Source organism: Staphylococcus simiae, assembly GCF_002902085.1.
Classification (GTDB): Bacteria; Bacillota; Bacilli; order Staphylococcales; family Staphylococcaceae; genus Staphylococcus; species Staphylococcus simiae.
In genome coordinates this window covers 1-54,509 of record NZ_PPQR01000008.1, presented here as the reverse complement: position 1 = coordinate 54,509, position 54,509 = coordinate 1, and the positions used below count along the sequence as shown (strand labels likewise).

Annotated in this window: 43 protein-coding genes and 1 pseudogene; 19 read left to right on the top strand and 25 right to left on the bottom strand. The window is 30.7% G+C overall.

Translation table 11 applies throughout. From position 1 onward, the window contains the following. Positions 1 to 163: 163 nt before the first annotated feature. Together CD113_RS12820 and CD113_RS12620 are read left to right on the top strand one after the other, a co-directional pair. A pseudogene (locus CD113_RS12820) lies at positions 164 to 343 on the top strand (IS110 family transposase); the annotation flags it as partial. Between the two features lie 340 nt (positions 344 to 683). Further along, positions 684 to 779 (top strand): type I toxin-antitoxin system Fst family toxin, encoded by a 96-nt coding sequence (locus CD113_RS12620; protein ID WP_002465043.1) that lies wholly within the window; start codon positions 684 to 686, stop codon positions 777 to 779. Between the two features lie 140 nt (positions 780 to 919). Here the strand turns inward: CD113_RS12620 and CD113_RS01220 are convergent, their stop codons facing one another. Then, entirely contained in the window at positions 920 to 2,521 is a 1,602-nt protein-coding gene (locus CD113_RS01220; RefSeq protein WP_002465042.1) for an ABC-F family ATP-binding cassette domain-containing protein, read from the bottom strand. A 145-nt stretch (positions 2,522 to 2,666) separates the two neighbouring features. Between CD113_RS01220 and cvfB the strand changes: the two genes are divergently transcribed. From cvfB to phoU, 6 genes are all read left to right on the top strand, one after another. Beyond that, entirely contained in the window at positions 2,667 to 3,572 is a 906-nt protein-coding gene (gene cvfB / locus CD113_RS01215; protein WP_002465041.1) for an RNA-binding virulence regulatory protein CvfB, read from the top strand. A 263-nt stretch (positions 3,573 to 3,835) separates the two neighbouring features. Further along, complete coding sequence (locus tag CD113_RS01210) at positions 3,836 to 4,783, top strand: phosphate ABC transporter substrate-binding protein PstS family protein (protein WP_002465040.1); 948 nt, start codon at positions 3,836 to 3,838, stop codon at positions 4,781 to 4,783. 179 nt (positions 4,784 to 4,962) lie between these two features. Then, positions 4,963 to 5,889 carry a phosphate ABC transporter permease subunit PstC gene (pstC, locus tag CD113_RS01205; protein WP_002465039.1) on the top strand — a complete coding sequence of 309 codons (927 nt, stop codon included), beginning with the start codon at positions 4,963 to 4,965 and terminating at the stop codon, positions 5,887 to 5,889. Position 5,890: 1 nt separating this feature from the next. Continuing rightward, entirely contained in the window at positions 5,891 to 6,808 is a 918-nt protein-coding gene (gene pstA / locus CD113_RS01200) for a phosphate ABC transporter permease PstA (RefSeq protein WP_002465038.1), read from the top strand. Between the two features lie 49 nt (positions 6,809 to 6,857). After that, complete coding sequence (gene pstB, locus CD113_RS01195; protein WP_002465037.1) at positions 6,858 to 7,706, top strand: phosphate ABC transporter ATP-binding protein PstB; 849 nt, start codon at positions 6,858 to 6,860, stop codon at positions 7,704 to 7,706. 5 nt (positions 7,707 to 7,711) lie between these two features. Beyond that, positions 7,712 to 8,353 (top strand): phosphate signaling complex protein PhoU, encoded by a 642-nt coding sequence (phoU, locus tag CD113_RS01190; protein ID WP_002465036.1) that lies wholly within the window; start codon positions 7,712 to 7,714, stop codon positions 8,351 to 8,353. Between the two features lie 61 nt (positions 8,354 to 8,414). Here the strand turns inward: phoU and pepF are convergent, their stop codons facing one another. Further along, entirely contained in the window at positions 8,415 to 10,226 is a 1,812-nt protein-coding gene (gene pepF / locus CD113_RS01185; RefSeq protein WP_002465035.1) for an oligoendopeptidase F, read from the bottom strand. Positions 10,227 to 10,637: 411 nt separating this feature from the next. Here pepF and CD113_RS01180 point away from each other — a divergent pair, with 411 nt between their 5' ends. From CD113_RS01180 to CD113_RS01160, 5 genes are all read left to right on the top strand, one after another. Continuing rightward, positions 10,638 to 10,982: a 6TM ABC transporter family protein gene (locus tag CD113_RS01180; RefSeq protein WP_002465034.1), complete on the top strand. Its 345-nt coding sequence runs from the start codon at positions 10,638 to 10,640 to the stop codon at positions 10,980 to 10,982. Positions 10,983 to 11,504: 522 nt separating this feature from the next. Further along, entirely contained in the window at positions 11,505 to 12,488 is a 984-nt protein-coding gene (gene nikB, locus CD113_RS01175) for a nickel ABC transporter permease (RefSeq protein ID WP_002465033.1), read from the top strand. A gap of 1 nt (position 12,489) precedes the next feature. Next, positions 12,490 to 13,308, top strand: coding sequence for a nickel transporter permease (gene nikC / locus CD113_RS01170; RefSeq protein WP_407070847.1), 819 nt, complete (start codon positions 12,490 to 12,492; stop codon positions 13,306 to 13,308). Further along, the gene (locus CD113_RS01165; protein WP_002465031.1) at positions 13,295 to 14,068 is read left to right on the top strand and encodes an ATP-binding cassette domain-containing protein; all 774 of its coding nucleotides are present in this window, start codon (positions 13,295 to 13,297) and stop codon (positions 14,066 to 14,068) included. The genes nikC and CD113_RS01165 overlap by 14 nt, the downstream gene beginning before the upstream one ends. Then, positions 14,061 to 14,759 (top strand): ABC transporter ATP-binding protein, encoded by a 699-nt coding sequence (locus CD113_RS01160; RefSeq protein WP_002465030.1) that lies wholly within the window; start codon positions 14,061 to 14,063, stop codon positions 14,757 to 14,759. Before CD113_RS01165 ends, CD113_RS01160 begins: the two co-directional genes overlap by 8 nt. A gap of 399 nt (positions 14,760 to 15,158) precedes the next feature. Here the strand turns inward: CD113_RS01160 and CD113_RS01155 are convergent, their stop codons facing one another. The 11 genes from CD113_RS01155 to CD113_RS01105 form a co-directional block, all read right to left on the bottom strand. Then, positions 15,159 to 15,926 (bottom strand): Cof-type HAD-IIB family hydrolase, encoded by a 768-nt coding sequence (locus CD113_RS01155; RefSeq protein WP_095092698.1) that lies wholly within the window; start codon positions 15,924 to 15,926, stop codon positions 15,159 to 15,161. Between the two features lie 606 nt (positions 15,927 to 16,532). Further along, positions 16,533 to 17,792 carry an aminoacyltransferase gene (locus CD113_RS01150; RefSeq protein ID WP_002462462.1) on the bottom strand — a complete coding sequence of 420 codons (1,260 nt, stop codon included), beginning with the start codon at positions 17,790 to 17,792 and terminating at the stop codon, positions 16,533 to 16,535. 17 nt (positions 17,793 to 17,809) lie between these two features. Beyond that, positions 17,810 to 19,072, bottom strand: a complete 1,263-nt coding sequence (locus tag CD113_RS01145) for an aminoacyltransferase (RefSeq protein WP_002462461.1) — start codon at positions 19,070 to 19,072, stop codon at positions 17,810 to 17,812. 282 nt (positions 19,073 to 19,354) lie between these two features. Continuing rightward, entirely contained in the window at positions 19,355 to 20,089 is a 735-nt protein-coding gene (trpA, locus tag CD113_RS01140; protein ID WP_002462460.1) for a tryptophan synthase subunit alpha, read from the bottom strand. Beyond that, positions 20,082 to 21,296 (bottom strand): tryptophan synthase subunit beta, encoded by a 1,215-nt coding sequence (trpB, locus tag CD113_RS01135; protein WP_095092696.1) that lies wholly within the window; start codon positions 21,294 to 21,296, stop codon positions 20,082 to 20,084. The genes trpA and trpB overlap by 8 nt, the downstream gene beginning before the upstream one ends. Continuing rightward, positions 21,297 to 21,923 (bottom strand): phosphoribosylanthranilate isomerase, encoded by a 627-nt coding sequence (locus CD113_RS01130; protein ID WP_002462457.1) that lies wholly within the window; start codon positions 21,921 to 21,923, stop codon positions 21,297 to 21,299. Next, entirely contained in the window at positions 21,923 to 22,711 is a 789-nt protein-coding gene (trpC, locus tag CD113_RS01125; RefSeq protein ID WP_002462456.1) for an indole-3-glycerol phosphate synthase TrpC, read from the bottom strand. Before trpC ends, CD113_RS01130 begins: the two co-directional genes overlap by 1 nt. Then, entirely contained in the window at positions 22,708 to 23,712 is a 1,005-nt protein-coding gene (gene trpD, locus CD113_RS01120) for an anthranilate phosphoribosyltransferase (RefSeq protein WP_002462455.1), read from the bottom strand. The genes trpC and trpD overlap by 4 nt, the downstream gene beginning before the upstream one ends. Further along, positions 23,709 to 24,284, bottom strand: coding sequence for an anthranilate synthase component II (locus tag CD113_RS01115; RefSeq protein ID WP_002462454.1), 576 nt, complete (start codon positions 24,282 to 24,284; stop codon positions 23,709 to 23,711). Before CD113_RS01115 ends, trpD begins: the two co-directional genes overlap by 4 nt. Further along, positions 24,281 to 25,687 carry an anthranilate synthase component I gene (locus CD113_RS01110; RefSeq protein ID WP_002462453.1) on the bottom strand — a complete coding sequence of 469 codons (1,407 nt, stop codon included), beginning with the start codon at positions 25,685 to 25,687 and terminating at the stop codon, positions 24,281 to 24,283. The genes CD113_RS01115 and CD113_RS01110 overlap by 4 nt, the downstream gene beginning before the upstream one ends. Positions 25,688 to 26,185: 498 nt before the next feature. Continuing rightward, positions 26,186 to 27,217, bottom strand: a complete 1,032-nt coding sequence (locus tag CD113_RS01105) for a M42 family metallopeptidase (RefSeq protein WP_002462452.1) — start codon at positions 27,215 to 27,217, stop codon at positions 26,186 to 26,188. A gap of 153 nt (positions 27,218 to 27,370) precedes the next feature. Here CD113_RS01105 and CD113_RS01100 point away from each other — a divergent pair, with 153 nt between their 5' ends. Beyond that, entirely contained in the window at positions 27,371 to 28,462 is a 1,092-nt protein-coding gene (locus tag CD113_RS01100) for a prephenate dehydrogenase (RefSeq protein ID WP_095092694.1), read from the top strand. A 180-nt stretch (positions 28,463 to 28,642) separates the two neighbouring features. On the opposite strand, the gene CD113_RS01095 is transcribed toward CD113_RS01100, so the two are convergent. Then, positions 28,643 to 29,905, bottom strand: a complete 1,263-nt coding sequence (locus tag CD113_RS01095) for a Y-family DNA polymerase (RefSeq protein ID WP_095092692.1) — start codon at positions 29,903 to 29,905, stop codon at positions 28,643 to 28,645. A 148-nt stretch (positions 29,906 to 30,053) separates the two neighbouring features. Between CD113_RS01095 and CD113_RS01090 the strand changes: the two genes are divergently transcribed. Next, positions 30,054 to 30,239 carry a 2-hydroxymuconate tautomerase gene (locus CD113_RS01090; protein WP_002464985.1) on the top strand — a complete coding sequence of 62 codons (186 nt, stop codon included), beginning with the start codon at positions 30,054 to 30,056 and terminating at the stop codon, positions 30,237 to 30,239. Positions 30,240 to 30,541: 302 nt separating this feature from the next. On the opposite strand, the gene CD113_RS01085 is transcribed toward CD113_RS01090, so the two are convergent. Further along, positions 30,542 to 31,525: an LCP family protein gene (locus CD113_RS01085; RefSeq protein ID WP_002464984.1), complete on the bottom strand. Its 984-nt coding sequence runs from the start codon at positions 31,523 to 31,525 to the stop codon at positions 30,542 to 30,544. 136 nt (positions 31,526 to 31,661) lie between these two features. On the opposite strand from CD113_RS01085, the gene msrA reads away from it, so the two are divergent. Then, positions 31,662 to 32,171 carry a peptide-methionine (S)-S-oxide reductase MsrA gene (gene msrA, locus CD113_RS01080; RefSeq protein WP_002464983.1) on the top strand — a complete coding sequence of 170 codons (510 nt, stop codon included), beginning with the start codon at positions 31,662 to 31,664 and terminating at the stop codon, positions 32,169 to 32,171. A gap of 149 nt (positions 32,172 to 32,320) precedes the next feature. On the opposite strand, the gene mprF is transcribed toward msrA, so the two are convergent. From mprF to parE, 6 genes are all read right to left on the bottom strand, one after another. Then, positions 32,321 to 34,843: a bifunctional lysylphosphatidylglycerol flippase/synthetase MprF gene (mprF, locus tag CD113_RS01075; RefSeq protein ID WP_002464982.1), complete on the bottom strand. Its 2,523-nt coding sequence runs from the start codon at positions 34,841 to 34,843 to the stop codon at positions 32,321 to 32,323. A gap of 220 nt (positions 34,844 to 35,063) precedes the next feature. Beyond that, positions 35,064 to 36,272 carry an AI-2E family transporter gene (locus CD113_RS01070; RefSeq protein ID WP_002464981.1) on the bottom strand — a complete coding sequence of 403 codons (1,209 nt, stop codon included), beginning with the start codon at positions 36,270 to 36,272 and terminating at the stop codon, positions 35,064 to 35,066. A gap of 133 nt (positions 36,273 to 36,405) precedes the next feature. Continuing rightward, positions 36,406 to 37,257 carry a glucose PTS transporter transcription antiterminator GlcT gene (glcT, locus tag CD113_RS01065; protein ID WP_002464980.1) on the bottom strand — a complete coding sequence of 284 codons (852 nt, stop codon included), beginning with the start codon at positions 37,255 to 37,257 and terminating at the stop codon, positions 36,406 to 36,408. A gap of 957 nt (positions 37,258 to 38,214) precedes the next feature. Beyond that, positions 38,215 to 39,675 (bottom strand): alanine/glycine:cation symporter family protein, encoded by a 1,461-nt coding sequence (locus CD113_RS01060; RefSeq protein ID WP_002463147.1) that lies wholly within the window; start codon positions 39,673 to 39,675, stop codon positions 38,215 to 38,217. 273 nt (positions 39,676 to 39,948) lie between these two features. After that, positions 39,949 to 42,351: a DNA topoisomerase IV subunit A gene (gene parC, locus CD113_RS01055; RefSeq protein WP_002463148.1), complete on the bottom strand. Its 2,403-nt coding sequence runs from the start codon at positions 42,349 to 42,351 to the stop codon at positions 39,949 to 39,951. Continuing rightward, complete coding sequence (gene parE / locus CD113_RS01050) at positions 42,348 to 44,342, bottom strand: DNA topoisomerase IV subunit B (RefSeq protein ID WP_040801743.1); 1,995 nt, start codon at positions 44,340 to 44,342, stop codon at positions 42,348 to 42,350. The genes parC and parE overlap by 4 nt, the downstream gene beginning before the upstream one ends. A 206-nt stretch (positions 44,343 to 44,548) precedes the next feature. On the opposite strand from parE, the gene plsY reads away from it, so the two are divergent. Together plsY and CD113_RS01040 are read left to right on the top strand one after the other, a co-directional pair. Next, a complete protein-coding gene (plsY, locus tag CD113_RS01045; RefSeq protein WP_002463152.1) occupies positions 44,549 to 45,157 on the top strand; it encodes a glycerol-3-phosphate 1-O-acyltransferase PlsY in 609 nt (202 codons plus the stop codon). Between the two features lie 168 nt (positions 45,158 to 45,325). Then, positions 45,326 to 45,622, top strand: coding sequence for a HesB/YadR/YfhF family protein (locus CD113_RS01040; RefSeq protein WP_002463154.1), 297 nt, complete (start codon positions 45,326 to 45,328; stop codon positions 45,620 to 45,622). A 115-nt stretch (positions 45,623 to 45,737) separates the two neighbouring features. Here the strand turns inward: CD113_RS01040 and menI are convergent, their stop codons facing one another. From menI to CD113_RS01025, 3 genes are all read right to left on the bottom strand, one after another. After that, the gene (menI, locus tag CD113_RS01035; RefSeq protein WP_002463155.1) at positions 45,738 to 46,205 is read right to left on the bottom strand and encodes a 1,4-dihydroxy-2-naphthoyl-CoA hydrolase MenI; all 468 of its coding nucleotides are present in this window, start codon (positions 46,203 to 46,205) and stop codon (positions 45,738 to 45,740) included. Between the two features lie 96 nt (positions 46,206 to 46,301). Next, the gene (gene acnA, locus CD113_RS01030; RefSeq protein ID WP_002463157.1) at positions 46,302 to 49,007 is read right to left on the bottom strand and encodes an aconitate hydratase AcnA; all 2,706 of its coding nucleotides are present in this window, start codon (positions 49,005 to 49,007) and stop codon (positions 46,302 to 46,304) included. Positions 49,008 to 49,862: 855 nt separating this feature from the next. Next, positions 49,863 to 51,506 carry a glycine betaine uptake BCCT transporter gene (locus CD113_RS01025; protein ID WP_002465157.1) on the bottom strand — a complete coding sequence of 548 codons (1,644 nt, stop codon included), beginning with the start codon at positions 51,504 to 51,506 and terminating at the stop codon, positions 49,863 to 49,865. A 202-nt stretch (positions 51,507 to 51,708) separates the two neighbouring features. Between CD113_RS01025 and mscL the strand changes: the two genes are divergently transcribed. Continuing rightward, positions 51,709 to 52,065: a large conductance mechanosensitive channel protein MscL gene (gene mscL, locus CD113_RS01020; RefSeq protein WP_095092690.1), complete on the top strand. Its 357-nt coding sequence runs from the start codon at positions 51,709 to 51,711 to the stop codon at positions 52,063 to 52,065. Between the two features lie 368 nt (positions 52,066 to 52,433). On the opposite strand, the gene CD113_RS01015 is transcribed toward mscL, so the two are convergent. Continuing rightward, on the bottom strand, positions 52,434 to 54,509 hold a 2,076-nt coding region (locus CD113_RS01015; RefSeq protein WP_103262320.1), incomplete at its 5' end, for an AAA family ATPase.

Genomic DNA, 54,509 nt, shown 5'->3' with positions numbered 1-54,509 from the left:
CTTATGCATTTGATGCAATCAAATGTAAACAAAAGATAGTCACTACGAAGTAGAGGCTTAGTGGCTCTTATGCATTTGATGCAATCAAATGTAAACAATAAAATAGTCACTACGAAGTAGAGGCTTAGTGGCTCTTATGCATTTGATGAATCAAATGTAAACAATAAAGAGGCAACATCATAAAGATAATCATGTCGAAGATTATTATTACAAACTAAGAAAGCAGACTAATGAGAAATCTCATAAGACTGCTGTCATCGCTTGTATTAATCAACTGTTAAAAACAATTCATTATTTGGTAATGAACCAGAAATTGTACGATTATCAAATATCCTCACATTAGGCAAACGTACAATCAAGTACAATTTAAGATCTTAATTCAAAGTTTAAATTGAAAAGTTTAATTCAGTAATGCTTATTTTATTTATAAGTACCTGACTAATCGTACGAATAAAAACTGTCACAAATTATTTCATACTTAAATTTAAGTATTTGGCAGTGACTATCTGGTTTGTAAATGTTGATTTATCAACATTTTACAAACCTAGTCACTACTATATAACCACATTAAATTACATCGCTATTTTATCATATAAAATATTTATATATTAATAAGATGATGTTATAATGAAAGAACACCTGTTCCCTAGGTGTCAAATTGACACGGAAGGAGGTTGTTTACCATGTCAATGGTAATTATTAACGTTTTAGGCACGATTATTTCAGGTTGTGCCATTGCTTTTTTCACTTATTGGCTTAATGAAAAAAGTAAAAAATAGCAGGTGCTAAAGCCACACAGTTAAATCCCCTCACTATGGCAGTAGTGAGGGGATTTGTGTTTGCCATGTCAATGGTTATAATGTTATTTTACACCATAATTCTTGATTGTGCAATTTATAAATATAATAATTTTAAAATATTATTTCAAGACGCCGATTTCTTGTAAGTATTCTTCATATGGAACTTCTTTAGATACACTACCTGGTTTATTTAAATCAATGACTCTATTAGCTATTGTATTAATAAATTCAAAGTCATATGAAGTAAATATAATTGATCCTTTGAAAGATTTTAAGCCATCATTAACAGCTGTAATACTTTCTAAATCTAAGTGATTTGTTGGTTCATCTAATAGTAAAACATTGGCACTAGAAAGCATCATTTTACTTAACATACAACGGACTTTTTCTCCACCAGATAAGACACTTGCTTTTTTCTTAACTTCTTCGCCACTAAATAGCATACGTCCTAAGAAACCGCGTAAGAAAGTTTCAGTTTGTTCATCTTCAGGCGCATATTGTCTTAACCAATCGACTAAGTTCATATCGACACCTTCAAAGAATTCAGAGTTGTCTTTAGGGAAGTAACTTAATGATGTTGTTACACCCCATTTATATGATCCTTCATCGGGTTCCATTTCTCCAGCTAAAATTTTAAGTAAAGTCGTCTTAGCAATTTCACTATCTCCAACCAAAATTGCTTTGTCATTTGGATTCATAGTAAATGAAATATTATCTAAAACTTTTTCACCATCAATTGTTTTAGATAAATTTTGTACAGTTAATAAATCGTTACCAATTTCACGCTCAGGTGTAAATTTAACGTATGGATATCTTCTAGATGATGGTTGAATATCATCTAATTCTATTTTTTCTAATTGTTTCTTACGGCTTGTTGCTTGTTTAGATTTAGAAGCATTGGCAGAGAAACGAGCGATAAAGTCTTGTAACTCTTTCATTTTTTCTTCTTTTTTCTTATTTTGTTCTTGAGCCATTTTTTGTGCTAATTGACTTGATTGATACCAGAAGTCATAGTTACCCACGTATACTTTGATTTTACCAAAATCAAGGTCAGCAATATGTGTACATACATTGTTTAAAAAATGACGGTCATGAGAAACAACAATAACTGTATTATCAAAATTAATTAAGAAGTCTTCTAACCAACTTATTGCAGGAATATCCAAACCGTTTGTCGGTTCATCAAGTAGTAATACGTCTGGATCGCCAAATAAACTTTGTGCTAAAAGAACTTTAATTTTTTGGTTGTTTTCTAATTCAGACATTTTTTTATCATGTAATGATGGATCGATACCAAGACCTGAAAGTAGGTTAGCTGCATCAGCTTCAGCATTCCATCCATTCATTTCAGCAAATTCGCCTTCAAGTTCAGCAGCACGAATACCATCTTCATCACTGAAATCAGGTTTCATATAAATCTCGTCTTTTTCTTTCATGACTTGGTATAATCGCTCATGACCTTTAATAACGACATCTAATACACGTTCATCTTCATATGCGAAATGGTCCTGTTTTAAAACAGCTAGACGTTCATCTTTACCAAGTGATACGTGGCCAGTTTGTGAATCTAATTCTCCAGATAAGATTTTTAAAAATGTAGATTTACCTGCACCATTAGCACCAATTAATCCATAACAATTACCTTCTGTAAATTTAATATTTACATCTTCAAATAGTTTACGATCACCAAAGCGTAAACTTACATCAGTTACTTGTAACATGCATTTTCTCCTTTTTACTATCGATATTCTAACGGATGAATTATATCATAAATTCGATATAGTTTCGACCTCATATAAGTTGTAATGATAGATTGACTTAGTCATGTTATAATTATAAAGAATATAAGACCAGAAGGAGAATAACATGGCATTAGATAAAGATATAGTAGGCTCAATTGAGTTTTTAGAAGTTACTGGTTTGCAAGGTTCAACTTATCTATTAAAAGGACCACATGGCGAACAAGTTAAATTAAATCAATCTGAAATAAATGATGACGATGAATTAGAAGTAGGCGAAGAATATAGTTTCTTCATTTATCCTAACCGTTCAGGAGAATTATTTGCGACACAAAACATGCCTGAGATTACTAAAGATAAATATGATTTTGCTAAAGTTTTAAAAACAGATCGTGATGGTGCACGTATTGATGTAGGGTTACCACGTGAAGTATTAGTACCATGGGAAGATTTACCTAAAATTAAATCATTATGGCCGGTAGCTGGTGATCAAATATTAGTAACACTAAGAATAGACCGTGAAAATCAAATGTTTGGACGATTAGCGAGTGAATCAATTGTTGATAAAATGTATTCACCAATAAATGATGATCATTTACAAAATGAAATTATAGAAGCTAGACCATATCGTGTATTAAGAATTGGTAGTTTCTTATTAAGTAATGATGGCTATAAAATATTTGTTCATGAATCAGAACGTAAAGCTGAACCTCGTTTAGGTGAACTGGTATCTGTTCGTATAATTGGACATAATGACAAAGGTGAATTAAATGGTTCATTCTTGCCATTAGCACATGAACGTTTAGACGATGATGGTCAGGTAGTGTTTGATTTATTAGTAGAATATGATGGCGAATTACCATTTTGGGATAAATCTAGTCCCGAGGCTATTAAAGAAGTCTTTAACATGAGTAAAGGGTCATTTAAACGCGCAATTGGTCATCTTTATAAACAAAAAATGATTAATATTGAAACTGGTAAAATCACTTTAACTAAAAAAGGTTGGAGCCACGTAGACTCTGAGGAAAAATAACATTTCTTTCTAAATTTAATAATTAAATAGCTTAAGACTCTCATTGATTATAGTGAGAGTCTTTTTTTATTTCTTCTATTATAAATACTATTTTTAAATAACATAAATGACTTATTAATAGTCATTCATCTTTTTACAATTCCTTAACAATCCTTTGCTGAATTTTTACAATATCTAAAAACGTCGTTAACATTTGTCAGTTATCATGAGATTGTAAGCAAAACATAGTTATTATTCGAGTTACATAACAGGAGGATTTTTCAATGAAAAAATGGCAAATGGTTGGATCAACAGTTATCGGAGCTACGCTTTTACTTGGCGCATGCGGAGGAGGAAATAGTAATAAAAGTGACCTTAAAGGACAAGCAAAAGGTGATGGTTCATCAACAGTTGCGCCCATAGTTGAAAAATTGAATGAAAAATGGGCACAACAACATCCAGAAGCAAAAATTTCAGCGGGGCAAGCAGGAACTGGTGCAGGTTTCCAAAAAATCATATCAGGAGATATTGACTTTGCAGATGCTTCAAGACCGATCAAAGATGAAGAGAAACAAAAATTAGCAGCAAAAAATATCAAATATAAAGAATTTAAGGTAGCACAAGATGGTGTAACAGTAGCAGTAAATAAAGACAATGATTTTGTTACAGAGCTTGATAAGAAACAATTAAAAGAAATTTACTCAGGTGAAGCTAAAACTTGGAAAGATGTAGATAATAAATGGCCGGATAAGAAAATTAATGCAGTATCTCCGAACTCTAGTCATGGTACTTATGATTTCTTTGAAGATGAAGTAATGAATAAAGAAGATATTAAAGCTGAGAAAAATGCAGATACCAACGCGATTGTATCATCAGTAACAAAAAACAAAGAAGGTATTGGATACTTCGGCTATAATTTCTACGAACAGAATAAAGATAAATTAAAAGAAGTTAAAATTAAAGACGCAAAAGGACAATTAACTGAACCAACTAAAAAATCAATTCAAGATAGTAGTTATGCCTTAAGTAGACCGTTATATATTTATGTAAATGAAAAAGCCTTAAAAGATAATAAAGTAATGTCAAACTTCATGAAATTTATTCTAGAAGATAAAGGAAAGTCAGCTGAAGAAGCAGGATATGTAGCCGCTCCAAGTAAAGATTACCAAACGCAATTAGACGATTTAAATAAATTTTTAGATAAAGAACAAACATCAAAAGATAAAAAATAATTAAGTATCAGTCCAATTTGGGAGAGAACCAAAATAAAATGATAAATCGTTATTTAGTTTCGATAACCCACAATTTAAACATTATTGATATCAATAGACTTTTAAATGTGCGTATTAAATAATGATTCATCTTCATATATATATTAATTCAATTGGGAGTTAGAGAAAGAGGTTTGAATATGACTTCATCTACAAATATTAAAACTTTAATTAATGAACATAATAACAAAAACAGAAAGTATAGCGATAAAATTGTACCTATTATTTTAGCTTTGATTTCAGGAGTTGCAATATTAACGACATTAGGAATTTTATTTACGTTATTAACTGAAACCATTACGTTCTTCACAAGAGTACCTATCAGTGAGTTTTTATTTTCTACAACATGGAATCCAACTGGCTCTAATCCTCAATTTGGTATTTGGGAACTGATCATTGGAACATTAAAAATTACATTAGTTGCCACTATTTTTGCTGTACCCATTGGACTGGGTGCTGCAATTTATTTAAGTGAATATGCTAGTGATAAAGCGAGACGTATTATAAAACCCATTTTAGAAATATTGGCAGGTATTCCAACTATTGTCTTTGGTTTCTTTGCCTTAACATTTGTAACACCTATATTAAGAGCAATTATTCCAAATTTAGGTGAATTCAACGCACTAAGTCCTGGATTAGTTGTGGGTGTTATGATTATTCCATTAATTACAAGTCTCAGTGAAGATGCTATGGCATCCGTCCCTAATAAAATTCGTGAAGGTGCGTATGGCTTAGGTGCAACAAAATTTGAAGTTGCTACAAAAGTTGTCTTACCGGCTGCAACATCTGGCATCGTCGCTTCTATTGTCCTGGCTATTTCGAGAGCTATCGGTGAAACAATGATTGTGTCATTAGCAGCAGGTAGTTCGCCAACTTCATCATTTAGTCTAACAACTTCTATACAAACAATGACGGGCTATATCGTTGAAATTGCTACAGGTGACGCAACATTTGGTTCAGATATTTATTACAGTATTTATGCTGTTGGATTCACACTATTTATATTTACGTTAGTGATGAATTTACTTTCTCAATGGATAGCGAAACGTTTCAGAGAGGAGTACTAATATGGAATTAACAAATAATGAGCATAAGCATTTAGTAGATCAACAAATGGTTCATAGTCAGATGACAAAACGAACGATAATTAACACAATTTTTAAATATGTTTCTTTAGCATGTACGTTACTAGGCTTAGTTGTCTTAATAGCATTACTTACACAAACTATTATGAAAGGTGCAGGGCATTTATCGTTAGATTTTTTTACAAATTTTTCATCTTCTACACCATCAATGGCTGGCATTAAAGGCGCATTAATCGGTTCATTATGGTTAATGTTAAGCATTATTCCATTATCAATTATTTTAGGAATTGGAACTGCTATCTATTTAGAAGAATATGCCACGCATAATAAATTCACGCAATTTATAAAAATAAGTATTTCAAATTTAGCAGGTGTCCCTTCTGTTGTCTTTGGTTTACTAGGCTATACATTGTTTGTAGGTGGGGCAGGAATTGAAGGTTTAAAAATGGGTAACAGTATTTTGGCAGCAGCTTTAACGATGACGTTACTTATTTTGCCTATTATTATTGTTTCAAGTCAAGAAGCTATAAGAGCAGTACCAAATTCAGTTAGACATGCGTCATATGGCTTAGGTGCTAATAAATGGCAAACGATTCGTCGTATCGTCTTACCGGCTGCTTTACCAAGTATATTAACCGGATTTATTTTATCATTATCCCGAGCTTTAGGAGAAACAGCTCCACTTGTATTAATCGGTGTACCAACGATACTTCTTGTCCTACCACATAGTATTTTAGATGAATTCTCAGCATTACCAATCCAAATATTTACATGGGCTAAAATGCCTCAAGAAGAATTCCAAAATGTTGCATCGGCAGGCATTATTGTATTGTTAGTCATTTTAGTATTAATGAATGGTATAGCTATCTTATTACGTAACAAATTTAGTAAAAAATTCTAATAAAAATAGATTTTTTTACATTATTGATTAGTAAAAAGGAGAGAATAATATGACTCAGACATTAGCTCAAGCAAAAAACATTTCTCAACTAAATAAAAATGTTGAATTTCAAAGCCATCAAAAGATTAAAGATGATAATAAAAAGAAGGTAATTTATTCTACACAAAATCTTGATTTATGGTACGGTAACAATCATGCCTTGCAAAATATTAATTTAGATATTTTAGAAAATCAAATCACAGCTATTATCGGACCATCTGGTTGCGGTAAATCAACATATATCAAAACATTAAATCGTATGGTTGAGCTTGTACCATCTGTCAAAACAGCAGGTAAAATATTATATAGAGACCAAGATATTTTTGACTCAACATATTCAAAAGAACAATTAAGAACAAATGTGGGTATGGTCTTCCAACAGCCTAATCCTTTTCCAAAGTCAATTTATGACAATATTACTTACGGACCAAAAATTCATGGTATTAAAAATAAAAAAATACTGGACGACATTGTAGAAAAATCATTACGTGGCGCTGCAATTTGGGATGAATTGAAAGATAGACTGCATACAAATGCTTACAGTTTATCTGGAGGGCAACAACAACGTCTATGTATTGCTAGATGCTTAGCAATTGAACCAGAAGTTATCTTAATGGATGAACCTACATCAGCACTTGATCCAATATCTACATTACGTGTTGAAGAATTGGTACAAGAGTTGAAAGAACATTATACCATTGTTATGGTCACGCATAATATGCAACAAGCTGCTCGTGTCTCTGATAAAACAGCATTCTTCTTAAATGGTTACGTCAATGAATATGATGATACTGATAAAATTTTCTCGAATCCTGCTGATAAACAAACGGAAGATTACATTTCTGGAAGGTTTGGTTAATGATGATGACTATTATTAGACAACGTTTTCAAGATCAGTTAGACAGTTTGATTAGAGATATACAAAGATTAGGTACCCATGTGTATTTTAGTATAGATAACGCTTTAACATCGCTAAGTATCAATGATCGTCAATTTGCACGACAAACGGTTAATAACGATAAAAAAATTAATGCACAAAATTATGATATAAATGAAAAGGTGATTATGTTAATCACTAAGCAACAACCCATTGCTAAAGATTTAAGAATGATGATGTCTTCTTTGAAAATTGCTTCTGATTTAGAGCGAATAGGAGATAACGCTGCTAGTATAGCAAAAATCAGATTACGTACTAAAATTACAGATGATTATGTCTTAACAAGATTAGTAACGATGGGGAATTTAGCTATGTTAATGTTGAAAGATTTAGATGTTGCTTTTAAAAATAACGATATCATCTTATTAAAAGAAATTATACAACGCGACGAAGATATTGATGATTTATACAGTCATATTATTAATACAACGTACTTAATTGATAATGACCCTTTTATAGCAGGACAAGCACACCTAGCTGCTAAACATTTAGAAAGAATAGGTGATCATATTATTAATATTGCTGAAAGCGTTTATTTTTATTTAACAGGTTCACATTATGAACAATAAGAAAACCAAGGTTATCAAGTACCATCATGATAATGGCAAAACTTCATAACCTTGGCATTTTTTAAAACTGTTGTTCAATTTGATTTGTTAAGGATTCAACTTCATCAACTAATTTTGAAATATGATGTATTGTTGCTTTTAATGGTTCATCAGTTGTAATATCGACGCCAGCAGTTTTAGCTAATTCAATCGGATTAGCACTTCCACCTTTTTTAAGTGTTTCTAGCCATGCTGTGACTGCAGATTGACCTTCATTGTTTATCTTATTAGCTACCACTGTACCAATTGTTAATCCGGCAGAATACGTATAAGAATATAATCCCATATAGTAATGTGGTTGTCTCATCCAAGTTAATTCTGCTCCATCAGTGAATTCAACTGCATCACCAAAGAACTGTTGATAAACAGTTAACATAATATGATTTAATTTATTAGCAGTTAAAGATTCGCCGTTATCTACAAGTTTATAAACTTCGCGTTGATAAGCTGCTTCAAGTAAGTGGGTTACCATATTATGATAATAAGTTCTAGATAAAATAGATGCGATAACCCAACGTTTAAATCGTAAATCTTTACTATGTGATAATAAATAATTTGCCATCAACATTTCATTCATCGTTGATGGTGCTTCAACAAAGTACATCGATGCTTCGGATTCTAAAAATGGTTGATGTTGCTGCGCTAAGTTAAAATGACCTGCATGTCCAAGCTCATGTGCTAAGACAAATGTTTCAGCCATTTTGCCCGTCCATGAAATAAAGACGAAGGAATGTGTAGCATAGGGACTTGCACAATAAGCACCCGTTTCTTTGCCTTTATTTTGTGCAAAATCTATCCATCGTTGATCATACGCTTGATGTAACATGTCGACATAGTCATCTCCAAGCACACTAAGCGCGCCAAATATATATTCTTTAGATGATTCAATTGTAATGTCAGGCTCATAATGAGGATCTATAGAGATTTTCAAATCTTCAAATCGCATTTTTTCTAATCCATGAACACGTTGCAATAATTTAACATATTTTTGCATAACGGGTGCTAAGTCACTCATTATGATATCAATTTGACGATCAAACATATCTCGTGTGACTTCTTGATCGTGCAATAAGTAATCAATGACAGAATCATAACCACGTAAATCTGCTTCAATTTTTTCTTGCTGTACTTGCATATTGTAAGTAGCTGCTGTTGTATGTTGGTATTTTTTAAGCGCATTACTGAAGTTTTGAAATGCTTTTTGTCTAAATTGTGCATCTGCATTATCTTCATATTCATTTTCGAATGTAGCATAGTCCATTGGATATGTTGTACCTTGATGCTCAAAAGATTCGAAATCGATATCTAACATTTTAGTTGTGCCATATAAATCATATGGACTGTTTAATGTTGGTGATAGACTTGCTAATACCTGTTCGACATCTGAAGATAATTGATGTGGTTTTTGCTGAATCAGTTGTTTAATATAATGTGGATATGTTGTATGTTCTGCTAATGTAGTTAGTTCATTTTGAGACAATGCTAATATTTCTGATTCTACAAATGATAACTGACTGACAATTTTGCCATAAGTTGTTGATAATTTAGCACTGACCGTTTGGGCTGTATCATCTTGTGTATCAACGCTTAAACGTAGTTCTGCATAATTTGCTAAGCTATCTAATAAAATCAATATATGCTCATAATCATGTAAAGCTTGTTCAATTATCTTATGATTTGTTAATTGCCCCTTAAATTGTTGATTAAAAGCTTGCGCTTGTTTAAGTAATTGATCAATCGTGTCATAATATTGTTCATCGTTGTTAAATAAGTCAGTGATATCCCATTTTTCTGATGTAGGAATATTACTTCTTAATGGTAAACCTTGAGACATGTAATCACTCCATTCTTTTGAAAATACTATATAATCATGATAACAGAAATTGTAGCTAAATGATTATAAGACAACGTATAATATCTCCTTATGAGTTAACATTTAAGACTGGTACAGAAGTAATTGTTTCAAAAAAATTATTTCGTAATCCACCCTCGACAAGACTGACTAGACGTTGATTTATCAACATTTTATAAATATGACATTTACTGTCAATAGCCAAAAACTATTATAGAGCAGTTTTTGTCTCAAACTCATAGAGTAAAAGATTTTAATCACTTTACATGTTGAAAAAAGAGCTATGTTAGTTATTCGGCATTTTCTTACTTTTGTTATTTCAGTTTGACTTAGTTTCTATTTGACCCTTTATGTTATAAAATAGACGTAAGAATTTATTTAAGGAGAAAAAATATGACATTATTTGATATGCCTAATTATTTATGGATAACAACTTTATTAATGATATTATTAACAGTATTTTGTTGTTTAGTATTAAATAAATGGTTTGTCTCTGCTGTAATAACATTCGTTATTTTAGGAGTATTAGCTTTTTTCATTCCAAATTTTGAACAAATTAAATATCAACCATTATTGGGTTATGCGGCTTTTCTAGCCATTATGAGTTTATTAGTAAGCTTTTTAATATGGTACTTCACTAGAAATTGGCGTAAAGAGCGTAAAAGTCGTAAATTACAAAAACAAATTGAAAAATATGGCGTAGAAGGCGTAGAATTACGTCGTAAAGATAGAAAGTAATAATATTGTAAGCATTAATGTCACATTAATCATGTGATATTGATGCTTTTTTAAATTGGTATCAATCATTTTGATGTGTAAATGATGTATTAATATTAAACAACATGTTTCATTATTGAAAGGTAATGGAGGGTCAAATGTGTTAAAAGTTTGACAAAGCGTTGTGGGTAATAAGAACTATACAATTAAGATGGTCAACTGGTAGTAATGATCTGAAATATAAAATGCTGAGATTCAATAGTTTGTAGTCATAGTAAATCTTGCTATAGTTGTTCGACTCATCCTCGAAAACGGACGTGAGAATGTTAAATTAATGTACAAATTAAGTTGCTACGACATTGTTGTCTGGGAATAATTATTGCTGTCATACTACTGTATAACTTTCTGACAATTTTCAATACAAAGCAAACGACTATTATTTTGTTGCTATTAATACTATAATATTTTGTACTGTGCTTTTTTCATAATAATTAAATATATAATTAAAATTGCAATATTATTTAATAAAGAGGAGGTCACATCATGACACTTATCAAAGCACTGATAAAAAGGTTACTTCAAATGATGGTCGTATTATTTATCATTTCACTGTTGACCTTTATCTTAATGAAATTATCACCAGGTAATCCTGTTGATAAAATATTACATCTAGATGTTGCTCAAGTTTCGTCAGAACAAATTAAAGCTACTGAAGATAAACTTGGCTTGAATGATTCAATTTTTTCTCAATGGTGGCATTGGTTTAATCAAATATTGCATTTAGATTTAGGGACAAGTTATGAAACGAACGAACCTGTGACAAATGCAATCGTTAATTATGCTCCACCAACATTATTGATTTCATTGTTAACATTGATAATGTCATTAGTCATTTCAATACCTTTAGGTGTCATTGCAGCGAAAACATATCATGGTAAAACTGATAAAATCATTCGTATTTTGACGTCTTTATCAGTTAGTTTGCCATCATTTTTTATTGGTATTATGTTAATTTACATATTTAACCGTCTGTTGCACATTGATAATAGTTTATTCACTCAATATATATTACCAATTTTCACCTTGTCTCTCGGCATGTGCGCATACATAATACGCCTTATACGTTCGAATTTATTAGACTTGTATCAAAGTCCAGTTGTAGAAGCATCTAGATTACGAGGTATGTCTGAACGTTATATTTTATTACATGATCTACTTAAACCAACATTACTTCCGATTATTCCATTATTAGCTATATCATTAGGTAGTTTAATTGGTGGTACTGTAGTCATTGAAAATTTATTTGACATACCTGGTCTTGGTTATTTGTTAATGGATAGTATTAAATCAAGAGATTACCCAGTTATTCAAGGGTGTGTACTGTTTATTGGATTCTTTGTCGTACTCATTAATACCTTAGGTGATATAGTGACGATTATTGTTGACCCTAAACAACGTCTATTACAACGACAAGTATCTAAAACAAAGTCATCTTTAATGGAAAGTGGGGATCAAAGTGCACTTTAATATAAAAAAACAGCATATCATATATTATTTATTTGCTATCTATATATTACTTTTCATCATTTTGCAGTTTGTTGTTAATAGTGACGATGCAGTAAAAGTTAACTTAGCTCAAACTTTTGAACCTATAAGTTGGCATCATTTACTTGGTACAGATGATTATGGTCGTGATTTATTTACTAGAGTAGTTGTGGGAGCAAGAACGACTTTATTTGTCACTATCCTTACACTACTAGCTACAGTGATGATTGGCGTACCATTGGGTTTAATTGCTGGTTATAAAAAAGGATGGATAGAAAGTGTAATATTAAGATTAATAGATATTGGGCTGAGTATTCCAGAATTTGTTATTATGATCGCGTTAGCTAGTTTCTTTCAACCAAGTATATGGAATTTAGTACTAGCAATAACAGTAATTAAATGGATGAATTATACACGCGTTACTCGTAGTATTGTGAGTAGTGAAGTTAGTAAATCATATATTCAAATGGCGCAACTATTTAAAGTTCCAACAATAGTTATTTTGATAAAACATTTAGTTCCTAAAATAGTACCTTCAATTATTGTCTTGATGATTGTTGATTTTGGCAAAATTATATTATATATAAGTTCGTTATCATTTTTAGGGTTAGGTGCTCAACCACCTTCACCAGAATGGGGAGCGATGTTGCAATTGGGTCGAGATTTCATTGCATCACATCCTGTAATGATTATTGCACCTGCTACAATCATTGCTATAACTATTTTATTGTTTAACTTAACAGGTGATGCACTGCGAGATCGTTTATTAACTAGAAGAGGTGATAATCATGGGTCTCATTGATATACAAAATCTATGTATTACAAGCCAAAATGGTCAAAATATTATTGATGGTATCGACTTAACTATATATCCTCATAAGGTTAATGCGTTGATAGGTGAAAGTGGGGCAGGTAAAAGTTTAACTGCTAAAGCATTATTAGACTTTTTACCTTCAAATATTAGCTGTCATTATGATCAATATCTTTTTGAAAGTCATCCAATAAAAGATATTCATAGATATTTCGGTCGTAAAATAGGCTATATTTCACAAAATTATGCTCAAAGTTTTAATAATCATACTAAATTAGGAAAACAATTAATAGCGATTTATCGTACACATTTCAATGTGTCAAAGAAAGCTGCGTTAGCTAAAGTAACTGAGGCTTTAACATGGGTAAATTTAAAGGACGCCTCATTATTAAATCGCTATAGTTTTCAACTTTCCGGAGGTCAATTAGAACGAATTTACATTGCTAGTGTACTCATGTTGGACCCGCAATTAATCATTGCTGATGAACCTGTAGCATCGTTAGATATTTTAAATGGTTATAAAGTAATGGAATTGTTAGAACATGTCGTTCGCGATCATCATAATACATTATTAATTATTACACATAATATGAGTCACGTCTTAAAATATAGTGATTATATCAATGTGTTAAAAGATGGTCATATCGTAGAAAAAGGCTCTATAGAACACTTTAATAGTAATCACTTAAACTCATATACGCAACAACTAATTAATTATCGAACTAAATTAAAGAGGGATTCATATGATTGACATTAAACAATTATCATTTAGTTATAATAAAAAGCAACCTATTTTAAAAGATATAAATTTAACAATTCATGATTTTGAAAAAGTAGGTATTTTAGGTGAAAGTGGTTCTGGTAAAAGTACTTTAGCACATCTAATTTTGGGATTATTACAACCTGTTCAAGGACAATTAACATGCAATAGTTCTAATATTTTACCAATATTTCAACATGCTTATGATAGTTTTAATCCAGATTGGACAATTTATGAATCATTACACGAAGCTTTAAAATACTATAACAATATGAAAAACGACCATGATATAGAGCAAAGTATTTATGATTACATTACAAAATTAAACTTAGATGCTCAATTATTACAGCAGTTACCTGACTTGTTAAGTGGTGGACAATTACAACGTTTTAATGTTATGCGAACTTTATTAGCACAACCAGAAATTTTAATTTGTGATGAAATTACGTCTAATTTAGATGTCATAGCAGAACAAAATGTTATTGATATATTAAAACAACAAGATGTCTTGAATGTAGTTAACCTCATTATTATTTCGCACGATTTATCTGTGTTACAGCGAACAGTAGAACGTATTATAGTCTTGAAAGATGGGGTCATTGTTGATGATTTTACAACAGCTCAATTATTTAACAGCGATCGTCATCCATATACTAAGGAATTAATCGCAACATTTAATTAACTAACTGTAAGATTAGAGCACTATAATTTAACTATTTTTGTGTTAAGAATTTTTACTTTTATAATGTTTAAGCCAAATTAGCAAAACAGCACAAAATAAGAATGAACATTGCATTCTTATTTTGTGCTGTTTTTTATTTGATAGAAGTATTTTAGTAAGGAACCAATTAAGTAATATGTCGGAACAAGAAGTTAGACAAGCGTATTTAATTTCATTAATTGAACAACGAGAAATGGCACATTTATATGGATTAGAGGAAGAATTTGATGATTTTTGGTAGAGAAACATTCACACTTCTACAAATCGTTATTATTTCGATTTAATCCCGCTATTCGTGTCTAATTCGATTAATGGCCTATTATCAAATTCGCTGAATGATATATCTTTGAGATTAAAATTTTATATAAAACTAAGTATTTTATGAGCAAGTTCTTGTGTATCATTACTTAGATGTTGAATTATTGGCATGTCAATGATTATCGACGTGTCATGTGGTGATGGGCCTACAATATAACCTTGGCTAGCATGTTGTAACATAACTATATCATTATGGTCATTACCAAATGCTATATAATCAACATTTTGTCCATAAATATATTGCAAAGCCGTGTATTTATTAATATCTTTAGCTGTAATATCAATGTTTAATTCGTTACTATGGTTAATGATTTCTAGATGATTTTGATATTGAGTTAATTCTTTTTGAATTGCGGCGATTGCTGTTGGTTCTACATTTAATAAAATCACTTTAATTGGTGCTGATATTTGAGACATTGAGATACAATGAGCCAGCTTATGTGGATCTAAACGCTCATAAATCGCATTGTCAGCGCCTATATGTGCTGCATAATTCCAGTCATCATCAATGATATAATCTAAGTTATATTTTGTAATGATAGTTATAAGATATTGATACATTTGATGACTTATTGGTCTGATAACTTGAATATGTTGTTGATGTGAATACATAGCGCCATTTGCACCAATTAACGTATGATTATGAAATTCAGCTGGTAAAACTGGTAACAAATCACGTATTGGTCTAGCAGATGCAAAAATAAGTTCATGACCATGTTGTTGCAATTGTTTTAAACTGTTAATAATTGTTGCATCAATACATTGACCATTGAAACATAATGTACCATCGATATCAAAAACAAATTTCATCAAATCACTCCAAAATTAATTTGACTATGATTATACCATAATAGGTGAGCATATATAATAAGAGAAAGCCATATAAGCTACCTTTTTAGTTGAATATATAACTTCCTATAATATATATTATGTAAACTAAAATATTGAAAATAAGGTCTAGTCACATATAGTTACTATCATTATATTAATACCATTTTGACATATATTTATAGATCTGTTCATAACTTTCGTTTAGATTGCTATAGTCACATAATTTGAAAATCTAATCACCTGAGATAGAATTTATGCACAACTTATCATTTCAAATTTTATATTGCTATCATTTAATGAACTCACTATAGTTTAAGTTGAACATATGTGTGTTAACAATAATATAATTGTATAGAAAATGCGTAAATTAAATGCAACTTATCTAAATTTACTCCATATTTTTAAGACAACAATTTATAATAATTAAATTAAAAATTTCTCATGTTTGATTTATTGTGAAATGTTTAACATATGCTAATATATATTGTGTAAGATGCAATATGAATTAATAATAGTATCAACTTTGTTAATTTAGAAACAAAAAGCACTTAAGGCATATTAACCATAAGTGCTTAAAATCGTAAATTATTTTTTCAATTTTTGACGAAGGCGGTTTAAAGTCGTGAACAACCAATATTTAACTTTATGAATAGGTTTATAGAAATCCCCTATTAATTCTTCAATTTGAACATTGAAACCACGTTTAAAGCGATAAACACCGTAATCTTCACTATTCTCCGTGAAATCTCCGGATAAACCATAAAAATTGTAGCGGTCATAACCATTGTCAAAGCAATAATTAATCATGAACCAATGCATCATATAAGGTCCCATATATTGATTGTATTTTTCTGAAGAACCACCTGAGAAGTAATTTACTTCATAGGCATTAGCAAAATAGACACCAGAAGCAAGGTTTAAAATTGATCCGTCAGTTTTTCTAAGTTCACTGGCATGCAATAGTTCTTTTTTATCATGATCTATTTGCTTATCTAATTCTGTAATTTTTTTAATTTGCTTATCCGTTTTGTTTTCTTTAGCCATCATATCATCTCGACGATTTTCTTTGTCATTTAAATCATTTTGTAATTGTAAGACATAATCGTCTAAATCAATATATGCTAATGGCACTAAGATTTTATCACCATAAGTATCAACAAAATTATAGAAATAATCATCAGTTTTTGATACGAAGCCAGTACGTTCTTCAGTTTCACGATATAAGTCTAAGAAGATATTAAATTCATCTCTTGCTAAAAATCTTACTTTAACCCCGTAGTTTATCGCTTTATTTATATTTCTCTTACGTTGACTATCAAATTCTTTCTTCAATGTAGCAGGTGTTTTACCTTCTAAATTTAATACGCCCATCCATCTAACCTGACTGGAAGTATCATAAGTAGTAGTAAATCCATGGTGTTCATATCCATGAGACTTAAATAAGTTTACTAAAGCATCATTTTTTTCGCTGTCAGGGAAAGGAACAACATCTTTATCGTATCGTTGATAAATCCAATAAGGATCCATTTTGACATATAAACATTGATGTTGATGTAAATATTTTTCTAATTCTTTTAAATAAAAGTCCACCAAACCTAAATCAGAATAGTCCATAACAGGGCCACGATTTGAATAATAAACATAACTTCCCATTGTAGGAATTTTAGAGAAAAGGCTCGCTGCGATTACTTTGTTATTATCATCTTTAATACCTAATAATACGACCTCAAAGCCATCATTTTCACGCGTTGCAATATTTTCCTTCACTTGAAAATAGTGACTTTCTAATGATGGATTTTGAACAAAGTTGTCAAATTCAGTAACGGTTAACTCTGTAAATTTCATTTTGGTTAATTCCTCTCCTATAAAATTCTATCTTTAATTCTTTTAAGTCCATTATATAAAGCATACATAGGTTTGTTTATTGGTTTAATAAAATCGCCGACATATTCGATAATTTCAGCATTGTAACCTTTTTTAAATTTAACTACCCCTGCGTCTTCAGCATCTTCAGTAAAACGACCACTGACACCATAGAAGTTATAGCGATCAATACCATGGTCTAAAGCGTAATTTATCATTTCCCATTGTACTGCATAACTTCCTGCAAAATGTCTAAATTCATTTGCAGTACCGCCAGCATAATACACAACTTCAAATGGGTTGATAATGAAGAAACCAGCTGAAATTGGTAATTCATTTCCATGCTCTTGCTGTAATCGTTTAGCTTCATCGATTTTTTGTTGGTTGGCATCTAGTTGTTGTTGCAAGTTATCTCTTTTATTATAAGCTTTTTTATTATCTGGATGTTTGTCAATATCTTTTAATGCTTTATTAATATCTTTAGTTAATGTTTCACGTTCATTGTTAAGTTCAATGAGATAGTCATTAAAATCAATATATGCCAAGGGAACTAATGCACGACCTTTATAATACTTGAGTCGATTATAATAGAACGAATCAGCTCTATCAGCAAAATCTTTAGTTTCTGAAGTATCTTCCATAAATGATCTGAAAATAGGTAATTCGTCTTCAGTTAAAAATTTAACTTTTACACCGTTCTTTTTAACTTTTTTAGTATTTCTCTTTCTTAAACTATCCATGCCTTTCAAAACATCATTAGCCGTTTTATCTGTTAAATCAAGTACTGAATGATATCTAATCTGTAAGACATCATCAAACCCTTTATGGAATCCTGTATGATTGAAACCAAGTTGATTCATTTTATCAAAGAACCAATCATTTCCTGCATTAGCAATTAGTTCACCATCATGATTTAAGTATTGATAAGGTAAGTAAGGATCAACGTGTAAATATAAACCATGATGATTTTTAACATATTTTGATAATTCATTAAAAAAGAAATGTACTAATTCTTTATTATCAAAATCAATAACTGGTCCACGATTTGAATAAAAATATTTAAATATTTTTAACACTGGTACAGCAGTAAGCATACAAGCTGCAATGACTTCATTGTTGTTGTTCTTAATCCCTACTAAATGTGTCTCTTTACCTTCAGCAACCTTTAATTCATAATTTTCTACCATTTGGGTAAAGTGACTATATGGCATATTATCAGTAAAATCGCCAAATTCTTTAGCAGTTAAATTTGTAAACTTCATATTCATTACTCCTATATTTATCTCGCATAATTTATATTCATTTCCACTCAAAAATATATCTATCTCTTATTTAAAAAATAACTTAGATGATAATATATCTAATCTAAATTATTATACAATAGATAAAGTCAAAACTAAAATATTAGCTCATATAATTGCATATGTTTTATCAGTTATAGCAAACATTTTAAATGCTAACGACAAAAAGTAATATAGGCTATCAATTCACCCATATTACTTGAATAATACATTTATATTTTACCATTTTAAGACGTCTTGAAACTAATTATTAGTATTTAAAACATTAGCAATATCATTTAAATAGTTGATGATTTCTTGCTGCGACTGTTCCTCAAACCTTTTAACAATTTCACTTCCGATGACTACACCGTCTGCCACATCTATAATATCTTTGACATGTTCCACTGTTTTAATTCCAAATCCTGCTACTACAGGTACTTTAGCTTGTTCTTTGATGTTTTTAATTTTTTGTTTCAGTTTTGGATGGAATTTACCATCAGAACCAGTTATGGCATTCATTGTCACTGTGTATATAAATCCTTCAGCTTTATTAATAATGTTAGACATACGTTCTTTATCAGTAGTCATGGCGACTAAAGATATGATTTTAATATTTAAATCACTATAATGCTGTCGTAATTGTTCAGTTAATTCAAATGGTAAATCAGGAATAATAAGTCCATAAACACCAGCTTGTTGACATTTTTTCATAAATGCAGCTTCGCCATAATTACAAATAATATTATAATATGTCATTAAAACGTATTTAGCTGTAATTTCTTTTTTATGTTGCTCTAATTTTTCAAATATATAATTTATTGTGACACCTTCTTTTATGGCTTGTTGACCAGCTTCCATGATAATAGGACCATCTGCTACCGGATCTGAAAAAGGAACACCTATTTCGATTATATCTGCACCATTATCGCTTAACAGCTTAGCGTGATGAATGAAATTTTTAGTTGCCATAATGTAAGGGATAAATAATTTAGCCATGTTGAACACCTCTTTGTTCAGTATATTTACGAATCGTTTCCATATCTTTGTCACCACGTCCAGAAATAGTTACAACAATTATTTTATCTTTTGACAATGTAGGTGCTAATTCTTCAACATAACTTAAGGCATGTGCGCTTTCGATTGCTGGTATTATCCCTTCATGCTTAGTAAAGTTAATTAAAGCATCCATGGCTTGTTGATCGCTAGCATTTTTATAACTGACACGACCAATATCATTATAGTATGAATGCTCTGGACCTATACCAGGATAATCCAATCCTGCTGAAATAGAATGTGCTAATTGTACTTGACCATCGTCATCCTGAATAAGATACATTTTCGAACCATGTAATACACCAGGTTTGCCTTTACCGATAGCTAAAGCATGTTTATTAGTATTCTCACCTTGACCAGCTGCTTCAACCCCAAACAATGCAACATCGTCTTTAATAAATGGATAAAATGTACCAATAGCATTTGATCCTCCGCCAATGCAGGCTACCACTGCATCTGGCAATCGATTTTCAATAGCTACGATTTGTTCTTTTATTTCATTTCCTATAACACTTTGAAAATCTCTTACCATTGTTGGGAATGGATCAGGTCCTAATGCTGATCCTAATAAATAATGCGTATCATCAACATGACTCACCCAATATTGTAATGCTTTATTTACAGCATCAGATAATGTACCTTGACCATCATCGACTGAGATAACTTTAGCACCTAGTAGCTCCATTCGGAATACATTTAACTGTTGTCTTGCAATATCTTCACTACCCATGAAAACAACCAAATCCATATCAAATAATGCTGCAACAGTTGCACTTGCAACACCATGCTGTCCTGCTCCAGTTTCTGCAACTAATTTATTTTTTCCCATACGCTTCGCTAATAATGCCTGACCTAAAGCATTATTAATTTTATGTGCACCAGTATGATTTAAATCTTCTCTCTTCAAATAGATTTTTGCTCCGCCTAGACTTTCACTATAAGACTTGGCATACGTTAGTGGTGTTTCTCTACCAACATAATTTTTTAAATAATATTGTAATTCTTGTTGAAATGCTGCATCATTTTTAGCTAATTGATATGCCTTTTTTAATTCTATAATTGCGGGCATTAATGTTTCTGGAACGTATTGTCCTCCATATTGGCCGAAAAATCCTAGTTCATCTGCTTCTGTTTGTATATTCTTATTCATTTATAAATCTCCTTTCACTTTATTAACGATATTTGTCATTTTTATAAAATCTTTTTTATGGTTAGTTTCTATACCTGAAGCAATATCATAACCTTGATGTGTAAGATTTAAAGTTGATATCTCGTCGATACTTTGAGCGTCAATTCCGCCAGCTATTAAGTAAGGGATATCAGTGGGTATAGTTTTTAAAATTGTCCAATCATAACTTTTGCCAGTACCTCCATAATCCTTTGAAGGTGTGTCTATAATAAACAAATCAACAATATGCTTATATTCCTTTATTCGTTCACTTAAATTGTTATCAGCAGGTAGAGCTTTTATTATTTTTAATGTTGGAAAGTGATGTTTAACCTTTGTTATCAAATCTAAAGATTTTAAACCGTGGAATTGTACTGTGTTAATATAAGTTTCATTGACAAGTTGCTCAACAGTTGAAAAATCTGGATTAACTACGACTACAGCTTTATCAATTTGTTTGGGTATGATAGATGTTAATTGGGCTATTTGTTGAATCGTTTGATGTCGTTTACTTTTTTCATAATGAATAAAACCTATGGCATCAATAGGTAGTGTTGAGGCATTTTTAACATCTTGTAACGATTGAAATCCACAAAATTTTAATTTCATTATTTTGCTACCTTTCGTATTTTTAATTGAGGTAAAAATTGTTCTAAATGGTCACATCTCATTAAAGCCTCACCGATTAATAATCCATCAATACCACTAGCGATAATTTGCTTAACGTCATCAACACTATGAATACCACTTTCTGAAATATAGTAGTGATTATCTTGTTTATGTTTATTATCAAGAATTAAATTCGTATGATTAACATCTGTCACAAAATGTTTTAAATCACGATTATTAATACCTATAAGTTGTGCATTAATAGCATAAGCTCGTTCTAATTCTAACTGGTCATGTACCTCAACTAGTACTTCTAAATTTAGAGAATGTGCATATTGATAAAGATTTAGCAATTGTTGATCAGTTAAAATATTTACTATAAGTAAAATAATTGATGCCCCTGCTTTTTTAGCTACATCTATTTGAAGCGGATCAATAATAAAATCTTTACATAATACTGGTAAGCGCGTCTGAGTTGTTAAAGTTTGTAATCGTTCAAAACTTCCTGCAAAATAGCGTTCATCAGTTAAAACTGAAATGGCATTAGCACCATATTTTTCATATGCTTGTACTTGTTGATTTAAATCTCGTGTTGGTAAATTATTAACTGTGGGACTTTTTGATTTAATTTCTGCAATAATAGCTAATTCATCACTGTCTTTTATATATGCTATTAGCGAACTTTTATTCTGAATTTTCAAATTTTTTAAACTGTGAAATTTTTCTTGATAATAACCTTCTGCTAATAATTTCTTTTTATAGCTAACAATTTCTTGTAAAATGGTCATTTAAATTCACCTCTTAATTGTTCATATTTTTTAAATGCTTCACCATTATCAATAAGTTGTTGTGCAAGTGTAATACCTGCGGCAATTGAAGTTACTTTCTCGGCGACATAAAGACATAAAGCTGCATTCAAAACAACTACATCACGGCGACAAGATTTATCTGTTCCATTTAAAATATTAAGTGTGATAGCTAAATTTTCTTCTGGACTACCTCCTTTTAAAGCGCTATTTGGTGCGAATGCTATACCAAAGTCTTTAGCATTAAGTTTATAATGCTTAATATGTCCATGTTCATCTAATTCATAAATTAAATTATCTCCAGATAAAGTTGCTTCGTCCATACCATTAGCGCCATGAACAACAATGGCTCTTTTTCTACCGAGATCTTTTATAGTTTGTGCTACTAGTGGTAATTTAGAAGGATCAAATATACCTACCATTTGATATGTTAATTTATATGGATTAATTAATGGTCCGACTAAATTTAATATAGTAGGTTTACCAACCATTTTTCTTACTTCCTGCATATGTTTCATAATGGGATATGATTCAGTTGCACTAACAAATGATAAGTTTGTATTATCAAGTTGTTGTGGTGTATCTTTGACAGAAGTTGTTGTTATTTTCATTTGGTTCAGTAAATCAGAACTTCCTGAATGTGAGGTCACACTTTTATTGCCATGTTTAATAACTTTAACGCTAGCACTGGCTACTATAAATGCTACTGTAGTTGATATATTGAAACTATTTGATTTATCTCCTCCAGTACCACATACACACATGCCACCTTCATAGTAAGGTTGTACAGGATACATTGTTTTAATCAAACTTTTTACTATATAAGTTAGTTCTTGTTGATCGATTGTTCTATTTGAATAGGCATTTAAATAATTATATTTAATTGTTAGTTCCATATCAGGATCTATTAAAATGTCAATAAGTTCTTGAATGTCAGCTTCTTGAAGTTCTGAAGTAGATTTTATTTTTGCTAATAATGTCATGAGTTGTCCCTCTCTTTCACAAAGTTGATAAAATTAGTAATAATTTGTTCGCCATATTCAGTGGCAAATGATTCCGGATGATATTGAATTCCAAAATGTGGTAAATGTTCATGTTCGTATGACTGTATACAATCTTGTGTTTCACCAGTTATAACTAAACATTGTGGGAAATTATTCTTGTTACTTATCAATGAGTGGTACCTCATAATATTAAATTGTTGTGGTAAATTGTGATATAGCACACTTTGATGTAACTTGTGTCGATTTAATATATCTACTTTACCGTGCATTACTTTTTGTCCTTGAATAACTTCACCATCATAAAAACAAGTTAAAGCTTGTGCGCCTAAACATATTCCTAAAATAGGTTTATGTTGGTAAGTATTGATAATCTTTATTAGTTGATCATTATCGAGTGGATGACCTGGTCCTGGTGAAATAATTACACCATCTACTTGTTGATTGAGTACTTCATTATCATCTGGATAAAGTACTGTGACATCGCTCACTTTAGCAACGATATCAACTAAGTTATATGTAAATGAATCATAATTATCTATAATAAGTATCATGGCTCAACCTCCAATAAACTTTTTGCTTTTAATTGTGTCTCTTCTAATTCTTTTTGTGGTATAGAGTCAAAGACAACGCCACATCCTGCTTCTACATTGACAGTTTGCTCATCAATCATCATTGTTCTAATTGCTAAAGCAAAATCTAAATTATGATTGCAATTAATATAACCAACACCACCACTATAGACACCTCGTTTATATGGAAATTGTTCATAAAGTCGTTCAACAGCTCGTAATTTTGGAGCTCCAGATACTGTACCAGTTGGCAGTAGATTAGCAATAACTGTCATAGGAGATAGTTTTGGTTGAAGTGTTGCTTGAACTTCACTAACGATGTGCATCACATGTTGATATTTTTCTATGGTCATTAACTTAGTAATTGCTGATGTGCCAGTTAGACTGACTCTGTGAATATCATTTCTTCCTAAGTCAACTAACATACTATGCTCACTTATTTCTTTTGGATCATTTAGTAACTGATTTACATTTTGCTGATCTTCTTCCGGTGTCAGCCCCCTTTTAATCGTTCCAGCAATCGGGTTCGTCATTACGATACTATTGTCAACACGAACAAAACTTTCAGGTGAACTACCAACAATATGAGGTTGATCAAGGTTTATATAATACATATAAGGACTCGGATTTTGTCTTTTTAATTTTTGATATAGTTGAAATGAAAACTGATCTAACTGTTGTTTTTGTTGATGTTGATAGCTATAAATCCTTGATGGAACAATTTGAAACATGTCACCTTGTGTAATTTTCTCTTTATAGTATTTGATAATATTGATGAATTGCTGGTCTGGTATATTCACTTTTACATCTTTTTCAAAGTTCATAATAGTTGGTAAATCTTGAAATGGCTTAATTGCTTTGAGTTGTTCAATGGCTTGATCAACCTTTAGCTTAAGTGAATAATCATTAACCTTTGAGAACTGATTTGTAGCTATCACATATAGTTCATCTTTATAATGATCAAAAACATACACTTGTTCGACCATATATAATCTAACATCATGTTGTTTATGATCTGGTAATTCAATATCTTGCAATTTTTTGAATTCATGTCTTACCAAGTCAAAACTACAAGTTCCAACATAACCTGATATAAAAGGCAGTTGCTGTAATTCTAAATCTATTATTTTATGGTAATCTTCATTAATCAATTCTTTTAAGTAGTTATATGGGTTATGTCTAATCATTAGATTTTTTTCGTTTGTTTTAATGTTTAATTCATAATTATCTAGCGTTATCGTGCCATAGACATCAAATATAACGATTGAATAACGACCTTTTGTTTGTTGCTGATTTGTACTTTCTAAAATAATTTTCTTCGATTTTAATTGCGCAAGAACTTCTGGTGTTACATTAGCTTTAATTTTTTTATAACAAATTTTCATATTCTTCCTCCTTCCAATAAAAAAAGCGCCCTTATATATAAAATATAAAGGACGCTGCCGCGTGGTACCACCTAAATTAACTGAATATTCAAATTTTTTCCAGTTCACTTTATTAGCTATTTTCTTGTTACTACACAAAACCCAATTTCATTAATATTAGTGTTAGTTTGCATCACCCACTAACTTTCTTTTTGCTACGATAATATTAATTACTACATTTTGTTGAATTAAAAAGGCACCACAGAAACGCATGACTTATATAAGGACGCGTTACCGTGGTGCCACCTTAGTTAACATAATTAATGTTCACTTTAAATTTTATTCTATTGTATTCTAAAGTCCAATTCACTATATATGTTGTGTTGATTTGCATCATCCATCAACTTTCTACTTGCTACAAGTCATATATGCTACTAACTTCTTTAGAACTTTATTAAGTTATCTTATATTGCAGTATAATACAGATTTCAGATTATTTTGTCAATAACTATTTTAAAATTATTCTATTGGAGATAAGCAATATGCATATAATAATTGCTCTGTTGCTTTTATAGAGTCAATATGTGTTCGTTCCATTGCATGAGACGATTCAATTCCAGCCCCAAATAGGCCATGCTTAATATCTGCTCCAGCTTTTAAAGCGGCTGATGCATCAGAAGTATAATACGGATAAATATCTAACTTATATGGTATATCGTTTATCTTACATAGGTTTACTAAATGTGATTTTAAGTGTTTATTATAAGGACCAGATGCATCTTTAGCACAAATTGATACAGTGTATTCATCTGATGTTTGACCATCACCTAACGCTCCCATATCTAAAGCAATAAATTCCTTGATTTTAGGAGATATTGAGGCATTAGCTCCATATCCAATTTCTTCATTGTTAGAAATATAAAATTGTGTTGTATGAGGCAATTGAATTTGATTAGCTTTTAATTTTTGTAATAAATGTAAGATCATCGCTACACTAGCTTTATCGTCTAAATGTCTTGATTTAATAAATCCTGATGGTGTAATGACTGTGCGTGGATCAAAATTTATGAAATCCCCTACTTCAATCCCTAATTGTTTTGTTTCTTGGTCAGAAGTTGTAACTTCATCTATTCGGATTTCCATATGTTCTTTATCTCGTGGGATCTCATAATTATTTCTATATACATGTACACTCGTTTCATGTAAACAGATTGTTCCAGTATATATTTGACCACTTTCTGTTGTTATTTCGCAATATTCCCCTTCAATTGCATTGTAAGTAAATCCACCTATTAATTCTATTGCAAGTCGACCATCTTCTTTTATCTCTTTGACCATTGCTCCTAAAGTATCGACATGTGCAGTGATACATCGTTGTAAGTCATTATTTTGACCATCTACTTGAATAATTAAAGCACCTTTATTGGTAATTGTTGTTTGATAACCAAGTTCTTGTGCATAATCTTTAACATAATTAATAGCTTCATCTGTATCACCTGAAGGACTATTTATTTCAGTGAGTGTTTTTATAGTTTCTAGAATTTCTGACATACCATTATCCCTCTCCATCAAATTGATAATATTATTGTAGTTTATTTTAGCTATTTATTCTAATAAATATAGTTATATTATTTTCTATTGCACTCAGTTATCAGCTCATTTACAATATTATTATTCTGAAAATTTTGAAACTAGGTGATTTTTATGACAACCGTACTATTTGTTGGTTTAGGATTAATTGGTGGTAGCTTAGCTAGCAATCTAAAATATCATAATCCAAATATTAACATTATTGCATTTGATAAAGACCCATCTCAACTAGAAAAAGCAATATCAATTGGTATTATTGATGAAAAGTATCAAAATTATGAAGATGCAGTATCTAAAGCTGATATTATTGTGTATGCTACTCCTGTAACTATTACCAAACAATACTTATTAAATTTAGTTAATTTAAATACTAAATCTGGTCTTATCGTTACAGATACTGGTAGTACTAAAGCTGATATACAGCAATTAGAACATACATTACTACAACATGGTATTCATCTTGTCGGAGGCCATCCTATGGCTGGTAGTCACAAATCTGGTGTTCTTAATGCAAAAAAACATTTATTCGAAAATGCATACTTCATTTTAGTTTATGATGATGTTGCTAATAAACAAGCTGCTGATTACTTAAAACAATTGTTTAGTCCTACTTTAGCTAAGTTTATTTTAACCAATGCTAAAGAACACGATCTAGTTACTAGTGTTATTAGTCATTTACCTCATATCGTAGCTTCAAGTTTAGTGCATTTAAGTGAACAAAACGGGCATGAACATGACCTTGTTGCTAAACTTGCAGCTGGCGGCTTTAGAGATATTACACGTATAGCTAGTAGTAACGCAGAAATGTGGAAAGATATCACTTTAAGTAATCAAAAATTCATCTTGGAGATGCTCAAACAGTTAAAAGATCAATTCACAGCAATTGAAGAAATGATTAAAAGTAATAATGCTGACCAATTATTTGAGTTCTTTGCTCAGGCAAAAGCTTATAGAGACGCTTTACCTGTTAGACAACTAGGTGGACTTACTACAGGGTATGATCTATATGTTGATATTCCGGATAAACCGGGTATGATAAGTAAAGTTACTCATACATTAAGTTTACATAACATATCTATAAGCAACTTGAAAATATTAGAAGTTCGTGAAGATATTTATGGTGCTTTACAAATTAGCTTTAAAACTCCAGATGATCGTCAACGTGGTTTAGAAGCATTGAATGATTTCGATTGTTATATTCAATAAAATGTATCTAGTAGTATAAAAATACATGCTTGAACAACTAATATAACTATGCCATACCAAAACTGACTAGAGTTGTAAGATGTTAATTTATCCCCCTTACAACTCAGACAGTTATTACTAAATATTTATTGTCTTTATTACAATCTTTAAATTATATCCTGAATTTTCATAATAATATAGCTACATTTTATGCCCTGCCATTAACCCTAATCTACCATGTTTAGTACCAGCATCAGTAAATGACACTGCTTTAGAAACTATTCCTTTACCATATTTTAAATGTAACTGATCAATAGTTTTGGCTAAACATTCTTCTCTCTTTCTCTGGTATTCATCTTCAAATAAGTTTAGTTGTCGTTCGTCTTCATTAATAAACTGGCTTAAGGACACACTTAGTGTACGGTATAGTGCTTTATGATCACAAAGTTGCTCAGCAAAGTAATTGACCACTTTGATAATATCACTTTCTAAATTCGTCGGATCTTTTAGTGTATATTGTTTATGAACGCCTCCTTCATCGTTATAACCAAATGAAAAATGAATCGTTCTTGCCAATTTTTTTCTTGCTCTAACTCTACTAGCAACATCCTCTATTAATTCCTGCATCACAATTTTAGCTTCATTAAATTGATAATCTCTCATTAATATTTGACTCTTACAAATAGATGGATTGCTAATTTTGTATTTATCACGTACTTTACTATGGTCAATACCGTTTGCATGCAAATGCATATCAATACCTATAATTCCAAAATCCCTTTTTAGAAATTGATATGGATACTTGGCTAAGTCTCCAATACTAAAAATGCCTTTTTTATTCAACTTACGTTCAGTTTTTTTATTTATTCCCCAGAAAGTACTTAATGGCTGAATTGGCCATAATTTAGTTGGTACATCTTGATACCTCCATTCTGCAATACCATTTGTTGTATGTTTAGCATCAATATCCATAGCAACTTTACTCAACAACATATTAGACCCAATGCCAACTGTACAATGAATACCAGTTTCTTCATAAATTTCATATTTTAATCTTTCACAAAAAGCTTGTACCGTTGAATTAAATCTATGGTAACTATCTGTAACATCCATAAAAAACTCGTCAATACTATATTGATGTAAATCTTCAGGTGCAATATAACGTAAAGCAATTTTAGAAATTGCAACAGAAATATTAAGATATTGTCGCATACTAGGATTAATAATATAAATATCATTTCTATGTGGTATTTCAAACAGTCTAGATCCTGTTTTAACTCCTAATTCTTTTAATTTTGGTGTTGCAGCTAACACAACTGATCCTTGCCTTTTCGTATCAGCGACAACAGCTAACTTTGTTGTTAATGGATCTAATCCCTTTTCAATGCAAGATACACTAGCAAAGAAGCTTTTCTGATCAATACAAAGTATATCTCTATCTTCTAACAAATGATAATCGTACATCGTTATTCCTCCCTCATATACAAATATTATATACGAACAAATGTTCTATTTCAATACTAATAAGAACAATCGTTCGTTTTTGTTATTTTATGTATTTCTACTATTAAAATGTTATACTCTAAGTAATTAAATTTAGGAGGTTTGGAATATGCCAATTATCAATGTTAAATTATTAGAAGGTCGCTCTGATGACCAATTAAAAAACTTAGTTAGTGAAGTGACGAATGCCGTAGAAAAAACTACAGGTGCTAATAGAGAAGCTATCCATGTAGTAATCGAAGAAATGCAACCAAATCATTATGGTGTTGCTGGCGTTAGAAAATCTGATCAATAATAGTAATATCTACTTGATCCTGGGACATAAAGCATACTTTACTTAATATTATGCACCTGTCAGCAACTATCGGCTTATTAAATGTTAAAAATCAATGTTTTATAAGTCTACTTAGACTTGTCGGAGTGGACAGAAGCTGTTATCAAAAATTTTAAAGGATTACAGTACGAGTATCTACGCATAGTTTTTGGAAAAATTTTTTGTTGTTCCATTCTCAATCTATCGTGCACTAACATAATAAATAGCCTTCAAATGAACTGTAATAAGTTTCATCTGAAGGCTATTTTATTTAGTAGTTATAGTTATTCTTTTGATAAAAATTCTTTAATCGCTTTTTTATTAGTATCTTTATCTATTTTTAGCGCACTACCATCTGTATTGGTATTAAGATCTTCATATGAATTTTTAATAGGAACTGTTAACGATTTAACATCTTTATCACCACGAACGCCAAAACTTAAACCAGTTTGGAAAATTGCTGAGTTTGGCATACTAGTATTAACATAACCTCTTAAAATACCTGCAACTTTTGGTAATTTAACAACTGTTCTGAAATTGACCAATTCTTTTCGTAATGTCTGCATAACTTGTTGTTGACGTCTTACTCGACCAAAATCACCTTCTGGGTCATGACGGAACCTAGCATAACCCAATAATTCTTTACCATTCAAGTTATGTTGTCCTTTTTTTAATGACACACCAATATTTTTAGACATGTCTTTTTCAACATTAATTGGCACACCATTTGGCATTAATTCATCAATCATTTTTTCAAAACCTGTAAAATCAACTACAGCATAATATTCTGGATTAATACCTAAGTTTTTATCTAATGTTTTACGAAGTAATTCAGGACCACCTAAAGTATATGCTGAATTAATCTTATGTTGACCATATCCAGGTATATCAGCATAGATATCTCTCATGACAGACATCATTTTCATTTTTTTATTAATATAATCATATTGAACAACCATGATAGAATCTGTTCTAGATTGACCACCTTGTGCTTTATCTGCACCTAAAACGAGAATAGAAATCTTACCATCATTTTTAACTGGCCCATTAAATTGATGAACCTTAGTATCTTTAGCATGTTTTTCTGCGTATTCGATACCACTGTTATAACTATGTATAACATATACAATTAAAGCAATTAATATAACTACAATAATTAAAATAATGATAGGCAACTTTCTAACTTTCTTTTTCTTAGTTCTTCTAGACGTTAGATTATTTTGTTCATCTTGACGTCTATATTCATTATCATTATTCTCTTTTTCCATATTTACCTACCTTATATCTTCAAAAATATATTCGTGTGTACTATAATTATCATATATAAACGTTATACAAAAATAATTCAAAATGCAAGTGATTTCTTAACAAATAGTACTAAGGTCTAATGAAAGGTTGTCAAAAATGAATATAAATACAGCTTATTTTGCCGGAGGATGCTTTTGGTGTATGACGAAACCATTTGACACATTTGATGGCATCGAACAAGTCACATCTGGTTATATGGGTGGTCATCTAGAGAACCCTTCATATGAAGACGTTAAATCAGGCACAAGTGGTCATTATGAAACAGTTGAAATTGAATACGATGTTGCTTTATTTTCTTATAACAAGTTGTTAGAAGTATTCTTCTCTGTTATTGACCCCTTAGATCCAGACGGTCAATTCCAAGATCGTGGTCCACAATATCAAACTGCTATCTTTTATACTAATGAACATCAAAAAGAACTTGCTGAACAATATATTGACAAGTTAAAGCACACTATAGACGCAGATAAAGCAATTGCTACTAAGATTTTACCAGCTAGTACATTCTATAAAGCTGAAGAATATCATCAAGATTTCTATAAGAAAAACCCTGAACGTTATGCTCAAGAACAACAAGATAGACAAAACTATAAATCTCAAAACTAAATGTAAATATCACACAATATGACATTACCCTTAAAGTTAATTCAGTTACCTATAACTTTAAGGGTATCTTATTTGCGATAAAAATACCCATATACAAAGTTGGTTCAGACATAGTGATTGTCGTCGCCCTCATGTATATGGGTTATTAATTATTTATGTCGAATAACTCTCATTACTTTAGATAATGATTGCCATAATGAGCTATCTTTACGATAAACTAAGAAACGTGGTTCCCAGTTCGGATTATATTTCGCTTTATATTTACGTAATCCTTGGAATCTATAGAGACCATTAAAATGTTCAAATACTCTACCAGCTAATCGCTCTCTTAAATAAGAATAATGTAATTGACCAACGTTAGATAAAGTAGCCATTCCCATATTGAATTTCTTATACCCTTGTTCCTTACTCCACAATAGCATGTGCAAGTATAAACCATCCATTAATGGTAGGTCTAATTCTGGCAACCATCTGATAAGATCTACTGAAATTGCATCATTGAAATACGTAGGCATTAAACTACAAAAAGCAATAATTTCTTGATTTTCATTACGCATAACTCCAACAGGTGCTTTTGACAAATATTCCTCAGTAAATTGTCCAACAGAGAAATGCATTTCATTTCTTTTGCCTAACCATAAATCACTAACATGTTGTAATTCAGTTAAACATTCTGCTGAATATGGTGGCTCAATAATTTCAAATGTAATATTTAAATCTTCAAATTTATTTAATGTTGCTCTAAAGCCACGACGTTTTTTACCTGACGTAGAAAATTGAGTTAAATCAATGATTGCTTCTTCGCCCAATTTAAAGAATTGATTACCAAAATTATGATATAAAGGCATGTGTTGATCGGTTACTTGATAGAAAATAACATCATAACCAAGATATTCAGCATAATTGTAAAAGCTTTCCAATAACTCTTCAAACACTGTTTCATCGCCGATAGGATCACCTAAAACAACTAATGCACTCGCTTTATAACGATACATTAAAAATGCTGTCTTTTGTTCATTAGTAAAATACTTTTTATCACCACTATATATTAAGTGACTTAAGTAATTTCCACCATAATTATCAATAATTGTTTCACAGTCTTCCACTTTAGCAGATATGCCAACTTTGTTAAATTGGTAATCAAATAACCAAGCAATGATACCAACAATAATCGCTATTATTAAGATAGTTATCCAGAAGTAATAGCGTAATAACGATGTAGCTACTTCAATATGATACACATCTAAAGCATACAAAGTTCCAGCAATAAAGGCATGGTTAATAAATAACACGAATGCGCTGAAAATAACCGTACCAACTAATTTTCTAATTCTGAATGGTCGCTTTAAAACCCTCGTTCTTCTGAAAGCAAAAATAAGTAAAGCAAAGACGATAATTAACCAAGCAATTAAAATATATGATGCATAAGTATATATCGTAGCACCAATAATTAATAAAATAGATATCATCGCAAAAATAATTGCCCTTCTACTTTGTTTATATATCCCATATACATTAACTAAAAGTAATAAACAGGCACTCGTATGAATTGCTAACGTAATATAATAGGCGAGATGTTCACCATCATATAAGCCATCATAGACAATGGTTAGATTATTGACGAAGAAAATCATACTAGTGAAAAACACTAAAATTGCTAATGATAAGGCAGGAATCTTAGCAACAACATCTTTTTGGTATGACATTAAAAATGACGTAACATCTTTTGCTGGAATAAAATATTTTGACCCTTCAAGATAATTTTTAGCAGACTTACCAAATTCGAATGATGATAAAATCAACGCTATAATTACTGGTACAAAATAATAAGCAAAACGATACAATAGTAACATTAATAACGCTTTTTCTTCTGGTACACCTAATGTTTTGAAACCTAATAACATAATTAAATCAAATGCACCAAAACCTCCAGGAATAAAACTAACTAAACCGGATAAAGCAGCAATAATAAAGATTGCAATGAAAGCCATAAATGATACGTGTGTATGTACAATAACAGCACTAAAGTATAATACTATTGCCGCAGCTAACCATTCGACACATGATACTAATGTACAATATAAACCAACAAATCTATTATTACGATCAGGTGGCTTAACCATAGTATAAATAATAAATATAGGCAAAAAGGCTGAAACTATATATAACACCCATCTAACCCATGAAATTTTATCTATGATCATCGTCGCATCAAAAACATGGAAAACTACTAACAACGACAGCAAGCTAAGTCCTGTTAACATTGATATTAGAACGAACGATATGTAATGAACTAATTTCTTTCTATCTTCTGTATAGTTTTTATAAATCATCGCTCTAACGCCAGCACCTATAAAGCCTCCAAACCCTACAATTGCATTTAAAGCATTAATAATGTAACTGACTCTAAGTAATTTTCCAATTGGGATGTTCATTTTTAAAGCTTTAGCTAAAATAACATCATACATAGATAATAAAATTAGTGAGGCACCACCGGCAATAAATAAAAGGACTAGAGATAGTCTATTAATCTTACTAAATTCAAATAATGTTTCTTTAAAGTTTATTCCTGATAATTCTCTATATAAAGTAATCACTACAAAAATAAATAATGCAGTAGCAAAAGTAATTTTCAGGATAGAAAACAGTTTATTTTTTACTTCTTGTTTCATCTTTTCACATCAATTCTACAAAATTCTAGTATATTTCAAAATATATCATACCATATACCTCATTATCACATCATTTCTCTCTGATTTATATAACATTTTTGTAATATGCTTTTATAAATATGTAGACTTTAGTAATTCTGACTCTCAAAAGTTCCCAACTTTGTTATCAAACACTAAAAAAGTCACCAACTAAAACATTCAGTTGATGACTATGTTAATATTATTCAAGAATTTTATTACTTTCTTTAATATCGTACTCACCAACATCATTACCATAATAACGATTATAACGACGTTTAAATAATAAGAATAAATGAGTAACTAATACTTTCAATATAGCATATCCTGGTATACCTAAAATAACACCTACGATACCTAATAATTTACCAGCGCATAACAAGATAAATATAATCGTTAATGGGTGGATTTTCAGTGTTTTCCCCATTATATTAGGTGAAATAAAATGTCCTTCAAAGAATTGTACTAAGGTCCATACTATTGCTAATTTTAACAACATCCATGGAGAAGTAATCACAGCAATAATAATTGCTGGTGATATAGCAATAGTTGGTCCAAGATATGGGACAACACTTGTTACGGCAGCAATACTTGCTAATACAAGACTATATTTCAGTCCGATAATAGAATAACCGATAAATAATAAAATACCTATACAAAATGACACAATAATTTGTCCTTGAATATATGAACCAACTTGTACACTCATTTTTTCAAGTAAATCATGAAAATCATTTCTAAATTTAGGTGGCATGATTTTAGTTGTAAAGTCTTTAAAATGATGCCCATCTTTTAACATAAAGAATAATACAAAAGGAGTTGTTGCAATAACAACACCGATATTTGCAATTGTTTCAGCAAATGACGCTATTTTCGAACCAAAACCATCAGTATATTCAGAAATCATTGAAGGTAATTTTTTAGGCAAGCTATTCAACCAGTCATTAACTTGACTATAGTATGCTGAAAACATAGTATTATTCATAATTTTATCAAAAGAGTTAATTACTTTTTCAAGATAATGAGGTGAATTTTGAACCAAACTATCTATTTGAGAACCAATAACAGGTATCAATAAATTAACTATTAATGTAATAACACCAACAACTGCTAAATAAATTATTGTTATACCTGCAATTCTTGGAATTCTATAGCGTTCCATCAAATTCACTATAGGATTTAATAGATAAAAGAGAATTAAAGATACAATAATAGGCGCTGCAATTGTTTTAAAAATAATGATAAAAGGTTCAAATACATAAGAAACTTTATCAAAGATAAAAATCACAATACCTAATAAAACTAACGCAATTAATGAAAATACTAAATCATTACCTCCAATAAATTTCATGTATCGTGATTCAGTAAATTTCAATAAATTTTTTCTTGTTACTTTGTCATTTTCATTCAATGATATAAACACCACCACTACTAAAGTTTATAATTAATTTAATATTTCAAAATATTGATATAAAATTTGCTAATAATTATCATACCACATAATTAAGTTTTAAAAACACTTAAATTTTGCTTTTAATGAAACATTAACTCCGCTTTATATTCCCTTCAAAATGATGAATATGCAAAGTTAAATAAATTATTTCAGAGTCGCTAATATGAACATCAAATTGTTTTTGAATCATAGTCAAAATTTTAAATGCTGTATTGTAGCAAATGGGATAATGATTCTTTATCATTTTTATGAAATCATCTTGTGCATGTACATATTCTTGTTTTTTTAAGCGTCGAATTAAAAACTGTACATGCCTTATAAAACGCTGGTATTGAAGTGATTGCTTATCTACAACAGTATTTAAATCACTTTCAATAATTTTAATACTTCTATTCATAATATCATTCATCAACGTCATTTCTCGCATTGATAAATCTTCAGTATTAGATGCAATATGTAAAGCGATAAAACCCACTTCATCTTCAGGGAAATTAACATCTAGATCAACATTCAACTTATCTATAACTTGTTGCGCTATTTGATAAGCTTCACTATATAGTTGTTTGGTTTCCATCGCAAATGGATTTGCAATAATTTGATTTTGCTTTAACCGCTTATACGCAAAAATAATATGATCAGTTAGAGAAACTACCAATTGCTTAGCATCTACATTGATCGATGTATTAGAAATAAAATTTAATGATTCAATAATAACTTGTAATACATCATCATCAGCAATTTCAACTAAAGTTTTATAATGTTCTTTTTGTTGTTCACTCTCTAAAGTATAAATTTTATCTATAGTAATAAGGTCATTGTTCAAGATCATTCCCTCTTTTTTATTGAAACCAATGCCTTTGCCAATTAATATTACTTCTTGATTATCTTTCGTACATATAACGACATTATTATTTAAAGCTTTTGATACTTTATATACTCCCATTAACATCACCTATTTTTCCTTTTTAAATTATATCTTGTATAGCAACATGTTAAAAGTATTAAACCTTGTAAAGCTAAACTATTCACATACAAAATAACTATAATGTCAAAATATAGTTTATTAGTATAAAATAATGTATTTAAAATTGAAATAGTTGGCATGATTTTATCGATAAGTTCAAAAATGCAAGTTAGGCAGTAGCTAGTAAAGATTATAAATCTAATTAATTTTAAAGGATTACAATTGATTGCTATAATAAAAGTTTACAGTTTATTACTTCATAATAAACTGCATAAGATTTTCTAGCTATCAAGATAGTAGAAACTCTAACAATTGCATAGGGACCCAACACAGAAAAACTGGTTCTCAGTTTTTTCGTGCAATGCAGGTTGGGCAGGATCTAGTAAAGATTATAAATCTAACTAATTTTAAAGGATTACAATTGATTGCTATAACAAAGGTTTACAGTTTATTACTTCATAATAAACTGCATAAGATTTTCTAGCTATCAAGATAGTAGAAACTCTAACAATTGCATAGGGACCCAACACAGAAAAACTGGTTCTCAGTTTTTTCGTGCAATGCAAGTTGGGCAAGAGCTAGTAAAGATTATAAATCTAACTAATTTTAAAGGATTACAATTGATTGCTATAACAAAGGTTTACAGTTTATTACTTCATAATAAACTGCATAAGAGTTTCTAGCTATCAAGATAGTAGAAACTCTAACAATTGCATTGGGACCCAACACAGAAAAACTGGTTCTCAGTTTTTTCGTGCAATGCAAGTTGGGCAAGAGCTAGTAAAGATTATAAATCTAACTAGCTCTAAATATGAAAATTGGAGTACATGACTATTAACAATATCAGTCCAATTTGTTAGAAAGCAAAAAGCAACTTCTATTCGCTAAAATAGAAGTTGCTTTTGTTTAAACACATTATATTCATAATGTAGTTTGTTATTTATTTAATTTATTAGATTTGTTAATACCCCAAGCACTTATACCAAATAAATTAATTTCTAAGTTTTCAGGTCTAAACACAGGATTCTTGCCTTCTTTTTTCTGCTGTTGATAATCTTTCATCAATGCAAAAGCAATGTTAGATAAACCAATAATGGAAATAATATTTACAATGGCCATTAATCCCATAAATAAATCTGCTGTACTCCATACAGTTTCTGTTTTGGCAACTGCACCAATAAATACTAAGACAACTACTAAACATCTAAAAACAAATAAAATCATCTTATTAGTAGATAAAAATTCGATATTTGATTGACCATAGTAATAATTACCAACAACTGAAGAAAACGCAAATAACGTCACTGCAATTGTAAGGAATATACCACCAGCTGAACCTAAATGTTCATTTAAAGCTGATTGTGTTACTGCAACACCTTGAGGTGCACTTTCACCAAATTTCAAACCAGAATATAATAAAATCATTATCGCTGTAGCTGTACAAACTAACATAGTATCAAAGAATACACCTAATGATTGAATTAAACCTTGTTTGACTGGGTGTGGAACAGCCGCAGTAGCTGCAGCATTTGGTGCTGAACCCATACCAGCTTCATTAGAGAATAAACCACGTTTAATTCCTTGTAGCACAGCAGCACCTACAGCACCACCAGTAACTTGTTCAAAGCCAAAAGCACTTTTAATAATTGTACCAATCATAGGAACAATTTGATCGATATTAAAAATTAAAATAGCTAATACCATACCAATATAAATGATAGCCATGATTGGAACGATGTAAGAAGATAACGTTGCAATACTACGTACACCACCAAAAATGATAATTGCTGTAATAATTGATAAAATAATACCAGTAATAACTGGGCTAACATTATATTGTGTATTTAATGATTCCGCAATAGTGTTGGATTGTACTGTATTAAAGACAAAAGCAAATGTAACTGTAATTAGAATTGCAAATGTAATACCTAACCATTTTTGATTTAAACCTTTAGTAATATAATAAGCTGGTCCACCACGGAAACCACCATCTTTATCATGAACTTTGTAAACTTGAGCTAACGTTGCTTCAATAAAGGCACTTGCAGCCCCGATAAAAGCAATGACCCACATCCAAAATACTGCACCAGGACCACCAAGAACAATTGCTGTCGCAACACCTGCAATATTCCCAGTACCAACTCTTGAACCAGCACTAATTGCAAATGCTTGGAATGGTGAGATTCCTTTTTTTCCATCTTCTAATGTTTCAGGTCTTTCTACTAATGCTCTAAACATTTCTGGCAACATTCTTAATTGCACAAATTTAGAACTGATTGTGAAAAAGAATCCTGCTGTTAATAATAAACCAATTAAGTACTGCGACCATATTAAATCATTTCCGATTTGGACAAAATCTTTAAACCATCCCGGAATTAAATTATCAAAATCTTTCAAAATACAACCCCTCGCATCCTCTATGTATGTTTTGTGTTTATCAAATGTTAAATATTGCAGTTAGAAAATGAATAAAATAAATTCTCCACTTTTTAATTTATCATATTGATAATCATTTTGTTTATACAGCACAAGAGATTTATATTAATTTAATCATTTCAGCTTAAGTTATTTAAAAACTGATTTGACAATGTTTTAATATAAATCCCTTGTTTTTTTACAAATAAACATTACTTTATTTTATCATTTAATTGGTTGATTGCATATATTTTTTTAATCTACATACATATCAATCAAATTACCAAACTCGTCTACATCAACAATAAATGATCCATTAGTATATTGCTCTGACTTATGAATATCAGTGATCATACCAACCTCTTCATTTGTTGTTGAATAAATTTTATACTGCTGGTGTTGTGCTGTTACGACATGAGCAGCCACAATACGATGAGGATTTTTCTTCAATTCTTTTAATAGTGTAATACCACGTTGTGCACGTTTAGCAATTTGTAGAACTTTAAATCCAATACGTTTTAATGAGCCACGTTGTGTAGCCATTAATATTGAATCTTTGTCATGAATACCCTCAGTCATTATAACTTTATCATCATCTTTAAGATTAATTGATTTAACACCTGCAGCACGTAACCCTATATCTGATAACTCTGACGTATTATATGTTAACGACATTCCTCGATGTGTGATAACAGTAATTAACTGATCATCTTCGAAACGCATCACATTAATTACTTCATCTGAATCTTTTAGTTTTATTGCTATTAAAGGTTTGTTAAATCTACTCGTCTTAAACTGTGGCACCGTACTTTTTTTCACCATGCCATTTCGAGTTGCAAAGATATAAAAAGCATTAGTGTTAAAATCTTTTTCATTAAAGATATCAATAACTGCTTCATCTTCATCAATTGGAACAATTTGAGAAACATGTTGTCCTAACTCTTTCCACCGAATATCTGCCAATTTATGAATAGGAATAAATAGATAACGTCCTTTATTTGTAAATACAATTGCAGTGTCTTGCGTATTTACTTCTTGGAATTTCAGTAAACTATCGCCATCTTTTAATCCAATTTCTGTCACACCACTAGCATTAAAGCTTCTAATTGATGTACGTTTAATATAACCATGTCTTGTTAAACTTAAGACAACATCTTCACTAGGTACCATGACTTCTTTATCAATCTTAATTTCAGAAATCTCTGCTTCAATCGTAGATAACCTATCAGTTTTAAATTTCTTCTTAATCTCTGTTAATTCATCTTTAATAACTGTTAATAAGGCATCATGATTATCTAAAATATTACGCAAATAATTTATTAAGTCTTCAAGTTCTTTATGTTCTTCTTGTAATGCTACAATATCTGTATTTGTTAAACGATATAATTGCAACATAACAATGGCTTCAGCTTGTTCTTCTGTAAAATCATAGGTAGCAATTAAATTTTCCTTAGCATCACGTTTATTTTTAGAACTACGAATTAATTCAATCACTTTATCTAATATGGATAACGCTTTAATTAAGCCTTCAACAATATGCATACGCTTTTCAGCATTATCTAATTCAAATTTAGTTCTATTTGCCACAACTTCAATTTGATGATTTAAATAACTATCAATAATTTGTCTAATACCCATTAATTTAGGTCTACCATCACTAATAGCAACCATATTAAAGTTATAAGAAATTTGTAAATCAGAATTTTTATATAGATAGTTTTTGATAGCTTCACTATTGACATCTTTTTTAAGTTCAATAGCAATACGTAAACCAGTTCTATCAGTTTCATCGCGAACTTCAACAATACCGTCCACTTTTTTATCAGCACGTAGTTCATCAATGCGCTTAACTAAACTACTTTTATTAACTTCATATGGAATTTCAGTAACAATTAATTGTTTACGTCCATTACGTAAAGTTTCTTCATCTACTTTGGAACGCACAATAATACGTCCCTTCCCTGATTCATAGGCTTTTTTAATACCATCAACACCTTGAATTATTCCACCAGTTGGAAAATCAGGACCTTTCATATATTTCATAAGCTGACTTACTGTAATATCAGGGTTATCGATATATTTTAAAGTGGCTTGAATTACCTCACCTAAATTATGAGGCGGTATATCTGTTGCATAACCAGCTGATATACCTGTTGAACCATTAACTAATAAATTAGGAAATCTTGATGGTAATACCATAGGTTCTAATGTTGTATCGTCATAGTTAGGAATAAATGCGACTGTTTCTTTATTAATATCTCTCAGTAGCTCTTCTGCCAATTGGCTCAATTTAGCTTCCGTATAACGCATTGCAGCAGGTGGATCATTGTCGATACTACCATTATTACCGTGCATTTCAATTAATACATGTCTTAATTTCCAATCTTGACTAAGACGTACCATTGCTTCATAAACTGAGGAGTCACCATGAGGGTGATATTGTCCTATAACGTCACCGACAGTTTTAGCACTTTTACGGAAGTTTTTATCATAGGTATTACCACTAGAATACATAGCATATAAGATACGACGTTGTACTGGTTTTAAGCCATCTCTAACATCAGGGAGTGCACGTTCTTGAATAATATATTTACTATATCTACCAAAACGATCACCAATAACATCTTCTAGTGATAAATCTTGAATTATTTCACTCACTTCGTTTCCTCCTCATCAAACTGTTCTTGCTCTAATACTTGAACTTCAGAATTATCAAGAATACTTTGATCTTCTTGCATACCAAATTCCACATGGTTTTCAATCCATTCACGACGTGGCGCAACTTTATCGCCCATTAATGTTGTCACGCGTTTAGATGATCGAACTTCATCTTCAACTTGAACCCGAATTAACGTACGGGTATCTGGGTTCATTGTTGTTTCCCATAATTGTTCAGGATTCATTTCACCTAGACCTTTATAACGTTGTAAAGTAAATCCTTTTCCTAATTCTTGTTGTAATTTACCTAATTCTTCATCTGTCCAGGCATATTCAATACGTTTTGTTTTGCCTTTACCTTTTTCAAGTTTATATAACGGTGGTAAAGCGATAAATACTCTTCCTGCTTGAACTAACGGTTTCATATATTTAAAGAAGAATGTTAATAGTAATACTTGAATATGTGCGCCATCAGTATCGGCATCTGTCATAATAATAACTCGATTATAATTACTATCTTCAAGTTTAAAATCTGTACCTACACCAGCACCTATAGTGTGAATAATAGTGTTGATTTCTTCATTTTTAAATATATCTTCAAGTCTAGCCTTTTCAGTATTAATGACTTTACCTCTTAAAGGTAAGATTGCTTGGAATTTACGATCTCTTCCTAATTTAGCTGAACCACCTGCTGAGTCACCTTCGACCAAATATAATTCATTTTTTTCCGTATTTTTACTTTGTGCAGGTGTTAGTTTGCCTGATAATAATGTATCTTTACGTTTGTTCTTTTTGCCTGAACGCGCATCTTCACGCGCTTTACGTGCGGCTTCACGTGCTTGTTGTGCTTTAATGGCTTTTTTAACTAATGATTTGGACAATTGACCCTTTTCTTCTAAATAAAATGGTAGTTTATCAGCAACAACTGAATCTACAGCACTTCTAGCTTCAGAAGTACCTAATTTAGATTTAGTTTGTCCTTCGAATTGTAATAATTCTTCAGGAATACGAACAGAAATAACTGCTGTCAAACCTTCACGTATATCATTACCATCTAAATTTTTATCTTTAGCTTTCAATTCATTAATACGTCTTGCATAATCATTAAAGACACGTGTCATTGCAGTCTTAAAACCAACTTCATGTGTACCACCATCTTTTGTTCTAACATTATTCACAAAGCTTAAAATACTTTCAGAATATTGATCATTATATTGAAAAGCTACATCTACTTCAATGCCGTTAGATTCACCTGAAAAAGTAGCTACATCATGTAAAACTTCTTTTCCTTCATTGATATAACTTACAAATTCTTTAATACCATCTTCATAATGATATAATTCTTGGCGTTCTTTGCCATTTCTTAAATCAACTAAGTTAATTTTCAAATTTTTAAGTAGGAAAGCTGACTCTTGTAAACGTTCACTTAAAGTATCAAAGTTAAAAGAAGTAGATGCTTTAAAGATTGTTGCATCTGGTTTAAATGTTACTTTAGTACCTGTTTTTTTAGTCTTGCCTTTTTTCATTAATCCTGATGTAGGTACGCCACCATTTTTAAAACTTTGTTGATAAATATTACCGTCTCTATGTATTTCAACCACTAACCATTCACTCAAAGCATTCACTACTGACGCACCAACACCGTGTAAACCACCAGAAGTTTTATAGCCGCCTTGACCAAATTTCCCACCAGCATGTAGTACAGTAAATATTACTTCTACTGTAGGTTTCCCTGATTTATGTATACCTGTTGGCATCCCACGTCCATTATCTTCTATTGAAATACTACCATCTTGATTAATTGTTACATTTATTTCATTTCCGTAACCGTTTAATACTTCATCGACGGAGTTATCGACAACTTCATATACCAGATGATGTAGTCCACGCTTATCAGTAGATCCAATATACATACCTGGTCTTTTTCTAACTGCTTCCAGACCTTCTAATACCTGTATTGAATCATCTGAATAATTATTTTGTTTATTCATTGCCAATGATTTCGCCTCCTGCAAACGTACGTTCGTTTTTAAAACTATACAATAGTTATTCTTATATAAATCGCCTTAAATTGCAAGTATCAATTAAATTTCAACTACTTTTTATAGATAATAATAATTAGTATTAAAATTTATTCGCCCTAACTAAAACGAATGTGATAAAATGATGCTAAGTCATTAAAGGATGTGTAATAATTATGATGATAATCATCATGTTACTACTGAGTTATCTCATTGGTGCATTCCCAAGCGGGTTTGTAATTGGTAAATTGTTTTTCAAAAAAGATATTAGACAATTTGGTAGTGGCAACACTGGCGCAACGAATAGTTTCAGAGTACTTGGAAGACCAGCAGGGTTTATTGTAACATTTCTAGATATTTTTAAAGGATTTATAACCGTATTCTTCCCTATTTGGTTACCTGTACATGCTGACAGTCCGATAAGTACATTTTTTACTAACGGACTTATTGTAGGACTATTTGCTATTCTGGGTCATGTTTATCCAATATATTTAAAATTTAAAGGGGGCAAAGCAGTTGCAACTAGTGCCGGAGTAGTCTTAGGTGTTAATCCTATCTTACTCTTAATTCTAGCAGTTATATTCTTTGCAGTACTTAAAATATTTAAATATGTTTCTTTATCAAGTATAGTAGCTGCAATTTGCTGTGTTATTGGCTCGTTGATTATTCAAGACTATATCTTATTAGTTGTGAGCGCTTTGGTTGCGGTTATACTTATTATAAGACACCGAACTAATATTATAAGAATTTTTAAAGGTGAAGAACCTAAAATTAAATGGATGTAATTACATCATAACATTATACTTTACTCCACTGTTCGCAAAATGTATTATTTGCAACTAATGGAGTATTTTTTATTTACAATAAAGCAATTAATATAAAAAATTATCAGTCTATGCTATAATTCAATGGTCAAAATGATTAATATTAACTTGATTATGGAGGTCATTTTAATGAAAATAGAATTAACTAATGAAGCAGTAGACTGGTTTAAAGATGAATTAGAATTACCTGAAGGTAATAAAGTATTAGTCTTCTTTGTTCGTTATGGTGGTGAATTTCAATTGAAACAAGGATTTAGTCCAGCATTTACCGTTGAAAATAGAGATGACATTGAAATTGGCTATGAACAACAATATAATGGCCTAGACATTGTCGTTGCTGAAAAAGATTTATGGTATTTTGAAGATGACCAAATCGTGGTTGATGTTGTTGATCACGAAGATGAAATTTCATATACTGTTAAGTAACCATTCTTCCATAATTATACTTTAACTAATTAACCTAATTTATAAAGAAAATAAAATAATATTTAAAAAGCAGTTGCTTAAATTAAGAATGCATCTTAATTTGCAACTGCTTTTTTTATAGTCCATCTACACCATTAACCACTTCAAAATCGAGTTGTTGTTTATTCAGTTGATCTACTTTACTATACGCAGCATGCCAATCTGGAAAATAACGATCTAAGCGAATCGGCTTAAACGTATCTTCTTTAATACAAATTAACTCAGTTGACCCAGTTGTCGCTAGTTCACCTTGTTCATTATAAATTTCATAACGATATAATGAGCGAAGTCTTGAATATTTTTCTACCCATGTTTTTATTTTAACTTTTTCAGGATAAAATAGAGACTTTTTATAATTAACATTTAATTCAGTAACAGGAGAAATAATACCCTCTCTTTCCATTGCTGCATAACTAAAACCTAATTTTGAAATATAATCTAAACGTGCAACTTCAAACCAAGTCGCATAATTACCGTGGTATATGACACCCATCTTATCAGTTTCAGCATATCTAGCTTCAATTTCAGTAATACTATATATCATTTTATTCCTTCTTTCACATATAATCCTTCCTAAGTTTAACATAAATAATAAAAGACTATGCCGTGAAATACATGACATAGTCTTGTTTAAATTCAATTATTGAGCTAATTTATTTCTTAATACCATTTGTAAAATACCACCATGACGATAGTAGTCCATTTCTACTAATGAGTCAAAGCGTGCCATAGCATCAAATTCTACTAATTCGCCATCAGATTTTTTAGCTGTAACCTTAACAAAATCATGTGGCTGAACTGATTCATCAATATTAACTGAAATTTCTTCAGTACCATCTAAACCTAATGAATCTGCTGATTCACCTTTTCTAAATTCTAATGGAAGTACACCCATCATTACTAAGTTTGAACGGTGAATACGCTCATAACTTTGTGCTATAACAGTTTTAACACCTAATAAATTAGTACCTTTGGCAGCCCAGTCACGAGAAGAACCCATACCATAGTCATTACCTGCAAGAACAACTAAACCAGTACCATCTTCTTTATATTTCATTGCTGCATCGAAAATTGGCATAATTTCATTTGTTGGCCAATAAGTTGTGAAACCACCTTCAGTTCCTGGCGCTAATTGGTTTTTGATACGAATATTAGCAAACGTACCTCTTACCATTACTTCATGGTTACCACGACGAGAACCATAAGAGTTAAATTCACGAATTGGTACATCATGGTCTAATAAATATTTACCTGCTGGTGTATCTTTACCAATGGCTCCTGCTGGAGAAATATGGTCAGTTGTTACTGAATCACCAAATTTACCCATAACACGTAAATGATTTAAAGGTTCAATCTTACCAGGTTCTTTTGATAAACCTTGGAAGAATGTTGGATTTTGAATATAAGTTGAATTAGGATCAAAATCATACAATGGTTTATCAGTAACATCAATTTCATTCCATAATTTATTATTACTATATACATTTTCATATTCTTCTTTAAATAGTTCTGGTGTCACTACACTGTCGACTGTATCAGAAACTTCTTTGATTGATGGCCAAATATCTTTAAGATAAACATCTTTGCCATCTTTACCTTTACCAATTGGCTCATGTTCTAAATCAATATCAACTGTACCAGCTAACGCATATGCCACTACTAATTGTGGAGAAGCTAAATAGTTAGCTTTAACTAATGGATGAATACGGCCTTCAAAGTTACGGTTACCTGATAATACAGATGTAACTAATAAGTCTTCTTGAGCAATTGCTTTTTCAATTTCTGGTAACAATGGACCTGAGTTTCCGATACATGTCGTACAACCATAACCAACTAAATTAAATCCTAAATCATCAAGATATTCTTGTAAGCCTGAATCTCTTAAGTATCCAGTAACAACTTTTGAACCTGGTGCTAATGATGTCTTAACATATTCTGGTACTTGTAAGCCTTTTTCGACGGCTTTTTTAGCAACTAATCCAGCACCTAACATTACATATGGGTTAGATGTATTTGTACATGATGTGATTGCTGCAATAGCAATATCTCCAGTAGTCATTGTAGCTTTTGAACCATCTGCAAATTCAATTTCAGCAGTCTTATCAAACTCGCTAGCATCTAATCCATGTCCTTGGTTACCTGCAGGAGCAGTAACTGAATCTTCAAAAGCTGTTTTCATATCGCTTAAGAAAATTAAGTCTTGAGGACGCTTTGGACCTGATAATGATGCTTCAACTGTTGCTAAATCTAACTCAATCACATCAGTATAATTAGGATCTTCATTTTCAACATCGAAGAACATATGATTTTGTTGTAAATATTCTTTAACAACAGCGATATGTTCGTCAGAACGACCAGTTAACTTCATATATTTAAGTGATTCTTCATCAACTGGGAAGAAACCACATGTTGCACCATACTCAGGTGCCATGTTCGCAATTGTAGCACGGTCAGCTAATGGTAAATGTTGTACACCAGGACCAAAGAATTCAACAAATTTTCCTACAACACCTTTTTTACGTAACTCTTGAGTCACACGTAATGCTAAGTCAGTAGCTGTAGCACCTTGTGGTAATGCATTGGTTAATCTAACACCAATTACTTCAGGAATTGGGAAATATGATGGTTGACCAAGCATTCCAGCTTCAGCTTCTATACCACCAACACCCCAACCAAGAACACCAATACCATTAATCATAGTTGTATGTGAGTCTGTACCTACCAATGTATCAGGGAATGCTGTTTGTTCACCATCTACATCTCTTACATGAACTACATTAGCTAAATATTCTAAGTTAACTTGGTGGACAATACCTGTTGCAGGTGGAACAGCATTATAATTGTCAAATGCTTTTGTTGCCCAGTTTAAAAATTGATAACGTTCATAGTTACGTTCAAATTCTAATTTCATATTGCGTTCAAGCGCATCTGGATTAGCATAGCTATCAACTTGTACTGAGTGATCGATAACTAAATCAACAGGTACTTCAGGGTTGATTTTGTTAATATCTCCACCTACATCATCCATAGCTTTACGTAAAGATGCTAAATCTACTACTGCTGGCACACCCGTAAAGTCTTGTAAAATAACACGTGAAGGTTTAAATGGAACCTCCCCTTCGTTACCTTCATTTCCAAATTGACTCAGTGCTTTAATGTGCTCATCAGTAATAACAAAATCATCTTCTTGACGAAGTAAAGATTCTAGTAATACACGAATAGAATAAGGTAATTTTGAAATTGTTGTATAACCACTATCTTCTAAAGACTTTAAATCATAATAAGTATAATTTTGACCATTCAATGAAAATTGCTTTTTTGATTGTGCTTTCATATTTGCAGCCATAAATTAATCCCCCTTGGTTAAATTTATATTTATATGCCTTAATTAAATTGTATAATTATATGTATTGTTTAACAACTCATCTAGACTAGAAAACGCTTAAATATCATTTCGACTTTTTAATCAGTATTCATAAGTAAAACTTATCATAAAGACGAAGTGTAATAAGTATTTATTATTAATTGAGAATAGTTATCAATGTCAATTAACTGTGAGGCTATAATTGAATATTCAGTATTTTTCATTAACTTTAATGATTTCTTAAATACTATCATTGATTAATATGGCTTTAATTACTATCACATATTAAAATGATGCTATTTTAAATAATAAATTACCGGATGCACCATTTAGCAAATTTCTCCCAAAATACTGAACTAATTGTTAAGCCTCTATTTTTTATAGGTTCTCTCTCAACTTGGACTGATACATAATTATTTTTTCAAACCTCGTACTCCAGCCTTCACATATAGAGCTAGTTAGATTTTTAATCTTTATTAGCTCTTATACAATTGTTGCGCTAGCAATCAATTGTAATCCTTTAAAACTAGTTAGATTTTTAATCTTTACTAGCTCCTGCCCAACCTTGCTCATCAAGTACATTAAAGTAAAAATTTCAGTTATAAAATTTTTCTATGACGGGTCCCTGCATTGTCTGTAGAATTTCTTGGTGAAATTCTATGTTGGGCCCCTTGCCCAGCTTGCACATTATTGTAAAAATTCTGTTTACAGAATTTTTCTTTGCTGGGTCCCTACTTCATGATTTTCGGCTTCAAAATTTATACATCAACCGAATTTGACAATGAGCCAACATAAAAAGACTTACGAACGGCTGCTCGTAAGTCTAATTACATAATATTATTGTTCTTTTTCTTGATTTCTACGTGATTGACGTTTTTCAAGAATATCTGATTCATAATCTTCTTGTTGGTGCTTAATATACTCTTGTAAACGATGTTTATTAGGCGTTAATGTAAGTCCTAAGAATTTTCGTTCTTGGTTAGCATCTTTGTAGAAACTTATCATCATGAGTATGACGACGAAGGAGAATGGGAATGCACTTATGATTGCTGCACTTTGAATAGCATTAAGTGCTTCAGAACCATTACCGCCACCTGCTAATAATAGTACGAAAGCGATAAGTGCTTGTGCAACTCCCCAAACAACTTTAACCATACTAGATGGATTTAATGAACCAAATGTTGTTTGCATTCCTAAGACAAATGTCGCAGAATCGGCTGAAGTAATAAAGAATGATGCAATTAATAATAATGCAACCAATGATAATACAACGCCGAATGGTACATGATTGAACACTCCAAAGAGTTGTGTTTCTGGAGTCATATTAAATACTTCTTTGTATTTTTTACCAGTTTCTATACCTAAGACACCAAAGACACTAAACCAAATGAAACTTACAATTGCAGGTACTAAAAGAACTCCAGAAATAAATTCTCTGATTGAACGTCCTTTAGATACTCTTGCAATAAACACTCCTACGAATGGGCTCCAGCTTAACCACCAACCCCAATAGTAAAGTGTCCATGATGACATCCATTCACGTTTTTGAGGATTAAGTGCTGCTGTGTCAAAGCTATTATATAGGAATGTATTTAACAAGCTACCAGTAGAACTAGTTAACATATTTAAAATTAGAACTGTTGGACCAACAATTAATGCAGCTATCATAAGTACAGTACCTAATCCAATATTTAAGTTACTAAGGTATTGAATACCTTTACTTAAACCAGACCATGCACTAGCTATAAACAGAATAGTTACTACGACAATAATAATTGCTTGTACCCAAGTTGTATTTGGAATACCAAACAGATAGTTTAAACCACCATTTATTTGTAATGCACCCATACCTAATGATACAGCTACACCTACAATAGTAGCAAAAACAGAGAGAACATCAATCAGCGTTCCGATAGGTCCTTCTACTTTATCTCCTAAAATTGGACGTAAAGTTCTTGAAAGTAATCCTGGCTCACCTTTACGGAATTGAGCATAAGCTAATGCCAGAGCTACTACACCGTAAACTGCCCAAGCATGGAATCCCCAATGGAAGAATGTTGATCTTAAAGCTTCTGTATATGCTTCCGTTGTTTTAGGATCAGCTGTAGGTGGTGTTGCAAAATGCGCCATTGGCTCTGCTGCACCATAAAAGACTAATCCAATTCCCATACCTGCACTAAACAACATTGCAAACCAAGAAACAGTATTAAATTCTGGTTTATCATTAGGTTTACCTAATTTGAGTTTACCAATTGGACTAAAGATAAGGAATACACAAAAGAAAACTATAACAGTTGTTAGTATTAAATAATACCAACCTAAATTTTCAGTAATCCACATTTTAATACTATTCGTTACATTGTTGAATTGTTCAGGTAAAATTGCACCAATCAACACAACTATAGCAACTACAATAGCACTATAAATAAAGACTGGAGAATACTTCTTTTCACTACCATTATTAGGTGAAGAAGAATTCATAATTAATTACTCCCTTCAATTCAATATTTAGTTTTCAATAGAAATAAATTAAAGTTTTATCCAAAAAATTTAATTTATACTAACGCACCTATATAGGATAACAAAGCTCAACATGATAATCAAATTTTCTTAAAATTAGTATTTTCTAAATTTTTTATATGTTGTATAATGTAATTTACATTTAAAAAAGAGAGGTAGTATTATGTTAAAAGAATTTAAAGAGTTCGCTTTAAAAGGGAATGTACTTGATTTAGCTGTAGCTGTTGTTATGGGGGCAGCATTCAACAAGATTGTAACAGCATTAGTTCAATATATTATAATGCCATTAATTGGTAAAATTTTCGGTTCAGTTGACTTCGCGAAAGAATGGTCATTCTGGGGTATTAAATATGGTCTATTCATCCAATCAATTATCGATTTTATCATTATCGCATTTGCGTTATTCATCTTCGTAAAAATTGCTAACACATTAATGAAAAAAGAAGATGAAGAAGAAGTGCTTGAAGAAAATACTGTCTTACTTACAGAAATCAGAGACTTATTAAGAGAAAAAAACTAAATTAGTCTTCAAAAAAATACACGACAATATCTATAGTTAGTCTTTACAAACTTATTAATTTGTTTTAAGACTAGCCTTTTAACGATATTGTCGTTTTTTATTTACCTATTTAATTAAATGTATATATTTCATTCAAGTTTGACCATTGTCGCTATTTCATCTATTTAACTTACATAATCATTACGATAACAACGCTTATTTTAAATTGTAGTCATATTATAGTAACTGTTGATTTATCAAAAATTATCGTTCTATTGTCTTCAGACTACATTTATTAATGACTATCATAATTTTATATTAAACAGTAATCATTAATAATGTAGTTAAAAAAAGATCCATCTTGATAACATTACATATTTAAAATAATTTTAATTTCTTCTAAAAGTAGTCGTACTTTGATATTGATTTGCTCTCACTTCTAAAATTAATGGTATCCTATTCTTCAACTCACTCACATGCGAGATAATACCAACCATTCTACCAGTCGACTTAATATTCAATAAAGTATCCAATGCAGTTTCTAAAGTTTCTTGATCTAGAGTACCAAAGCCTTCATCAATAAATATAGATTCAAGTGAGATACCACCTGCTTGTTGTTGCACAATTTCACTAAGACCCAATGCTAATGCTAATGATGACTGGAATGTTTCTCCGCCTGATAAAGAACTTATATGTCTTGATTTATTAGAATGCAAATCAAAAACATCAATTTCTAAACCACTTAATCCCTGTGATACCGCTTCTCTCCGTTTCAATTGGTAACGATTGTCCGTCATGTTTGCTAAACGTAAATTGGCTTGACTAATAATCTTATCTAAATAGTATATCAAAACATAATTTTCAAGATTTAATTTTTTGTTATTTTTACCATTTAGTATTTCTGATAATTGGAAAATTTGTTGTTGTTCTTTCAATTCTTTATTCAAATAGTTTATATGCTGTTCAATATCTTTAATTTTCTTAAATATTTCTTGCCATTGAAATTGAACTTTAGACAACTCACTTATATCATGTTCTTGCTGTTGTTTAGCAATTTCATAGTCATTTGTTAACTTATCGTGATCATATAATTCTTTATGTTCTGTTAATTGCTTTAATCTTTTAATTTCTATTTCGTATTCATGTAACTGTTGATGATATTGATCAATATCATGTTGTATTTGTTCTTTTTGTTGTCGATATTGAACAATATTTTCAATTTCTTGCAGTGAAGTTATATTTAGACGTTGTTGCTCTTGTTCAATATGAAGGTTTATATCATTTAACTGTGTCTCATAATCATTTAATTGTTGTTGGTAATGTTCAAGATTGTTATGTTCAATCTTATCTTTCTGTTCAACTTCATTTAATTGTTTAGTCAAGTCGTCTCGTTGCTCACGATACCTCTGAATACTTTGTACATATTCTTTATATACATTTAAAAATTCAGAAATATCATCAAAGTTTGTTACTTTTTTAAACTCTGTTATATTCTCTCTATGTTGATTTAGTTTACTGTTATTATTATTTAATGATAGTTCTGTTTGATGTAATTGTTGAATGAAACTTTCTTTTTGTTTTACTTTATTCTCAGCTTTTTTATTTATCTCTTGTTGTTGCACTAACTGTTGTTGTTTTACAGTTAGTTCATGCTGTAAATCTTGTAAATGATTTGTATTGATATCAATTATAGATATATTAGAAATTTGCTCCTTAACATTTTTAATTTCGTTATCTTTTACAGCTATATTTGATTGGACTGTTGCAATATCAGCTTCTATTTGTTTCACTTCATTACGTCTCTTATTGATTGAATTAAAATCAATATGTTCTCCTAAGTCTTGTATTTCATTACCACAAATAGGACATACTTCTCCAATTGATACTGCCGCTTTTATTTCATTCACAAAATCTTCTTTATTATTTAAATCTAATAAATCTTTATCTAAGCTGTTAAGTTTATTTTTCAATTCAGCCATAACATCTAATTGATTACTTTTCTGTAATTGTAATTCTGTCAACTGTTGTTGCTGTTCTTTCATTTTTGCTTTTGCATCTAATTGATCTTCCATATTTTTAATATTATTGTTTAAATTGTTTATTTCAGTTGTTAACTTAATTACTATATCATAGTCTTGTTTAAGGTCTTTTATATCACTATTCAGTTGACTTATATTGTCTTTTAATTCGCCTTGCTTAATATAATCTTGTTCAAATTGCTGTTTAACTTGTTCAATATCTTGATAACTATTCTTGTATTTATCAATGTGTTGTTCTATATATTGAGTTGCATTGATAAAATCTTCTTTATTTTTAATAGTTTCTTTTTTAGCATTAAGTTGTTCAAATTGATTATTAATTGCTATTTTCTCTGTATTAATAGCCTCAATTTGTTTGTAGCTTTGTTTCATACTGTTTTTAGCATTATTATATTTCACTGTTATTAGCTCTTTATTATCTAAATA

Bases quoted from the DNA above. Each gene is read 5' to 3' on its own strand.
- CD113_RS01180 (WP_002465034.1), top strand. From the start codon at position 10,638: ATGACATTATTTGATATGCCTAATTATTTATGGATAACAACTTTATTA.
- CD113_RS01130 (WP_002462457.1), bottom strand. From the start codon at position 21,923: ATGAAATTAAAATTTTGTGGATTTCAATCGTTACAAGATGTTAAAAAT.
- CD113_RS01100 (WP_095092694.1), top strand. From the start codon at position 27,371: ATGACAACCGTACTATTTGTTGGTTTAGGATTAATTGGTGGTAGCTTA.
- CD113_RS12620 (WP_002465043.1), top strand. From the start codon at position 684: ATGTCAATGGTAATTATTAACGTTTTAGGCACGATTATTTCAGGTTGT.
- CD113_RS01090 (WP_002464985.1), top strand. From the start codon at position 30,054: ATGCCAATTATCAATGTTAAATTATTAGAAGGTCGCTCTGATGACCAA.
- CD113_RS01095 (WP_095092692.1), bottom strand. From the start codon at position 29,905: ATGTACGATTATCATTTGTTAGAAGATAGAGATATACTTTGTATTGAT.
- CD113_RS01220 (WP_002465042.1), bottom strand. From the start codon at position 2,521: ATGTTACAAGTAACTGATGTAAGTTTACGCTTTGGTGATCGTAAACTA.
- CD113_RS01085 (WP_002464984.1), bottom strand. From the start codon at position 31,525: ATGGAAAAAGAGAATAATGATAATGAATATAGACGTCAAGATGAACAA.
- CD113_RS01110 (WP_002462453.1), bottom strand. From the start codon at position 25,687: ATGAAAATTTGTTATAAAAAAATTAAAGCTAATGTAACACCAGAAGTT.
- CD113_RS01165 (WP_002465031.1), top strand. From the start codon at position 13,295: ATGGGTCTCATTGATATACAAAATCTATGTATTACAAGCCAAAATGGT.
- pstC (WP_002465039.1), top strand. From the start codon at position 4,963: ATGACTTCATCTACAAATATTAAAACTTTAATTAATGAACATAATAAC.
- trpC (WP_002462456.1), bottom strand. From the start codon at position 22,711: ATGACCATTTTACAAGAAATTGTTAGCTATAAAAAGAAATTATTAGCA.
- CD113_RS01155 (WP_095092698.1), bottom strand. From the start codon at position 15,926: ATGAAATTTGTTTTTGATATCGATGGTACATTATGTTTCAATGGTCAA.
- pstB (WP_002465037.1), top strand. From the start codon at position 6,858: ATGACTCAGACATTAGCTCAAGCAAAAAACATTTCTCAACTAAATAAA.
- CD113_RS01160 (WP_002465030.1), top strand. From the start codon at position 14,061: ATGATTGACATTAAACAATTATCATTTAGTTATAATAAAAAGCAACCT.
- pstA (WP_002465038.1), top strand. From the start codon at position 5,891: ATGGAATTAACAAATAATGAGCATAAGCATTTAGTAGATCAACAAATG.
- mscL (WP_095092690.1), top strand. From the start codon at position 51,709: ATGTTAAAAGAATTTAAAGAGTTCGCTTTAAAAGGGAATGTACTTGAT.
- pepF (WP_002465035.1), bottom strand. From the start codon at position 10,226: ATGTCTCAAGGTTTACCATTAAGAAGTAATATTCCTACATCAGAAAAA.
- CD113_RS01040 (WP_002463154.1), top strand. From the start codon at position 45,326: ATGAAAATAGAATTAACTAATGAAGCAGTAGACTGGTTTAAAGATGAA.
- CD113_RS01145 (WP_002462461.1), bottom strand. From the start codon at position 19,072: ATGAAGTTTACAAATTTAACTGCTAAAGAATTTGGCGATTTTACTGAT.
- trpD (WP_002462455.1), bottom strand. From the start codon at position 23,712: ATGACATTATTAGCAAAAATAAAATCTACTTCAGAACTTCAAGAAGCT.
- nikB (WP_002465033.1), top strand. From the start codon at position 11,505: ATGACACTTATCAAAGCACTGATAAAAAGGTTACTTCAAATGATGGTC.
- trpB (WP_095092696.1), bottom strand. From the start codon at position 21,296: ATGAATAAGAATATACAAACAGAAGCAGATGAACTAGGATTTTTCGGC.
- CD113_RS01105 (WP_002462452.1), bottom strand. From the start codon at position 27,217: ATGTCAGAAATTCTAGAAACTATAAAAACACTCACTGAAATAAATAGT.
- trpA (WP_002462460.1), bottom strand. From the start codon at position 20,089: ATGGCTAAATTATTTATCCCTTACATTATGGCAACTAAAAATTTCATT.
- glcT (WP_002464980.1), bottom strand. From the start codon at position 37,257: ATGGGAGTATATAAAGTATCAAAAGCTTTAAATAATAATGTCGTTATA.
- menI (WP_002463155.1), bottom strand. From the start codon at position 46,205: ATGATATATAGTATTACTGAAATTGAAGCTAGATATGCTGAAACTGAT.
- cvfB (WP_002465041.1), top strand. From the start codon at position 2,667: ATGGCATTAGATAAAGATATAGTAGGCTCAATTGAGTTTTTAGAAGTT.
- CD113_RS01210 (WP_002465040.1), top strand. From the start codon at position 3,836: ATGAAAAAATGGCAAATGGTTGGATCAACAGTTATCGGAGCTACGCTT.
- msrA (WP_002464983.1), top strand. From the start codon at position 31,662: ATGAATATAAATACAGCTTATTTTGCCGGAGGATGCTTTTGGTGTATG.
- acnA (WP_002463157.1), bottom strand. From the start codon at position 49,007: ATGGCTGCAAATATGAAAGCACAATCAAAAAAGCAATTTTCATTGAAT.
- phoU (WP_002465036.1), top strand. From the start codon at position 7,712: ATGACTATTATTAGACAACGTTTTCAAGATCAGTTAGACAGTTTGATT.
- plsY (WP_002463152.1), top strand. From the start codon at position 44,549: ATGATGATAATCATCATGTTACTACTGAGTTATCTCATTGGTGCATTC.
- CD113_RS01025 (WP_002465157.1), bottom strand. From the start codon at position 51,506: ATGAATTCTTCTTCACCTAATAATGGTAGTGAAAAGAAGTATTCTCCA.
- mprF (WP_002464982.1), bottom strand. From the start codon at position 34,843: ATGAAACAAGAAGTAAAAAATAAACTGTTTTCTATCCTGAAAATTACT.
- CD113_RS01150 (WP_002462462.1), bottom strand. From the start codon at position 17,792: ATGAAATTTACAGAGTTAACCGTTACTGAATTTGACAACTTTGTTCAA.
- CD113_RS01115 (WP_002462454.1), bottom strand. From the start codon at position 24,284: ATGATACTTATTATAGATAATTATGATTCATTTACATATAACTTAGTT.
- parE (WP_040801743.1), bottom strand. From the start codon at position 44,342: ATGAATAAACAAAATAATTATTCAGATGATTCAATACAGGTATTAGAA.